The organism is Actinoplanes sp. NPDC004185 (assembly GCF_053603475.1).
In genome coordinates this window covers 1-54704 of the sequence record NZ_JBSGFR010000043.1, presented here as the reverse complement: position 1 = coordinate 54704, position 54704 = coordinate 1, and the positions used below count along the sequence as shown (strand labels likewise).

Genomic DNA, 54704 nt, shown 5'->3' with positions numbered 1-54704 from the left:
CGACGACGACAACGTGGTGACCCTGGACATGACGCTGACCTCGGCAGCCTGCCCGCTGACCGACGTCATCGAGGACCAGACCCGCCAGGCGCTGACCACCGGGCCGGGCGGCGGCCTGGTCAAGGACTTCCGGATCAACTGGGTGTGGCTGCCGCCGTGGGGCCCCGACAAGATCACCGACGACGGACGCGAGCAGCTGCGCGCGCTCGGGTTCAACGTCTGAGATCGCACCGCATCGCCAGGAACGCCGGGTCAGCTCACTGACCCGGCGTTTCTCGTCGTGGCGCCCGCCCGCGGGTCTCAGCCGGGCAGGCGGATCCCCGTCATGCCGCCGTCGACCGCCAGCAGCGTGCCCGTCGTCGCGGACGCCAGCGGGCTGGCCAGATAGGCGATCGCGTGGGCGATCTCGGCCGCCGTGACCAGCCGCCCGGTCGGCTGCCGCCCCCGCAACGCGGCCGCGGCCGCCGCTGGGTCCTCGGCCGCGTTCAGCAACCGGGCCACCCACGGGGTGTCGGCCGTGCCGGGAACCACGGCGTTGACCCGTACGCCCTGCCGGACGTGATCGGCGGCCATCGCCAGGGTGAGCGAGGCCACCGCGCCCTTGCTGGCCGAGTACAGGGCCCGCTGCGGCAGGCCGAGCGGCGCCGCGATCGAGCAGGTGTTGACGATCGCGGCGCTCGGCGAGGCCAGCAGGTACGGCAGCGCCGCCCGCGACATCCGCGCGATGCCGACCACGTTGATGTTGAGCACCCGGTGCCACTCGTCGTCGCTGTTCGCGGTGACGTCACCGACCGCGCCGATGCCCGCGTTGTTGATCAGGATGTCGATGCGGCCGCAGCGCTCGGCGACCGTGGCGACGGCCGCGTCCACCGACGCGCTGTCGCCGACGTCGCAGACCACCGACAGGTCGGCGTCGTGTTCGACCAGGTCGAGGCCGGCCACCCGGGCGCCGCGTTCGCGCAGCAGGGCGGCGGTCGCGGCCCCGATACCGCTGGCGGCACCGGTGACTATCGCGGTGAGTCCGGCGAACTCGGTCATGCCTGGGCCTCCCGTGTCGTGCCGACCCGGCCCGCGCCGGCCGAGCGGTGATCCGATGTCGCTGGGCGTGGCCAGGTGCGGCTGGTCATGACCGGAGCCGGGGATCGACGTGGATCTTGGGTCCGGCACCCCAGCCGGCGCGGCGTTCGCCGCCCAGCACCGCGGCGACGTCGTCCAGCCCGACGGTGGCGGCGACCAGCGGCCGCGGATCGACCTCACCCGAGGCGAACAACTCGACCGTCCCGGCGAAGCCACCCGAGGCGCTGAGCACACCGACAGCGGTGACGTCCTTGAGCGCCAGCGTCCGCGAGTCGATCAGGCTGGGCTCGGCGGCGAGCCCGACGTAGACCACCCGCCGGCCCGGCTCGACCAGCTCGACGGCGAGGGCCGGCAGTTCCGGGCCGTTGGAGGCGTCGATGACCGCGTCCCAGGCCAGATCCGGCAGTGACGCGGTGGTCCAGCCCTGCGGGAATCCCACCGAGGCGGCGAAGGCCAGCGACTCCTCGCTGCGCCCGAGCAGATGCACGTCCGCACCCTGGGCGAGCGCGATCTGGGCGGTGAGCAGGCCGATCGCGCCGGGGCCCAGGATCAGCAGCCGCCCGCCCGGCGGCAGGGCCGCCCCGCGGACCGCGCGCAGCGCGTTGCCACCCGGCTCGACCAGGGCACCCAGGGCCGCGTCGACCTGCTCGGGCAGGACCTGCAGAGCTTTCACCGGTACGGGCAACTGCTCGGCCAGCGCCCCCGGCCAGCCGTTGCGTACGCCGATCTCGTACCGGTCGGCGCAGACATGCTGCCGCCCGGACCGGCACCGCGCGCAGCGCCCGCAGCCCAGCATGGTGTCGCCGGTGACCCGCCGCCCGAGCCACGTTTCGTCCACCCCCGTGCCGACGGCGCTGACTGTGCCGGACCATTCGTGGCCGATCCGCATCGGATACTTCGCCTGGCCGGTGTGCAGGTACGACATCGCGCCGCTGAAGAACTCCATGTCGGTGCCGCACACGCCGGCCCGTTCGACGTCGACCACGACCTCACCGGGACCGGCCGCCGGCGGCTCGACCTCCTGGACCTCGGCCCGGCCCGGCCCGGTGATCACGAAGGCGCGCATCAGCGGGCGGCCACCACGGTCTGGCGCTGGCTGCCCAGCCCGTCGATGCCGAGCTCCATGACGTCGCCGGGGCGCAGCCAGATCGGCGGGTCGAAGCCCATGCCGACGCCGGGCGGGGTGCCGGTATTGATCAGGTCGCCGGGCTCGAGCACCAGGAACTGGCTCAGGTAGCGCACGATCTCGTACGGGTCGAAGACCATCGTGGCCGTGCTGCCGGTCTGCCGCCGGACCCCGTTGACGTCCAGCCACAGGCCCAGCGCGTTGACGTCGTCGATCTCGTCCGGGGTGACCAGCCACGGCCCGGCCGGGTTGAACGTCTCGGCCGACTTGCCCTTCGACCACTGCCCGCCGCGTTCCAGCTGGAAGGCCCGCTCGCTGATGTCGTTGCTGACCAGGTAACCGGCGATGGCCTCGCGGGCGGCGTCGTGGTCGTCGAGGTAGCTCGCCCGCCGGCCGATCACGATGCCCAGCTCGACCTCCCAGTCCAGCTTGGTCGACCCGCGCGGCTGCCGCACCCGGTCGTACGGCCCGACCAGCGTGTTCGGCGGCTTGGTGAACAGGATCGGCTCGTCCGGCACGGCCTGCCCGGTCTCGGCGGCGTGGTCGCGGTAGTTGAGCCCGATGCAGAGGATCTGGTGCGGGCGGGGGATCGGTGCGCCGACGCGTTCCCCGGCGAACCGGTGCACCTGCCCGGCGGCGATCCGCGCCTCGACAGCCTGCCGGAACTCCTGCGGCGCGGCGAAGAACAGCGCCTCCAGGTCGGCGGTGTCGACGTAGGTGTCCTCGTCGACGCGGACGACGCTGCGTTCCCGGCCGGCGTCGCCGATGCGCATCAGCTTCATGTCTCTCCAGGGTTGGGTCCGGCCCACGGGGTCACCGGCAGCCCGGTGACCCCGACATCGGCCAGGAAGAGCCGGCCGGACATCGGGTGCGCGGCCAGCTGGTCCGCGTCCAGGTGGGCGGTGGCGGTGGTGATCAGCAGCCGGTCCAGGCCCGGGCCGACGAAGGCGACGCTGGTGGTGTGCGGGGCGGCGACCGTGACGACGCCGGCGGGCCGGGCATCGGGGGTGTAGCGGCGCACCTCACCGGCGCCCCAGATCGCGATCCACAGGTGCCCGTCCGCGTCGGCGCACAGGCCGTCGGGCAGCCCGTCGGTGATCCGCAGCCACTCCCGGCGAGGCCCGGCGGCCCCGGTGGCCGCGTCGTACGCGCGGACCCAGACGATGCCCGGCACGCTGTCGATGCTGTAGAGCAGGCTGCCGTCGGGGCTCCAGCAGAGGCCGTTCGACAGGTTGAGGTCGTCGTCGAGCACGGTCAGCGAGCCGTCGCGCTCCAGGCGTACCAGGGTCTCCTGGCCCTCGGGGTCGCCCAGGGCGAGCGTGCCCACCAGGAACGCGCCCGCCGGATCGCAGGCCCCGTCGTTCAGACGGCGGCCGGAGCCGGCGGTGACGACCCGGGTCGGCGGCGTGGTGAGCAGCGTTTCCGCGCCCGCCACCAGCAGTTCACCGGCGGCCGAGCAGACCACCGCGCCGACCGTGCGGTCCCGCTGCTGAGTGCCGGTGACGATCACCCGGTCGCCGTCGAGGCGGCCCTCGTGCACCGTGCCGGCGTCGATGTCGACCCAGAGCAGCCGCTCCCGCGGGGCGTCCCACACCGGGCCCTCGCCGAGCAGGAAGCTCTGCGTGGAGGCGACCTCGGCGGTCCGGTTCATCGGGCCTCCACGGTCGCCCGGATGGCCCGGACCTCGGCGACCAGGGTCGCCAGCGGGGTGCGGGAGACCGGCGCGGAGACGCTGACGGCACCGCTGGGCCGGGTCGGCGACGTGAGGAACACGGGTACGGCGAGACAGACGATGCCCGGCTCGTTCTCCTGATCGTCGACGGCGTACCCCTGGGCCCGGATGGTCCGCAGCTCCGCAGCGAGGGCTTCGGCGCTGGTCAGGGTGTGTGGGGTGCGCTGGGGGAGGACGCGGTCGCCGACCCAGGCGGTGACCGCGTCGTCGTCCGGGAGCGCGTACGCCAGCAGCAGCTTGCCGACCGCCGTGCTGTGCACCGGGTTGCGGCCGCCGACCGTGGAGGTCAGCCGCAGCGCCCCGGCGGCCGGGTCGACCTTGGCCCGGTAGACCACCGTGTGGCCGTCGAGCACCGCGTAGTGGGCGGTCTCGCCGTAACGCTCGGTCAGCGTGGTCAGCACCGGGGCGATCCGCAAGTGGTCGGGGCGGGCCTCGTGGTGGGCGAAGGCCAGCCGCAGGAACTCGTCGCCGAGCACGTACCGGCCGTGGCCGTTGCGGGCGGCGAAGCCGAAGCGGCACAAAGCGGCCAGGGCGCGGTGCACAGTGGGCTTGGGACTGGCGACCGCCCTGGTCAGCTCCTCCAGGGAGGCGCCGTCGGCGTGGCCCGCCAGCTCGGCGAGAACGGCGAGCACCCGATCCGTGCCGACCAAGGGGGGTGCGGTATCCGAGGGCACTGGCGTACCGTACCGGATATTCCAGATAGGCACCCAGCGTTCCGATTATTGGAAGTTATATGCCTGAACTGCGCAGCGCCCAGTGGTACGCCGGCCAGGACCGCAACTCCTACATCCACCGCGCCTGGATGCGCCGGGGATCACCGAACTCGGCCTTCGAGGGCCGGCGGCCCCAGATCGCCATCGCCAACACGGCCTCCGACCTGACCCCCTGCAACAGCCACCTCGACGAGGTCGCCGAGCACGTCAAACGCGGGATCTGGGAAGCCGGCGGCGTCCCGTTGAACCTGCCTGTCGTGTCGATCGGCGAGACCCAGGTCCGGCCGACCGCGATGCTCTGGCGCAACATGGCCGCGATGGCGACCGAGGAGATGCTGCGGGCCAACCCGATCGACGGCGTGGTGCTGCTCGGCGGCTGCGACAAGACCATCCCGTCGCTGCTCATGGCCGCGGCCTCCGTCGACCTGCCCGCCGTCGTGGTCCCGGGCGGCCCGATGCTGACCGGCACGTTCCGCGGCACCCCGCTGGGCTGCGGCACCGACGTGTGGCGGCTCTCCGAGGAGGTACGCGCGGGCACCCTGAGCCAGGCCGCCTTCCTCGAGTCCGAGTCCTCGATGATCCGCAGCCGCGGCCACTGCAACACCATGGGCACGGCCTCGACCATGGGCCTGCTCGCCGAGGCGCTCGGCACGGTCCTGCCCGGCACCGCGGGCACCCCGGCCCCGGACAGCCGGCTGCTGGCCCGCTCCCACGAGACCGGCCGGCTGATCGTGGAGATGATCGCCGCGGACCGCCGGCCCAGCCGGGTGCTGACCACCGGCTCGTTCCACAACGCGATCGTCGCGCTGGCCGCGCTCGGCGGCTCCACCAACGCCGTCGTGCACCTGCTGGCCATCGCCGGCCGGCTCGGCGTACCGCTCACCCTGGCCGACTTCGACCGGATCGCCGCCGACGTCCCGCTGCTGGTCGACCTCCAGCCCGCCGGCAAATACCTGATGGAGGACCTTTACCGGGCCGGTGGCCTGGCCGCGGTGCTGCGCGAGGTGGCCGACCTGCTCGACCCGGACGCGATCGACGTGACCGGCCGGCCGTTCGTGGAGTCGCTGACCGAGGCGCAGATCTGGGACCAGGACGTCATCCGCACCCGCGACAAGCCGCTGCTGCCGCAGGCCGGCATCGCCGTGCTGCACGGCAATCTCGCCCCGGCCGGCGCGATCATCAAACCCGCCGCGGCCAGCCCGCACCTGCTGCGGCACCGCGGCCGGGCGGTCGTCTTCGACTCGGTGGAGGACTTCCACGCCCGCATCGACGCGCCCGACCTCGACGTCGACGCGGACTCCGTGCTGGTGCTGCGCGGCTGCGGTCCGCGCGGCTACCCGGGCATGCCCGAGGTGGCGAACATGCCACTGCCGACCAAGCTGCTGCACCAGGGCGTCCGCGACATGGTCCGGGTCTGCGACGGGCGGATGAGCGGTACGGCGTACGGGACGGTCGTGCTGCACGTGGCCCCGGAGGCCGCCGCCGGTGGACCGCTGGACCGGGTCCGCGACGGCGACTGGATCATCCTCGACGTGGAGAACAGGCAGCTGTCGGTCGACCTGCCGGACGAGGAACTGGCCGCCCGCGAGCCGTCCGCCGCCCTGCTGGCCGCCCTGGCCCGTCCCGACCGCGGCTGGCAGAAGTTGTACGTGGACACCGTCCTGGGCGCCGAGGTGGGCGCTGACCTGGACTTCCTCGTCGGCTCCAGCGGCGACGAGGTGAGCCGGGAATCGCATTGAGCCGAAACTTGTCGCAGGCCGGTGGTAGACCATCGGGATGACGCAGCTGCTTCCCTTCCCCGAACTGCTGGACCTGATCGCCGAGCGCTCCGCCGCCTTCCGCCAGGCGGTCGGCACGGGTGACCCCGAGGCCCGCGTGCCCGGCTGCCCCGACTGGTCCCTGCGTGATCTGGTGGCGCACCTGGGCGCCGTCCAGCGTTTCTGGGCCGAGGTCGTGGCGGCCGGCCCGGCCGACAGCGCGCCCGAGTTCGTCACCAGCGATCCCGTCGGCGACCTGGTGGAATGGTCGGCCGAGTCGACCCGGCTGCTGATCGACGGGCTGCGCGTGGCCGGCCCCGACCGCGACTGCTGGACGTGGTGGAGCGCGTCCGACGCGCCGATGACCTCCGGTGCGGTGGCCCGCCACCAGGTCCAGGAGGCCGCGGTGCACGCGTGGGACGCTCAGGAGACCGCCGGCAAGCCGGAGCCGGTCCCGGCCGCGGTCGCCGTCGACACGATCGACGAGCTGCTGGTGGTGACCCTGGGTTCGATCGGCGCCTGGCCGCACCGGCCGGCCCGGATCGCGTTGTCGGCGGTCGAGGGCCCGACCTGGCTGGTCGACCTCACCCCGTCCGGGGCCAAGGCCGGTCCCGCCGCGAGTGGCGATCCGCTCGCGACGATGCGCGGCTCGGCCAGCGACCTGGTGCTGGCGATCTACAAGCGGATCCCGCTGGAGAGCATCGAGGTGGACGGCGACCGCGAGGCCGTCGAGGAGTTCCTGGCCTGGACCGACACGGAGTAGGCCTCAGAGGTGGTCGACCGTGTTGTAGCGGTCCAGCACGAGACGCCCTGACGACTCCCGGAAGCTGGTGATCGAGGCGTTGCGGACCTGGCCGTGCTGCTCGACGATGTCCGGCAGCGCGGCGAGCTCCAGGCCCTCGATGACGAAGCGCATCATCAGCACCACCGAGTCGTGGGCCACCACCACGACCCGCTCGCCGGCGTGCTTGCCGTTCAGGTCGGCCAGAAAAGAGGCGAGCCGCTCGGCGATGTCACCGAAGGTCTCGCCGCCCGGCGGCCGGTAGGCGTACTCACCGGCCTGCTCGAAACGGGCCGGCTCGTCCGGGAACCGCTGCCGGATCGCGGCGTCGGTCAGCATCTCCAGCTCCCCGGTCAGCCGGTCCACGAGCCGGTCGTCCGTGCTCGGCGCGGGCAGCGACAGCCCGGAGCTCTCGACGGCGATCCGCCACGTCTCCCGCGCCCGCCGGTACGGCGACGTGATCACCACCTGGGGCCGCTCACCCGGGGAGAGAGTGGCGAGCCACCGCCCGACCGCGCGCGCCTGCTCGACCCCGAGCTCGGTCAGCTCCACATCGGTGTCCCGGCCGCTGAGGCCGGATTCCAGCAGTCCCCGCTGGTTGGCGAGCGGAAAGGCGACGTTCGCCGCGCTCTGCCCGTGCCGGATGAGGATCAGCTCCGCGACGACGCCCATCTCCGGACCCTAACGCGTCCGCAGCGACCCGCTCGGAACGCACCGGAGCACCGGCGGTCGCGCGTCCGGGCAAAATCGGTGGCCTCCACCGCGGCGCCCCGGCCATCATGGCGGCGTGAAGAAGCCGAGCCCGCACCCGACCCTGTCTGCCGCCGCGCCCGCCCGGGCCACGCGACAGCAGCGCGTCGCCGCCGGCCCGGCCACTCACCCGCCCACGCCATGACCGCGGCGTTCCTGGCCGGCGCGATCGCCGGCTACGGCGTCGCCGTGCCCGTCGGCGCCATCGCGGTCCTGATCGCCGGCCTCACCGCCCGCACCTCCCTGCGCGTCGGCGCGGCGGCCGGACTGGGCGCGGCCACCGCCGACGGGGTGTACGCGCTGATCGCGGTCCTGGGCGGGGCGGCGCTGGCGGCGGCGATCGCACCGATCTCGACGCCGCTGCGCTGGGTCGCGGCGGTGATCCTGCTGGTCCTGGCGGTGCACACCGCCTGGTCGGCCCTCCGCAAGCGCGCCACCCAGGCTGCTCCTCCGACGCCTCCGACCTCCGACGGCGCGGCGCTGCTCATCACCGATGAGGACGCCGCTGCCGCTGCCTCGGCGAACGCCGGTGGGGATGCGGCCGACTCACCCACCTGCGGGACGCACGGGGACGGGACGCGAGCAGGTGAGTCGGCTGCGGTGGCTGGTGCTCCTGGTGAGACAGCGGCCCGCGAGGCCACGGCAAAGCTGGACACCACCACGGCCAGCCGCGCCTACCTCGGTGTGCTGGGGCTCACGCTGCTCAACCCGGCCACCATCGTCTACTTCGCCGCGCTGGTCATGGGGCGCGGCGGCACCGGCGGCGGGGTGTGGTTCGTCATCGGCGCATTCCTGGCCTCCGCGAGCTGGCAGCTGCTCATCGCCGGTGGCGGCGCCCTGGTCGGCCGACTGCTCACCGGCGACCGCGGCCGCCTGATCACCGCGATGGTCTCCAGCGGGGTCATCGCCGTCCTGGCCGTCGGCCTGGTCACCTGACCGCCGTACGGTCACAGATGCTTGGTGGCCTCACGGATCGACAGCGGCGACAGCCGGTCACGGTGATCAGCGACGTAGCGGGCCACCGCGGCCGGATCGGTACGGGCGTAGTGCCGCAGCGCCCAGCCGATCGCCTTGCGGACGAAGAAGTCGCGGTGGCCCGCCTGCCGGGTGCAGTATCCGAACAGGCGGTCCACGTCCGTGTCCGTGCCGTAGTGCAGCTGGTGCAGGATCGCCGTACGGATCAGCCACAGGTCCCGGTCCGCCGACCAGGCGTCCATCTCCGCACCCAGCTCGGGATGCCGGCGCACCAGGCCGCCCACGACCCGGGTGGCCAGCGGGTCGACCGTGTCCCACCACGACTTCGTCGTGAGCAGGGTCCGCAGTGTGGCGAGGAAGCCCGGCCCCGGCACGGCCACGTGCCGGCGCAGCCAGTCACAGGCGAAGTACTGGTACTCCCGCTCGTCCAGCTCCCAGCACGCCAGCGCCACCGCGCGCAGGTCGTCCTCGGCCGGCGCGGGCAGCGCGGCTACCACCGTGCGGGCGAGAGCGCGCTGCGTCGGCGCCGGGATGCCCAGGAACGCGAACTGCTCCCGCATGTACGCCGCCGCCGGCCCGGCGCGTTCCGGGTCACGGGCCGCCTCGTAGCTGCGCACCAGGCGGTCCAGCAGTTCCTCCGCGGGCGCTCGGGTCATGCCGGGATCATCCCACCGTAGGGTGGCAGTCATGAGCGCGAGACCGGCGGCAGGCGGCGGACGGTGGGTGGACGTGGCCCCCGAGCGGCTGGCCCGCTGGCTGGAGAATTTCGCCGGCCGGCACGGCCCGTGGACGGCCGACGGGCTGCTGCTGACCGCGGAGGACGGCGCGACCGCCGAGCTGGCGCCGCCGCCCGGGTCGCCGGAGACCACGGATCTGGACGAGTTGCGCCGGGCGGCGGGGGAGCCGCGCCGGATCGCTCTGCTGCTGGCCCGCAAGGGCGCGGTGGCGGTCGGTGTGGCCGACGGCCCGAAGCTCGTCGTGTCCAAGGTCGACACGCACTACGTACAGGGCCGCACGGCCGCGGGTGGCTGGTCCCAGCAGCGCTTCGCCCGGCGCCGGGACAACCAGGCCAAAGCGGCGGCCGCGGACGGCGCCGGCATCGCGGCCCGCCTGCTCCTGCCGGAGGTACGCACCTTGAGCGCCCTGGTGACCGGCGGCGACCACACCGCGGTGGACACCATCCTGGCCGCCGCACCCCTGCAACCGCTCGCCGCGCTGCGCAGCGACCGCTTCCTCGAGGTGCCGGAGCCCCGCAAGACAGTCCTCGAGGATGCGATCGCCCAGGCCCGGGCGGTCCGCATCCTCGTCAAAGACCCCACCTGACCTGGCAGCAGGCAAGGTCAGGTGGGGTCGGACAGCTCGTGGCCGGTCAGCTGACCGCGCCGGCGGCGAAGGTGTCGCAGCTCTTCGGGTCGCCGGTGTCGTAGCCGCGCTTGAACCATTCCTGGCGCTGGGCGCTGGTGCCGTGGGTGAACTCCGCCGGGTTGACCGAGCCGCCGCTCTTCTTCTGCAGAGTGTCGTCGCCGATCTTGGCCGCGGTGTCCAGGCCCTGCTGGATGTCCTCCTGGCTGATGCTCTTGAAGATCTTCTGGCCCGAGCCGTCGTCCGTGCCCGTGGCGTTCTTGGCCCAGGAGCCCGCGTAGCAGTCCGCCTGCAGCTCCAGCTTCACCGACTGCTCGTTCGCCCCGGTCGGGTTGCGCTCCTGCTCGCGGCGCATCGCGCCCTCGGTGCCCAGCAGGTCCTGGATGTGGTGGCCGTACTCGTGGGCCAGCACGTACGGCTGGGCGAACTCGCCCGGCGCGCCCAGCTGCTGAGCCAGCACGTCGTAGAAGGTCAGGTCGATGTAGACGCGGTCATCGGCCGGGCAGTAGAACGGCCCGACGCCCGAGTCGGCGCTGCCGCACCCGGTGCTGACCCGCTTCGAGAACAGCACGGTCTTGGACGCCTTGTACTGCTCACCGAAGGTCGCCGGGAGGGCCTCCACCCAGTAGTCCTGGATCGAGTTGACGTAGAGCACGTTGCGGCAGTCCAGCTGCTTGACCGCGTCGGACTGGGTGCACTTCTGGGTGAGGGAGGTGTTGTCGCCGGTCTGCGTGCTCGCCCCGTCACCACCGGTGAGATTGTTGATGCCGAGGAAGCCACCGACGACCGCGATGAGCACGGTGACGATGATGCCGGTGAGACCTCCGCCACCGATGGGCAGGCCGCCGATCCCGCCGCCGCCCCCGCCGGAGGAACGCTGGTCGTCGATCTGACTGGTGTCGATCCTGGCGTTCTCGTTAAGTTCCATCGCATCCTCGCTCGCGCGTCCACCACGTGTGGCGCCATTCGTACCCGGTCGCCGCGCCCGCTAATCGGGTGGGGGGTCGTGGCCGGCGCCCGGTACAATTGCCGGGTGCTGCTCTGCGAAGGCTGACCTGCCCCGCGCCGACCGCGATCTTCCACGATCCCGGCGGCGCTTCCGTGTGCCTGAGCCAGCCTTACCTCGAGAGCGAGACGCTTCCTCATGATTACCGCCACCGGACTCGAACTGCGCGCCGGATCCCGGATCCTCATCTCCCCGACGACGCTGCGGGTGCAGCCCGGCGACCGGATCGGCCTGGTCGGCCGCAACGGCGCCGGCAAGACCACGACGCTCAAGGTGCTGGCCGGCGAGGGCACGCCGTACGCGGGTGAGGTGACCCGCACCAGCGAGGTCGGCTACCTCCCGCAGGACCCCCGCACCGGCGACCTGAACGTCACCGCCCGCGACCGGGTGCTGTCCGCTCGCGGCCTGGACGTCCTGTTGTCGCAGATGCAGAAGCTCGAGGTCGAGCTCGAGGAGAGCGCCGACGAGAAGCTGATCCGCCGCTACGGCCAGCTGGAGGACCAGTTCGCCAGCCTGGGCGGGTACGCCGCCGAGGCCGAGGCCGCCCGGATCTGCTCCAACCTGGGACTGCCCGACCGCGCGCTGGCCCAGACGATCGGCACCCTGTCCGGTGGTCAGCGCCGGCGCATCGAGCTGGCCCGCATCCTGTTCCAGAATTCCGGGCAGAACGGCAAGGGCATCCTGCTGCTGGACGAGCCCACCAACCACCTGGACCAGGACTCGATCACCTGGCTGCGCGGTTACATCGCCAACCACAAGGGCGGGCTGATCGTCATCAGCCACGACGTCGACCTGCTGGACGCCGTGGTCAACCGGGTCTGGTATCTCGACGCCAACCGCGCCGAGGTCGACATGTACAACGTCGGCTGGAAGACGTACCTGGCCCAGCGGGAGACCGACGAGCGCCGCCGCCGGCGCGAGCGCGCCAACGCGGAGAAGAAGGCCGGTGCGCTGCTGGCCCAGGCCGACAAGATGCGGGCGAAGGCCACCAAGACCGTCGCCGCGCAGAACATGGCCAAGCGGGCCAACAAGCTGCTCGACGGCCTGGAGGACGTGCGCACCTCGGACAAGGTGGCCAAGGTCCGCTTCCCGAGCCCGGCGCCCTGCGGCAAGACGCCGCTGACCGCGCACGGCCTGTCCAAGTCCTACGGCTCGCTGGAGATCTTCGCGGACGTGGACGTGGCGGTGGACCGCGGTTCCCGGGTCGCCATCCTCGGCCTCAACGGCGCCGGCAAGACGACGCTGCTGCGGATCCTCGGCGGGCACCTGCAGTCCGACACCGGTGAGGTGCGGGCCGGGCACGGGCTGCGGCTGGGTTACTACGCCCAGGAGCACGAGACGTTGGACGTGGACCGCACGATCCTGGAGCACATGCGCAGCGCTGGTTCGGAGCAGACCGACACCGAGCTGCGGAAGATCCTGGGCGCGTTCCTCTTCTCGGGTGACGACGTCGACAAGCCCGCCGGCGTGCTCTCCGGCGGCGAGAAGACGCGGTTGGCGCTGGCCACCCTGGTCTGCTCGGGCGCCAACGTGCTGCTGCTCGACGAGCCGACCAACAACCTCGACCCGGTCAGCCGCGAGCAGGTGCTGGACGCCATCGCCAACTACCCGGGCGCGATCGTGCTGGTCACCCACGACGCGGGGGCCGTGCAGGCGCTGAAGCCGGACCGGGCCATCCTGCTGCCCGACGGCGACGAGGACGCGTGGAGCGACGATCTGCTGGAGCTCGTCGAGCTGGCGTGATCGCCATCGCTTGATCGAGGATCAACGGCATCGTCGGTTGTCAACTGGTGCCCACACAGACAGTGCGACTCCTGCCCGGCTCCGGTCACCGTACGGCCGGCCCCGGGCGCCCCTCAGCCGGGCTCCACTGCCCGTCCGGGCACAGACTCGCACCCCTGCGTGCATGCTGCGTCGACGCTGCGTGACATCGTTGTCCGTCCACCATGTAGTTGATGTTTGTGCAGCTCAGCCGGTGGTCTTGGGGCGAGGTCCGGGGTCGCGGGGCAGTCGCGGCAGGCGGCCGGCAAACGCTCTCCGGCGTCCGATTCCCGACCCGATCCGGCTCCCGGGGCAACGGTCTGACATTGATGCGCATGGTCACCGTCGGGTTCCTGACAGTGGTAATTGGGCACGTTGGCTAAGCCGAGATACCTAGCGCATGATCGTTGGAGGCGGTCTAATAGGTGGGACCGTATCGAACCGCACAGTCTGGGACGTGAGGATTCAACATGGCAGCCACCGGCACAGCCACCAGCACTGAGAAGGGTCGTCGAATCGTCGGCAGCGAGCGACAGACGCTCGCCAAAGACCTGGTGAAGCGATACACCTCCGGCGAGAGCATTCGGGCCCTGGCCGCCTCCACCGGGCGGTCCTACGGATTCGTGCACCGGGTGCTCACCGAGTCGGGTGTCCAGCTTCGCCAGCGCGGCGGCGCCCGTCGTCGCAAGAAGGCGTGACGACCAGCGCATCACCCGGGACCGAAGCAGGCGTTCGGTATGACCAGGACGGGCCGGTCGCGACGGTGACGTTGTGCCGGCCCGATGTGCTCAATGCCCAGACTCCCGCCATGTGGTCGGACCTCGCCGACATTTCCCGGAAAATGCCGGGGGACGTGCGAGTCGTCATTGTCCGGGGTGAAGGGCGTGCCTTTTCCGCCGGACTCGACTTGTCGGTTGCCCGGGGCGGCGGCGATTCTTCGTTGCCGGAACTGGCCGCGTTGTCCCCGGAAGAGTGCGCGGATCGGATTGCCGGCTTCCAGGATGCGTTCACCTGGTTACGCCGGCCCTCGCTGGTCACCATCGCCGCCGTGCAGGGTCACGCGATCGGGGCCGGATTTCAGCTCGCGCTCAACTGCGACTTGCGGATCCTGGCCGACGACGCCCGTTTCTCGATGGCCGAAGTCACGCTCGGCCTGGTGCCGGATCTCGGTGGCACCAAACGGCTGACCGAGCTCGTCGGGCCGTCCCGCGCGCTGGAGATCTGTGTCACCGGCCGGCGCATCTCGGCCCAGGAGGCGGACCGGATCGGCCTGGCCACCGCCGTGGTGCCCGGTGCCGAGCTGTCCGGAGCGGTCTCCGACCTGGCCGCGGCCGTGCTGGCCGCCGACCAGGGCGCCGTGGCCGAGATCAAGGCGCTGCTGGCCGGGGCCACCGGCCGCTCGTACGCCGAGCAGGACCGGGCCGAGCGGGAGGCGCAGACCCGCCGCCTGCGCGACCTGCTGGGCGCCGAGTAAGGACCGTTCAGGAAGAAACCGGTTACCTCTCGGGTTGTCATACCCAGCGGGCAGACTGTGCCTGCCACAGACGCCCGGGAGGTGACGCATGGGTCCGAACTCCAGCGGCTCCAGTTGGATGATGCTGCGCTCGATCCAGAATTCCGAGCGCGTCTCGAAGCATCAGCTCAGCCGGGGCACGACCAAGCGCATTCTGCGCTTCGCCCGGCCCTATCGACGCGACATCATCGTCTTCCTGATCACCGTGGTGTTCGCCGCGGGCATCGGCGTCGCCACCCCGGTGCTCGCCGGCCACGTGGTCAACGCCATCACCGCCGGCGGCTCCGACGCCGCCGCGACGGTGGTCAAGCTCGCCTTCATGATCGCCGGCCTGGCGATCGTCGACGCGTTCCTGTCCCTGGCCCAACGGTGGTATTCGGCCCGCATCGGCGAGGGCATCATCCTCGACCTGCGCACCAAGGTCTACGATCACGTCCAGCGCATGCCGCTGCAGTTCTTCACCCGGACGCAGACCGGCGCCCTGGTCAGCCGGCTCAACAACGACGTCACCGGGGCCCAGCGGGCGTTCACCTCCACACTGTCCGGTGTGGTCAGCAACGTCATCCAGCTCGTGCTGACCGCCGCCGTGATGTTCAGCCTGTCCTGGCAGATCACCGTGTTGTCCCTGGTCATGCTCCCGGTCTTCATCATCCCGGCGCGCCGGGTGGGCAAGAAGCTCGCCGAGATCACCCGCGAGTCGTACAACCTGGACGCGAAGATGAACGCGACCATGACCGAGCGTTTCAACGTCTCCGGCGCCCTGCTGGTCAAGCTGTTCGGCCGGCCCGACGCCGAGGCCGCGCGCTTCGGTGAGCGCGCGCAGCGGGTCCGGGACATCGGTGTGCAGCAGGCCATGTTCTCCCGCACCTTCTTCGTCGCCATGCTGCTGGTCGCCTCGCTGGCCCAGGCCCTGACCTACGGGCTCGGCGGCTGGCTCGCGGTCACCGGCAGCGTCACCGCGGGCACCGTGGTCACCCTGGCCCTGCTGCTGACCCGGCTCTACGGCCCGCTCACCGCGCTGAGCAACGTCCGGGTCGACGTGATGAGCGCCCTGGTCTCCTTCGACCGGGTCTTCGAGGTCCTCGACCTCAAGCCGGGCATCGAGGAGAAGCCGGACGCCGTCGCCATCGCGCCCGGCTCCGGCCGGCTCGAGTTCCGCGACGTGCACTTCCGCTACCCGAGCGCCGACGAGGTCTCCCTCGCCACGCTGGAGGACGTGGTCGCCCTCGACCGCACCGAGAACGCGCCGGTGCTGCGCGGCGTGGACTTCGTCGTCGAGCCCGGCCAGATGGTCGCCCTGGTCGGCCCGTCCGGCGCCGGCAAGTCCACCACCTCCATGCTCGTCTCCCGGGTCTACGACGTGACCGAGGGCGCCGTCCGCGTCGGCGGCGTCGACGTGCGCGACGCCACCCTGGAGTCGTTGCGCGACACCATCGGCGTCGTCACCCAGGACTCCCACTTGTTCCACGAGACGATCGCGGAAAACCTGCGCTACGCCCGGCCGGAGGCGACCGAGGAGGAGATGTGGGACGCCCTGCGCGGCGCCCAGGTCGCCGAGCTGGTCCGCTCCCTGCCCGAGGGGCTGGACACGGTGGTCGGCGAGCGCGGCTACCGTTTCTCCGGCGGCGAGAAGCAGCGCATCGCGATCGCCCGGCTGCTGCTCAAGCACCCGTCGATCGTGATCCTGGACGAGGCGACGGCGCACCTGGACAGCGAGTCCGAAGCGGCCGTGCAGCGGGCCCTGACCGTGGCCCTGGAGGGCCGGACGGCGCTGGTCATCGCCCACCGCCTGTCCACGGTCCGCGAGGCCGACCAGATCCTGGTGCTGGACGACGGCCGCATCGTCGAGCGCGGCAAGCACAGCGAGCTCGTGGCGGCCGGCGGCTTGTACGCGGAGCTGTACCGCACCCAGTTCGCGGTGGGCGACAGCCCGGCCATGCCGTACGCGGAGGAGACCGAGCAGGTCATCGTGCAGGTCCCGCACCCGATCGAGCCCTGAGCTGCGAGCTCGGCATCCGGCCGGTCGTGACAGAACGGCCGGTCGTGACAGAACGGCCGGCCCGGCGGACGCCGCCTCGATCGCCGAGTTGCATGCCGCGAGCTGGCGGCGGCACTACCGGGAGCCTTGGCCGACTCCTATCTCGACGGTGGCGTGGTCACCGAGCGCCGAGCGGTGTGGTGGTCGCGGCCGGCGGCTCCCGGGGCCGGCCTGACACTGCCGGCGCAGGCCGGTGCCGAGCTGATCGGCGTCAGGCAGCGCGCAGGAAGTCGATCAGCAGCGGGTTCACCGCGTCGGGTCGTTCCAGGCTCGGCAGGTGCCCGGCCCAGTCCAGCTCAACATGCCGGGCGCCGGGGATCCGCCGGGACAGCGCCACGGCGATCTCGCGGAAGTCGATCACGTCATGCGCCCCCGACACCAGCAGCGTCCGGGCGGTGATGGCCCCGACGTCCGGCTCCGTCGCCAGCTGCGGGAATTCCTCGTCCACCGCCAGCTGCTCGTCGAAGGCGCGACGTTGCATCACGCGTACCTTGTCGCGGGTTGCCCGGTCCGCCGCCGGACCGACCCACATCTCCACATTGAGCTCGGTGGCCGCAGCCACATCCCCGGCCTCCAGCAGCGCGTCCTCGCGGGCGCCGAAGGCCCGCAGGTCGGCGCTGCGTTCGTGCTCCCACCAGGCGGTGCAGAGCAGCGCCAGGGCGGTCACCCGCTCCGGCCGGCCGGCGGCGATCTCCAGCGCCACCCGGCCCCCGCCGGATGCCGCGATCATCGCCACCTGCTCCGCGCCGAGCGAGTCGATCAGCTCGATGACGTCGTCGGCGTCGCCGGACGGCCCGTCGGGCATCGGGGAGTCGCCGAAGCCGCGGAAGTCGGCCCGGACCACCCGGTAGCCGGCCTCGACCAGCGCCGGGACCTGCGGGTCCCACATGCGCCGGTCGCACACCGTCGAATGCAGCAGGACCACCGTGGGGCCGTCGCCGGCCACGTCATGAGAAAGAGTCATCCGCGCCACCCTAGGCTTCGCGCCCGGCCGGCACATGCGGTTTATTCCGGCAGTGCCGCCAGCGCGGCGGTGGGGATCGCGATCCATCCTTCGGTCCGGGCCGCGGGCAGCTCCCGCTCGTCGGGGCGGCAGACCTGATCGCGTACGGCGGCCCGCGCGGTCAGCGCCGCGACGACGGCGTCCAGCGCATGGTCGCTGTGCCGGCACAGGTCCTCGTGCCCGCCCAGGTCCAGCCACGGCGCGGCCTGTTTCAGCTGGTCGACGACGACGCCGAGAGCGGCCTGGTTCTTCGTGGTCTTGTAGCCGCGCCAGGGCAGCCCCCACACCTTGAGCGACGCGGCGGGATAGACCTCGACGACCGCGCCGGCCCCGCTGCGGTCGACGCCGCGTCCGGCCTGTGCCAGCCGGGTCTGCAGCGCCGCGCAGCGCATGGCGGTGTGCCCGATCCGGTCCGCGGACACGCTCAACGGCACCAGGCCGGTCAGGCGGCGGGCCACCTCGTCGGTGTGCCGCCAGGCCAGCCGGCGCCGCCATTGCCGGGCGTCCACGCCGTCAGGGATCGGCACCCCGCCGTCGCGATGGGCGCCGACGAAGGTCACGAAGGCGTCCGGCCAGCCCAGTGGGCAGTCGATGCCGATCTTCGCGGACCGACCGGCCAGCTCGACGATCATCTCGTCATCGGCGGGCACGGTCACCAGGCGCACGGTGGCTCCGGTGGCGGACCAGGCGATGGACGCGACGGCGGTCCCGGCCGGGTCGGCGGCCAGGTCGACTCCGGCGGTCAGCACGCGCCGACCATACGCGCGCCGGGGATGACGGTCCGTGGCGGCTTGGCATGAATCCGTGAGCCGGAGCAGCCCTCGACGTCGATACGGTGGGGCCTCGCCAAGGGAAGACACGGGGAGAAACCGATGCGTCAGGTCACGAACAAGCTCACTCTGCTGGCCCTCACCGGCTGCGCCATCGCGGCGACGGCGGCCTGCTCCACCCCGTTCGACGCGCCGATCGCTGCCCCGTCCGCGTCCTCGGGTGCCGGTTCCGCCGCGAGCCAGGCCGCCGGTCCGGCCCCGAGCCCCACGGAGAGCACCTCGACCCGGCCCGCGGCCCCGGCCGAGAAGCCGGCCGGGGTCAAGAAGCCGGCCCCGGCCGAGAAGCCGGCGACCGGCCAGGGCGGACAGGCCGACGACACCGACTGGGCCAAGGCCGCCTTCCGGGCGCTCGGCTGCAAGTCCCACGCCGACCTGCCGAAGCGGGCCGAGGTGCAGCACGTCGACCACTCGGACCTCACCGGGGACGGCCGGCCGGACACGATCGTCGCGGCGTCCTGCCCGACGACCACCTCGACGAACGCGGTGCGCGTCTTCGTCTTCGGCGCGGACTCCGGCACCGAGCCGCTGCTGACCATCGGCAAGGACGCGTACCTGCGGACGGCCGACCTGCGGGCGAAGGGACGTTCGCTGACCGTGGAGTCCGAGGCGCTCAGCGACGACGCCTCGCTGTGCTGCCCCGATCTGCGGATCACCCAGAGCTGGAAGTGGACCGGATCGGCCTTCACCCGTACCGCGTTCAAGAGCACCGCGCTCTGAGTGCAACTTATCCGGGCTCCGCTCCGTCTTGGAGGGTGGGGCCTGGGAAGCGGCCCCCGGATGCCGCCGGAGGTCAGGTCAGTGCCCCCGCTGACCTGGCTTTCGGCCGGAGCCGTCCGGCAGCGCGGCGATCCGGGCGAGCAGCATCGGGATCCAGTGCTCGCCGTAGCGCGCCCGCAGGTCCGCGCGGCGCCAGTCGTCGCCGGTGACCGTGCGGCGGCACAGGGAGGTGCCGCAGCGGCAGGCCATCGTGAACGCGGGCTCCGCCGTACTGGCGGCGTAGTCGTTGGTCAGCTCCTCACCCGGCGCGATCGGGCGCCGGGTGGCCAGCTCGTAGGGGCCCACCCACCACAGGTTCGGGTCGCAGCTGTGATTGCCGTAGCCGTTGGGGCGCCGGGGCGGCAGGACCAGATGCTCGGTTTCGCTCACCGTGATCGTGTCGACGTACGGCTGCTCCGGGTCGGCGATGAGCCGGCGCAGATCCGCCCACGACACCAGCCGCCCGCCCAGACGCGAGACGACCACACCGGCCGGGTACGCCTGCCGGGCGAACAACCCCCGCCCCTCGATCGCCGACTCCCGCACCTCGATGCCGGGGTCCAGCCAGCAGTCGGACTCGGGGGTCACCGCTCTGCCGCCTCCCGCAGCTCCGCGTACGCCGCCGCCAGCGTGTCGACCGTGTAGTGCGCGTTCAGGCCGCTCGGGTTCGGCAGCACCCACACTGGCACCCCGCCGACGGTCTCGTCCTGCGGCCCGATCCGCGCTCTGGGCCGGCCGAACGCCGCCCGGTACGCGGTCACGCCCAGCACAGCGAGATACCGCGGCTGCCAGGTGCGCACCAGCTTCTCCAGCAGCCGGCCGCCGTCGACGAACTCGGCGGGGGAGAGCTCGTCGGCGCGTGCGGTGGCCCGGGCGACCACGTTGGTGATGCCCAGGCCGAGCTCGGGCAGCTTCCACTGCTCCGACGGATGCAGCAGCACCGGGGTGAAGCCGGCCCGGTGCAGCGCGGGCCAGAACCGGTTGCCGGGGCGGGCGAAGTGGTGCCCGGTGGCGGCCGAGTACAGGCTCGGGTTGATCCCGGAGAACAGCACCCGCAGCCCGGGGCCGACCAGGTCGGCGAGCGTGCGGTCCCCGGCGGCGGCGACTTCCTCGGCCGTCGGCGGCCGGTAAGCGGGTGGCGGCACGGCGGACAGCATCCGCCAAGCGTATCGATCCGGCCGTCGTGACCTCAGGACCCGGCCGGTGCCGGGTCAGCCCGCCGCGCAGGACCGCCGGGCCGGGCGGCACGACGGTCGCCCGGTGCCGGCGGAAGACGACCGGCTCAGAGCGTCCGTAGCGCACCGCCGTCGACGGGCAGGGTCAGCCCGGTCAGGTAGCTCGCCGCCGGGGACAGCACGAACGCCGCCACCTTGCCGAACTCGTCCGGCTCACCCAGTCGGCGCAGCGGGACCGAGGCCGCCGCCTCCGCGGCTGCCGCGTCGGCGTCGCCGGTCGCTTCGAAGAGCTCCTTGTTGCGGTCGGTCAGCACGCGTCCCGGGAGCAGGCTCACCACGCGTACGCCGCGCGGGCCGTACTGGTCCGCCATGTCCTTCGCCGCACCGGCCAGACCCGGCCGCAGCCCGTTGGACAGGCCCAGACCGGCGATGGGAGTGCGCGCCGACGTGGACAGCACCAGGGCGATCGCGCCGCCCTCGGTCAGTGCCGCCGCGACAGTGCGCGCCGCGCGTACCGTGCCGAGGAAGACGGTCTCGAAGGCCTCGCGCCACTGCTCGTCGGTCAGGTCCGCGGCCGTGCCGCGGGCCGGGCCGCCCACCGAGATCAGCGCGCCGTCGAGCCGGCCGAAGCGCTCCCGCGCGGTGTTGATCAGCAGCTCCGGCGTGCCGGGATCGGTCAGATCCGCAGCCACGCCCGCCGCGCTGCCGCCGAGCCGGGCCACCGCCGCGTCGACCGCCTCCTGGGACCGGGCGGAGACGACGACCTTGGCGCCGTCGGCCACCAGCGCTTTGGCGGTGGCGAAACCGAGGCCCCGGGAGGCGCCGGTGAGGACGAAGACGCGGTCAGCCAGCCCGAGATCCATGCCGCAGATCCTGCCACCTGGACCGCCTTCGGTCACCCGGAAGATCAGCGGGCGCGCAGGAAGGCGGCGGTCGCCGCGTCCGCCGGCAGGAACGACTCGATGGCCAGCTCGTCGAGGGTGACATCCAGCGGCGTGCCGAGCACCGACGTGACGCTGAAGAACGACAGCTCCTGGCTCGCGGTCGCGTACCGCAGGGGCACGACCATGCCGTCCGGCCGGGCCGTGGCCTGGCCGCCGGGCAGCGCCAGCAGCTCGTTGTGCAGTGACCGCAGCACCGGATCGCCGGTCGCCTGCGCCTGGCGGTCGAGCCGGTGCAGGACGTGCGCGCGCCACTCGGGCAGATTCCGGATCCGGGGCGCCATGCCGTCCGGATGCAGGGACAGCCGCAGCACGTTCACCGGTGGCTCCAGCAGCTCCGGCGCCGACCCGGCGGTCAGCAGCGGCACCGCCGCGTTCCCGTCGACCATGGTCCAGTGCCGGTCGATCAGGACGGCCGGATACGGCTCGTGCCCGGCCAGCACATCGCGCAGGGACGCCAGCACGGCGGCCAGGTCCGGGCCGCGGAGATCCCCCTCGGGATAGGCCGGCGCGAAACCGCCGGCCAGCAGCAGCGCATTGCGCGCCCGCAACGGTACGGCCAGCTCCTCGGCCAACCGCAGGATCATCTCCCGGGTCGGCCGGGCCCGGCCCGTCTCCACGAACGACAGGTGCCGCGTCGACACCCCCGCCTGACCGGCGAGCTCGAGCTGGCTCAGCCGCCGGCTGCCCCGCCACCGGCGCAGCAGCACCCCCACGTCGCTCATGACCCCGATCGTAGGGAGCCGGCGGCGGCCCGCCGATTACCCGCGAGGTAATCGACCGGACTACCCGGGCCGGGTGACGGTGGTCGGGCCGACAACCCGAGCAGCGAGGAGAACCGACATGAGTGACGTCGACATCGTGGTGCAGCGCTACCTGGCCGCCTGGAACGAGACAGACCCGCGGCGCCGCCGCGCGGCGATCGAGGAGGCCTTCACCGCGGACATCCGGTACGTCGACCCGCTGGCCGCGGTCGAGGGCCACGCGGCGCTGGACGGTCTGATCGGCGCGGTGCAGGCCCAGTTCCCGGGGCTGGTCTTCACGCCCGGCGGGACGGTCGACGCCCATCACGAGCAGGCGCGTTTCACCTGGCATCTGGGCCCGGCGGGGGAGGAGCCGGTGGTGGTCGGCTTCGACGTGGCGGAGCTCGGCGCGGACGGGCGGATCCGCACGGTGCTGGGCTTCATCGACCAGGCACCGGCGGCGCTGGGCTGATCCGGTGGCGCCGGGGCTGACCCGGCGCCCCGCCGGCGGCCGTGGCTGTCGCGGGCGGCGGCGGGGTCAGGTCCAGAACGTGTCGTGGCGCAGGAAGAACTCCGTGCGTTCCTCCTCGGACATCTGCCCGACGGTCGAGACCCGTTCGAAGTAGTCCTCCCGGGGTGCCCCGGGGGCGAACAGGATCAGCATCGACGCCGGCTCGCCCGACTCGTTGTGGAAGCCGTGGACGCCGCCCTCCGGCACGTACAGGAAGTCGCCGGGGCGGCCGTCCTGCCACTTGGTGCCGTCGTAGAGCTTGACCGTGCCGGACAGGACGAAGAAGGACTCCGAGATGGAGCGGTGGAAGTGCGGATCGGGACCGCTGCGGGGACCCTTGAAATCCCACCGGTACAGGCCGAACCTGCCGTCCGTGCTGTCACCGGTGGCGAGGTAACTCGCGGTGGTCGCCGCTCCGTCGAGCTCCGGTTCGGCGCCGGCGACCCGCAGGGTCGCGGTCGCCTCGCCACCGTCGCCGAGGTAACGCGCATCGGGATAGGACATGCCAGCGACCGTACGCGGAACCGCCGGGCCGCGCTGCCCGTGCCGCCGGCCGATCGAGGAGATCAGTCCATGGCGTGACCGCCGTTGACCGTGATGCGCTCGCCGGTGATGAACCGGGCCCCGTCCGAGGCCAGGAAGGCCACCACGTCCGCGATCTCGCCCGGGGTGCCCATCCGGCCCAGCGGCACCTCGCGCCGGTACTCCTCGACGTGTTTCGGGTCGATGTGCGCGTGCCGTTCCACCGGGATCCAGCCGGGCGCGACCACGTTGACGGTGATGCCCCACGGGCCGAGCTCGCGCGCCCACGTGCGGGTCAGCGAGAACTGCGCGCCCTTGGCCGCGCTGTAGGCCGACATGCCCGGTGCCGCGCGCTCGAAGAGATCCGAGCCGATCTGGATGATCCGGCCCCCGCCGCGCTCGCGCATGCCGGGCGCGACCGCCTGCATCAGTAAGGTGGGACTCTTCACGAAGAAGGTGAGCTGGTCCAGGTGGTCCTGCCAGGTGACGTCGACCGCGTCGATCGCCGGCTGCGGGCCGGTGGCGTTGGGCACCAGCACGGCCACCGGGCCGAGCCGGGACTCGACGGCGGCGATCAGCGCGGTGACCTCGGCCTCGTCGGTGACATCGGCCCGGAAGGCGGCCGCGCGCCCGCCGGCGGCCTCGATGTCGGCGACGACCCGCTCGGCGTCCGCCCGGTCGGGCAGATAGTTGACGGCCACGGGCCGGCCGTCGGCGGCCAGCCGCCGGGCGATGTGCGCACCGAGGCCCCGCGAGGCGCCGGTGACCAGAACCGAGCCATCCATGCCGACGAAGCTACCGCCCGCCTCCGACAGTTTCGGCGGCGTCGCCCGGCCTGACGGCACCGGCTGGGTCGTGGCCGCTGTCCGTGACCCGGGTGGGCCGGCGGCGGGGCGCGGGCTGAGCGGGTGGGATCGGGCTCAAGGTGCGGGTCGGCTTGAGCAGGCGGAGGTTGGCTTGAGCAGGCAGAGGTCGGCCTGAGCAGGCAGAGGTCGGCCTGAGCAGGTGGAGTTCGGGTTGAGCGGGCGGAGGTCGCGCTGAGCGGCGGGACCTGGGGGCTCAGCCGCGGCGCAGGACGCGTACCCGGCCTGCGACCTGCACGACCACGGAGCCGGCGGCGCCGCGCACGGCCGGCATCCGGCGGGGTCGCGGGGGATTTTCGCCGTCGTAGACCAGGGATGCCTCGCGGGCCGCGAGTTCCGGGCCGGCTGCGGCCGGCAGCTCCCCTCGCACGGCCAGCTCGCGGGCGAGATCCCAGCCATCGCGCAGAGAGCCCTGCGTGGGCCGCGTCGCGGCCCACGCCGACCACTGCCTGTGCCACCCCGCACCCAGCGCGTGCACCAGATCCGGCCACTGCCGCGCGACCTCACCGGCCCGCTTCCTGAGCAGCGCGACCCGGGCGGCCTCGACGAGCCGGGCATCGAAGCCCGGGGGTACGGCGGCCCCGGCGGTCAGTGCGGCCACCAGCTCGGCCTGCCGTTCCGCCAGCGATGTCATGTCACGCTCGGGTAGCCGGAGGCGGCGGCGATCGCGTCCAGCTCGCCGTTGAGCTCCGCCGCTGACGGGTAGTCGCCGTCGCGTTCCAGCATCAGTGCCGGGGGCCGGTGCCGGGCGCACAGTTCGGTGATCAGGTCGAGCACCGGCTGCGGGACCGCGTCGGTGTGGGTGTCGTGGTAGATCCCGTCGTGTTCCGCGCCGCCGGCCACGTGGACGTAGGCGATCCGGTCCAGCGGCAGCCGGTCGAGCAGGGCCAGCGGGTCCGTGCCGCGGTTGAGCGCGTTGGCGTAGACGTTGGCCACGTCCAGCAGGAGCAGGGCGCCGGTGCGTTCCAGGATCTCGGTCAGGAACGCGCCCTCGTCCAGCTCGTCGTCGGGCCAGTCGAACAGGGCCGCGATCGGTTCCAGGGCGATCGGCACGGACAGCTCGGCCTGGGTGCGCTTCACGTTGGCCACCACCGCGTCGACGGCTTCGCGGCTGCGCGGGATCGGCAGCAGGTGCCCGGCCTCCACGCCACCGGCGCGGACGAACGCGATGTGCTCGCTGACCAAGGGTGCGCCCAGCCGCTCGGCCACCGCCGCGAGGTGCGTGACGCGGGCCGGCTCGACCGGCTCCGCGCCGCCCAGCGACAGTCTCACCCCGTGCGGCACCACGGCCACGCCGCGGTCGCGCAGCTCGGCCAGGCCTACCGGCAGGTCACCGTGGGCGTGGACGGACTCGGCGACCACCTCGGCGAACTTGAGGCCGGGGAGCTGGGCGACGAAGCCGCCGATCTCGGGCCGCCAGCCGATGCCCACCCCGTACGCGGTGGTCATCCGCCGCACCCGCCTCCGCCGCACCCGCCGCCTCCGCCGCAGGACGAGCTGCTGCTGCTGCTGCAGGAGGAGGAGCTGCCCGAGTCGCCACCGGAGTAGGAGCCACTGTTGTTGTAAGCGCTGATCCGCTGGAGGTCCGCGTTGGCGGCGAAGGCGGGGTCCATCGTGTAGAGCGTCGCGGTGCCGTACAGGGCGACACCCATGGCCGCGCCCGTCGCGCCGTAGGTCGCGTACGAGGGGGACTGGTGCGGCGCCAGGTAGGCGTACTGCTGACGCAGGGCGCGCAGGCCCTTGTCGGCCGCGTGGGTCGCGCGGCGGCGACGGGTCAGCAAGGTGATGGTCAGGACGACGGCGAGCACGATGGCCACCACGAGAAAACCGACGGGCTTGTCGTTCTGCAGGCCGTCGACGAGCCGGGCCACGCCGGCCAGCACGACCAGCGCGCCCACCAGGGCCCAGGCCCGGGCGGCCTTGAGCCTGGCCGGGCTGACGGCCAGACCTTGCGCCTCCAGGCCCTCGCGCAGCTGCCGCACCGCCGCGACGACCCACTGGTCACCGGTGAGGTCGCGGGCCCGGACGCGCCGGCCCACCGCGTTGTAGACCGCCGAGTCCAGCGGGGTGGTCCCGGCGGGCATCGGACCCGACTGCTGCAGCGTCTTACCGGGACCGCCGGTGATGGCCCCGGCGCCGCGCAGGCCGCCCAGGGAGGCGTAGACGGCGAGCCCGTCGCCGCCGTTGAGGTACGCGATCTGCTGCGGGCCGAGCCGGTCGACGGGGGCGCTGCGGTTACCGGAGAACAGGACGCGCCGGTGGATGGCCGAGAGGATGAGCACCGCGATGATCACGGTGCCGTAGAGGACGAGGAAAGCCGGTCCGGGGATGCCCCAGGTGTCACCCTGCGCCGCGAGATTCATGTCCGACCTCCCGAGCTTGTCGCGTTGCTGGACCTCATTGTGCAGGTCAGTGCAACGTTCGGGTCACGGCCGGCGGACAGCTTCCTCCACGACGTCCAGGACCCGGCTCAGCTCGCCCGCCGGGCGCCCGGTCGCCAGGTGCAGGACCAGCCCGTCGTACGCCAGCTCGAGGAACTGGGTGAGCACCTCGACACCCACGTCGTCGCGCAGCACACCGGCCTCGTGCTGGCGTTCCAGCCGCTCGCGGGTGGCCTCGGCGATCGCGGCGGAGCGCTCGGCCCAGCGCTTGGCGAAGGCCGGATCGGTGCGCAGCCGCCGGGACACCTCGAGCTGGCTGCCGAGCCAGCCGGCCGTGTCGCCGTCGCTGGTGCGGGCCTGTTCGAGCAGGTCGCGCATCACCTGGACGAGGCCGTTGCGGCGGACCGTGGCGACCATCGCGGCGGCGTCGTCCTCCGCGACCGCCAGGAACAGGGAGTCCTTGTCGCGGAAGTGGTGAAAAATCGCGCCACGTGAAAGGCCGGTGGCCTCCTCGAGGCGGCGCACGGTGGCGCCCTCGTACCCGAATCGGGCGAAGCACCCGCGCGCCGCCGCGAGGATCTCGTGGCGGCGGGCGTCGAGCTGGTCCTGGCTTACCCTGGGCACGCTGCGATCGTGTCACGCCGGTTCGGACGCTTGCAATCCGTACGTACGGCTTGCCAGCCGATCGGGAGCCGTCTCGGATGGTGCCAAAAGTGTCATCGGGCCCTCCCTTTGTTAACACTGTTGGACTGTCCGCGCCCGCATTCACTCACGTACAGTGCGCGGGTGCCTCTCGTCTTCCTCGCGCTGGACGACACCCTGCTTGACCGCAGCGGTGCGTTCCGTCTGTGGGCGAAAGGTTTTCTCGACGAGATCGCGGCACCGCAGGACGATCTCGACTGGTTACTGTCGGTCGACGCGGACGGCCTCACCTCCCGGTGGGACCTGGCCGATCTGATCCGCGACCGCTACCAGCTCGACATCCCCTCCATCGACCTGCTCGAGGAGCTGCACGAAGGCCCGCTGGCCTACGAGCGCCTCGACCCCCTTGTGGCCTGTGCGCTGCAGATCGCCGGGGACGCGGGGTGGGTTCCGGTGGTGGTCACCAACGGCCCGCACGAGCAGCAGGAGACCCGGATCCGGCGCACCGGGCTGGACCGCTACGTCGCCGACTGGGTCATCTCCGAGCAGGCCGGCGTGAGCAAGCCCAACCCGCGCATCTTCGCGCTGGCCGCCCAGCGGGTCCGGATGCGCCTCGGTGGCGCCTGGATCGTCGGGGACAGCCCGGAGGCGGACATCGGTGGCGCCGCCGCGATGGGACTACCCAGCGTGTGGTTGCACCGCGGCCGGGACTGGATCGACAACAGGTTCGCGCCGACCCGGGTGGTCGGCAACGTGATCCAGGGACTGTCCGCGGTGATGGCCGCCCGTTAATTCGGTTGCGCGACCGGGTGACGCCCGGGAGAGTGCATCGCGTACGTGTTCCGCCGGTTTCTCGAGAAGAAGGGGGTGAACCTCATGGCTGTCGTTGTCCTTCGCCATGCCCAGGTTCCAGTTTCTTTCTTCTCCGAGGAGACCCTCCAGTGCGAGAGCACGACGCTTTCGGCCCGGCAACCATGCGCCGCGGCCGCCGCAAGTTCGACGACGACGACGCCGGCTTCGTAAAGACGGGCAAGCTCGAGCCCGCTCTGGCCGAGGACCCCGACCTGCCCGAGACCGGCGACCGCTGGTCGACGTGGGACGGCGCCCTGCACGGCCCCCATCCCCGCCCCGACTGGGTCCGCACCGAGCACGCCGCGGTGGACACTGAGCTCGGCATGCTCAAGACCGGCAAGGAAGCGGACGTCTTCCTGGTCCGGCGGCACATACCCGGCACCGATCAGGTCAGCATGATCGCGGCCAAGCGCTACCGCGACGGCGACCACCGGCTGTTCCACCGCGACGCGGGCTACCTCGAGGGACGCCGGGTGCGCCGGTCCCGCGAGATGCGCGCGATGACCAACCGCACCGCCTTCGGCAAGGAGCTCATCGCCGGGCAGTGGGCGGCGGCCGAGTTCGGCGCGCTGTCCCGGCTCTGGCAGGTCGGTCAGGAGGGTGGCACGATCTCGGTGCCGTATCCGGTCCAGCTCATCGGCACCGAGCTGATGCTGGAGTTCATCGGCGACTGGGAGACCGGCGAGGCCGCGCCGCGGCTCGCCCAGGTGCGTACCGACCGCGAGGGGCTCGAGGTCCTGTGGCGGCAGATGACCGACGCGCTCAGCGTGCTGGCCCGGACCCAGATCGCGCACGGCGACCTGTCGCCGTACAACACGCTGGTGCACGAGGGGCGGCTGGTGATCATCGACATGCCGCAGATCGTCGACCTGATCGCCAACCCCCAGGGCGCCGAGTTCCTGGCCCGCGACGTGCGTAACGTCGCGAGCTGGTTCACCGCGCGCGGTCTGACGGTGGACGCCGACGGGCTGATCGAACGCCTCAGCTACGAAGCGGGACTGCTGTGACGCCCCGGGGCAAGCAGCCCGGGCCGCGGCCGCCGGACAAGCGGTGGCCGCGGCCGGGGCCGCGTCACTGGAGGTAGCCCTCGACCTCATTGGTGCTGTGGGCCTGCTCGCTGTCCGGGTTGTTGCCGAACTCCCGGGCAGCGCGCCGGCGGCGCAGCAGGTCCCAGCACTGGTCCAGCGACTCCTCGAGCTCCTTGAGCTTGGCGTGCTCCTCGTCGCTGGTGATCTCTCCGCGGCTCAACTGCTGACGGAGCTTGTGCTCCTCTTCGACCAGGCCGTTGATCCGGCCCAGCACAGTGTTGTCATCCATGACCAAGAGCCTCGCACACGGGTTTCACAGATCGAGCGGCACTCGCGGCGCGACCGGCTCGGCCCAGTCACCGGCGAGCATCCGGCCGGTCTGCTGCGGCGGGAGCACCAGCTTGTAGCCGACCTGCCGGACTGTGCCGATCATGCACTCGTACTCGGTGCCGAGCTTGGCCCGCAGCCGGCGGACGTGCACATCGACGGTGCGGTGGCCACCGAAGTAGTCGAAGCCCCACACCTCGCGCAGGAGCTGGTCCCGGCTGAACACCCGGCCCGGGTGCTGGGCCAGGAACTTGAGCAGCTCGAACTCCTTGTAGGTGAGGTCGAGCTGGCGGCCCTTGAGCCGGGCGGAGTACGTCTGCGGGTCGATGGCCAGCTCCCCGGCGGTGACCGTGCCGCTCGCCCCGCCCGCGGTGCCGCCGGAGACCCGTCCCGTGGTCATCCGCAGCCGGGCCTCGACCTCCGCCGGTCCGGCGTGCGACAGCAGCACGTCGTCCAGGCCCCAGTCGGCGGCCATCGCGATCAGGCCGGCCTCCTCGACGACGGCCAGCAGCGGCACCCGCAGCCCGGTCGCGCGCAGCATCCGGCACAGGTCACGGGCCTCGAGCAGGTCCCGGCGCGCGTCCACCAGGACGACGTCGGGGTCGGCGCCGGAGAGCAGGGACTGGACGTCGAAGGTGCCGACCCGCAGGGAGTGCCGCAGCAGATCGAGCGCCGGTAGCGCCCGATCCTCCGCAGCGGCGCCGGGGCGGGTGGCCAGCAGCAGGATCTCCATGGGCGTCAGCTTGCGGCACTCATGTTTCCAAACGTGTCCCGTGCAGGTAAGAACACCCCGCCGTCCGGGCGGACGACGGGGTGTTCTGCAGCACAACGGCGACTAGCTGGTCAGCATCTTGCGCAGCACGTACTGCAGGATGCCGCCGTGGCGGTAGTAGTCCGCCTCACCCGGGGTGTCGATGCGCACGTCGGCATCGAACTCCACGCCGGTGTCGGTCAGCACCTTGACCGTCGACGGGATGCCGCCGTCGTTGAGGGCCTCGACGCCGGTGATCGTGAACGTCTCGGTGCCGGTCAGGCCCAGCGACTCCGCGTTGGTCTTGGGCGGGAACTGCAGCGGGAGCACGCCCATGCCGATCAGGTTCGAGCGGTGGATGCGCTCGTACGACTCGGCGATGACCGCGCGTACGCCCAGCAGCATCGTGCCCTTGGCCGCCCAGTCACGCGACGAGCCGGAGCCGTACTCCTTGCCGGCCAGGATGACCAGCGGGACGCCGGCCTCCTTGTACGCCACCGAGGCGTCGTAGATGCTGCTCTGCTCGCCGGTCAGGTGGTTGACGGTGAAGCCGCCCTCCACGCCGGGGACGAGCTGGTTGCGCAGGCGGATGTTGGCGAACGTGCCGCGGATCATCACCTCGTGGTTGCCGCGCCGGGAGCCGTACGAGTTGAACTCGTGCCGGGGCACCCCGTGCTCGGCCAGGTACTTGCCCGCGGGGGAGTCGGCCTTGATCGAGCTGGCCGGCGAGATGTGGTCGGTGGTCACCGAGTCGCCCAGCTTGGCCAGCACCCGCGCGCCGGCGATGTTCGTGACCGGCGACGGGTCGGCCTGCATGCCCTCGAAGTACGGGGGCTTGCGCACGTAGGTCGACTCCGGCGCCCACTCGAAGGTCTTGCCCTCGGGCGTGGGCAGCGACTGCCACTGCTCGTCACCGGCGAAGACGTCCTGGTAGGCCGTGCTGAAGCCGGTGGCGCCGATGGCCGAGGCGATGACCTCGTCGATCTCCTTGGCGCTGGGCCAGATGTCGGCCAGGAAGACCGGCTGGCCGTCCGAGCCGGTGCCCAGCGGCTCGGTGGTGATGTCCAGGTCCATCGTGCCGGCCAGCGCGTACGCGACCACCAGCGGCGGCGAGGCCAGGTAGTTCATCTTGACGTCCGGGTTGATCCGGCCCTCGAAGTTGCGGTTGCCGGACAGCACGCTCACCGCGGTGAGGTCGGCCTCGTTGACCGCGGCCGAGATGGCCTCGGGCAGCGGGCCGGAGTTGCCGATGCAGGTGGTGCAGCCGTAACCGACCAGGTTGAAGCCGAGCTTGTCGAGGTACGGCGTCAGGCCGGCCCGGTCGTAGTAGTCCATGACGACCTTGGAACCCGGCGCGAGCGTGGTCTTGACCCACGGCTTGCGGTTCAGGCCCTTGTCGACCGCGTTCCGGGCGAGCAGCGCGGCACCGATCATGACCTGCGGGTTCGAGGTGTTGGTGCAGCTGGTGATGGCGGCGATGACGACCGCGCCGTGGTCCAGCTCGAACTCGGCGCCGTCCTCGCCGACCACCCGGGTCGGCTTCGACGGCCGGCCGTCCGCGTTGGCGGCTGCGCTGACCAGGTGGTGCGGCTTGTCGGCGGCCGAGTCGGTGTGGTTGGCCGGCGGGTCGCTGGCCGGGAACGACTCGGCGCTGGCCTCGTCGGCCGGGCCGTCGGTGCCGTCGGAGACGTAGTTGCCCAGCACCTCGCGGAACATGGCCTTGGCCCGGTCCAGCGGGACCCGGTCCTGCGGGCGCTTCGGGCCGGCCAGCGACGGCACGATGGTCGACAGGTCGAGCTCGAGGCGCTCGGAGTAGTTCGGCTCCCCGGCCGGGTCGTGCCACAGGCCCTGGCGCTTCGCGTACGCCTCGACCAGCGCGACCTGCTGCTCGGAGCGGCCGGTGAGCTTGAGGTACTTGATGGTCTCGTCGTCGATCGGGAAGATCGCCACGGTGGAGCCGTACTCGGGCGACATGTTGCCGATGGTGGCCCGGTTGGCCAGCGGCACGGCGCTGACGCCGGGGCCGTAGAACTCGACGAACTTGCTGACCACGCCGTGCTCGCGGAGCATCTCGGTGATGGTCAGCACCAGGTCGGTGGCGGTGGTGCCGGCCGGCATCTCGCCGTGCAGCTTGAAACCGACGACCCGCGGGATCAGCATGCTGACCGGCTGGCCCAGCATCGCGGCCTCGGCCTCGATGCCGCCGACGCCCCAGCCCAGCACGCCCAGGCCGTTGACCATGGTGGTGTGCGAGTCGGTGCCGACGACGGTGTCCGGGTACGCCTGGCCGTTGCGTTCCATGATCGTGCGGGCCAGGTATTCGATGTTGACCTGGTGGACGATGCCGGTGCCGGGCGGGACGACCTTGAACTCGTTGAACGCGGTCTGGCCCCAGCGCAGGAACTGGTAGCGCTCGCGGTTGCGCTGGTATTCCAGCTCCACGTTGCGGGCGAAGGCGTCCTCGCGGCCGAACAGGTCGGCGATGACCGAGTGGTCGATGACCAGCTCGGCCGGGGCGAGGGGGTTGACCTTGGTGGGGTCGCCGCCCAGCTCCTTGACGGCCTCGCGCATGGTGGCGAGGTCGACGACGCAGGGCACGCCGGTGAAGTCCTGCATGAGCACCCGCGCCGGGGTGAACTGGATCTCCACGCTCGGATCGGCGGTGGGATCCCAGCCGCCGAGGGCCCGGATGTGGTCGGCGGTGATGTTCGCGCCGTCCTCCGTGCGGAGCAGGTTCTCCAGCAGGATCTTCAGGGAGTACGGCAGGCGGTCATGCCCGTCGACCTTGTCGATCGTGAAAATCTCGTAGCTCGCGTCTGCGACGCGTAGCTCGCTCTTCGCACCAAAGGTGTCGAGGCTGGCCACGTCATCTCCTTCACACCCAGCGACCGTGAGTAGTCCTCATCAGTCTGTCCCACCGGTGACGGCCGCCCGCCGGTTAGGTTGTCCTAACTCAGGGTTCACGTCTTCCGTAAACCGTACGTCCGTCTTGTTATTCGGTGCAACCCGGGTCCGAGGTTTGCTCCTCATGATCAACGGGAACTGACCGGCCCGTGCAGGCACCCACGGATCTGGAGCACCTCACCGACTTCTTCGACCGCTACGGCTCGGCCCTGACCAGGGGCGACGTCTCGGCGGTGGCCGGCTGCTACGCGCTGCCGGGCATGGTGGTCTCGGACTCGTACAGCTTCACGTTCGCCTCGCCGGCGGCGGTGGCCCTGTCGTTCCTCGGTGCCGCGCCGGCGTACAAGGAGCAGCAGATCGTCGCCGCGCACGCCCAGCTGCGCGACGTGCAGCAGCTCAGCCCGGCATTGGCGATGGTCGCCGTCGAATGGGAGTACCTCGACAGCTTCGGCAACGCGGTGCCCGGCGAGAGCTACCGCTACCTGATCCGGGTCGACGCGAACGGCCCGCGGATCACCACCGTCATCGCGACGCACTGAAACTGACGCACCCCGGTGCCATCATGTCCAGGTGACCACGATCGAGATCACCTCGCCCGAGGCCGGGACCGAGCTCACCAGCGCCGGGCTCAGCAGACCGCAGTGGCTGGTCGTGCACTACCGGCGCGAGGACGAGGGCTACGGCGACTGGTCACTGCACGCCTGGGGTGACATCGCCCCCGACGCGATCACCGGCTTCCCCGGCGGGCACCCGTTCGCCGGTGCCGATTCCTACGGCCGGTTCGCCTGGGTGCGGCTGGCCGACGCCGCCCGCGAGGTCGGCTTCCTGGTGGTCGACCACACCGGCGCCAAGGACGTGGCCACCGACCGGCACGTCGACCCGGCCGTCACCCCGCAGATCTGGCTGCGCCCCGGCGACCCGACCGTCTACCCCAGCGCCGCCGCGGCCGGCCACACCACCGAGGTCCCCGCCGAGGACGACTTCGCGGTCATCCACTACCGGCGGGCCGACGGCGACTACGACGGCTGGGGTGTGCACGCCTGGGAGGGCACTCCCGCCAAACCACGCTGGCACGCGCCGCTCGCCCCCGCCGCCTTCGACACGTTCGGTGCGGTCTTCCGGGTGCCGGTCCGCCCCGACGCCGTCGGCCTGCGCTTCGTGCTGCACCGCGGGGACGCCAAGGACCTGCCCGACGACCAGCGCCTCGACCTGACCGCCGGCCGTGAGGTGTGGCTGCTCTCGGGCACCACGGCGCCCGTGCTGCCCGACGTACGGTCGCTCGGTCCCGAGCTCGACCCGGCCCGGGCCCTGGCCGTCTTCCTCGACCGCACCACGCTGGCCCTGCCGCCGCACCTCGCCGACCGGGCCGTGAGCTTCGCCCTGGTCGCGGCCCCCGACGGCGGCCTGCGCCGCGACGGCGACGAGCTGACCGGCGAGCGCACCATCCTGCCACTGACCCCACGCCCCGGCGGCCTGTTCCAGGCGCAGAGCCGGCACTTCCCGCACCTGCGGGCCTACCGCGCCTTCGCGGTGCCCGAGCTGGGCGACGCGGCGCTGGGCCATCTGCTGCGCGGGCAGCTGCTCGCGGTCGGCCGCGACCACGCCGGCCGGATCGCGGCCCTGACGGCGGTCCAGCTCCCCGGCGTGCTCGACGACCTGTACGCGGACGCCGCCGACGCCGAGCTGGGCGTGGTCATGGAGGAGGAGCGCCCGGCCATCTCGGTGTGGGCGCCGACCGCGCGCACCGTCGCCCTGGAGCTCTCCCGCACCCCCGGCGACGACGAGCCGAAGGTCCTGCCGATGGACCGGGACGCGCTGACCGGCGTCTGGTCGATCGCCGGCAAACGCAAGTGGCTCGGCCGCTACTACCGCTTCCGGGTCGAGGTCTGGCACCCGGCGGCGCAGCGGGTGGTGACCAGCAGCGTCACCGACCCGTACTCGCTCTCGCTGTCGGTCGACTCCACCCACAGCCAGCTCGTCGACCTCGACGACCCCGAGCTCCAGCCGCCGGGCTGGGCGACCCTGGTCAAGCCGCCGCCGGTCGCGCCCGCCCGGATGCAGATCGCCGAGCTGCACGTCCGTGACTTCTCCATCGCCGACACCACCGTGCCGCCCGAGCAGCGCGGCACCTATCTGGCCTTCACCCGCGACGACTCGGCCGGGATGCGGCACCTGCGGATGCTCGCCGACGCCGGGCTCACTCACGTGCACCTGCTGCCGGCCTTCGACTACTCGACCGTGCCGGACCGCCGCGCCGACCAGGCGGTGCCCAAGTGCGACCTGGCCGCTCTCCCGCCGGACTCACCCGAGCAGCAGCGCGCGGTCATGGCCGTCGCCGCCGAGGACGGCTTCAACTGGGGCTACGACCCGCTGCACTACACGACCCCGGAGGGCAGCTTCGCCGTCGAGCCCGCCGGCAGCGCCCGCATCCTGGAGTTCCGGTCGATGGTCGCCGCCCTCAACGCGGCCGGCCTGCGCGTGATCATGGACGTCGTCTACAACCACACCATGGCCGACGGGCTGGCGCCGTTCAGCGTGCTCGACCGCATCGTCCCGGGTTATTACCACCGGCTGCTCGACGACGGCACGGTCGCCGAGTCCACCTGCTGCTCCAACACCGCACCCGAGCACATGATGATGGGCCGGCTGGTCATCGACTCCGTCGTCACCTGGGCCCGCGAGCACAAGGTGGACGGCTTCCGCTTCGATCTCATGGGACACCACCCGCGGGCCAACATCCTGGAGACCCGGGTCACCCTGGACCACATCGATCCCGCCATCTACCTGTACGGCGAGGGCTGGAACTTCGGCGAGATCGCCTACGACGCCCGGTTCGTGCAGGCCACCCAGGTCAACATGGCGGGCACCGGGATCGGCACGTTCAACGACCGGCTCCGGGACGCGGTCCGCGGCGGCGGCTCCTTCGGCGACGACCCGTCGGAGCAGGGGTTCGCCACCGGGCTGGGCGCGGCGACCCCGCTGTCGGTGCACGACCGGATCAAGGTGGGCCTGTCGGGTGGCCTGGCGGCGTACCGGTTCGTCACCCACACCGGCGCCGAGCACAGCGGCGCGCAGATCGACTACAACGGCTCACCCAGCGGATACGCGGCCGCGCCGGGCGAGTGCGTGACGTACGTCGACGCCCACGACAACGAGATCCTCTACGACGCGATGGCCTTCAAGCTGCCGCAGTCCCTGCCGATGATGGACCGCGCCCGCATGCAGGTCCTGGCGCTGTCCCTGGTGGTGCTGGGCCAGGGCGTCGGCTTCGTGGCGCTCGGCACGGAACGACTGCGCTCCAAGTCGCTGGACCGCAACTCCTACGACTCGGGCGACTGGTTCAACCAGATCCGCTGGAACGGCGCCGACGGCAACGGCTTCGGCGTGGGCCTGCCCCCGGCCCCGGACAACGAGGACAAGTGGCCGTGGGCCCGGCCGCTGCTGGCCGACCCGGCCCTGGTGCCGTCGGCCGAGATCATGGACCTGACCGCGGCCCGGTACGCCGAGCTGTTGCGCATCCGCCGCTCGTCGCCGGTCTTCGGGTTGCCCACGGCGGACGAGGTCCAGCGGAGGCTGACCTTCCCGCTGGGCGGGCCGCACGAAAGTCCTGGCGTGATCGTGATGGGCCTGGACGGGACCGGGCTGGACCAGCGCTGGAGCACGGTGGTGGCGGTCTTCAACGCGACCGGGAGCCCGACGACGCAGCACGTGCCGGCGTTGGCCGGGGTGCGGCTGGAGTTGCACCCCGAGCTGGTGGCTTCGGCGGATCCCGTGGTGCGGACGGCCACGGCTGAGGCGGGCACGCTGAGCGTGCCGGCCCGCTCGGTGGTGGTCTTCGTCGCCGACCTGGCCTGAGCGACTCCGAGGGCTGAGCTGTCGTCAGCCTTCGGGCGGCGGGCAGCTCGGCACGGTGACCGTGAAGGTCGTGCCGCCGTCCGGGCCGGCCGGCTCCGCCGAGAGGCCGCCGTGGTGGGCGTCGATGATCGCCTTGCTGATGGCCAGGCCCAGCCCGGTGCCCTTGATCCCCTGGGACACCGCGTTCGACGCGCGGAAGAACCGGTCGAACAGGTGCGGGCGTTGCTCCGCCGGGATGCCGATGCCGGTGTCGGTGATCCGCAGCGTCGTCGTCGCGGTCGCGTCGTCGTGGCGGCCGGTCACGGTCACCGTGCCGCCCTGCGGGGTGTATTTCACCGCGTTCGAGATCAGGTTGTCGAGGACCTGGCGGAGCCGTACCGGGTCGGCGTGGGCGGGCAGATGCCGGGCCACGTCCACCTCGATGGTGATGTCCTTGGCCGTCGCGTCCGGGCGGCGGGCATCCACGCTGTCCACCACCAGCCGGATCAGCGACAGCGGGCGCGGTTCCAGCTTCAGCTGTCCCGCGTCGATCCGGGCCGTGTCCAGCAGGTCGTCGACCAGGCCCTGCATGTGGGCGCTGTGCTTGTCGATCACCGATGCCAGGTGCCGGTGGTCGCCGGTCAGGCCCGCGTCGTCGAGGAGCATCTCGGTGTAGCCGCGGATCGTCGCCAGCGGGTTCCGGAGCTCGTGGCTGACCAGGGCCACCAGTTCGTCCTTGAGCCGGTCGAGTTCCCGAAGCCGGCGGTTCTGCTGCTGCTGGTCGTGCAGCACCTGCTCGCGGCGGTCGGCCAGTTCGCGGCGGGCGGTCACGTCGGTCGCGATGCCGTCGATGTACAGCCGCCCGCCTTCCGGGCGGGGCACCGAACGGATCCACACCCAGCGGGCGACGCCGTCCAGGCCGAGCAGGCGGACCTCCGCGTCCGCCGGTTCGCCGCCGAAGACCGTGTCGCGCAGCCGGGCCATGGCCGGCAGGTCGTCCGGGTGCACGTTCTCGGCCATGATCTTCGCGATGTCGATGCCCGGCGGCAGCTGCCCGCCCAGGACGCCGTGGCTGTCGGGGCTGGCGTAGACGACGACGGGCCGGCCGTCGTCCTCGATGGCGTAGGTCCACACGTAGTCGTTGACCTGGGCCACGACCCGGTCGAAGGCGCGCTGGGTGGCCGCCAGGACCCGGGTGAGCTCCTCCGCGCGGCGGCGCTCCAGGTGCCGGCCCAGGTGGGCGCAGACGCCGTCGAGCATGGTCAGCAGTTCCGCGTCGGGCTTCTCCACCGTGGTGCTCAGGAACAGCAGGACGCCGAGGATCCGGTCGTCGCTGCGGACCGGCAGGCCCACGGCAGTGCGCAGACCCGCGGCACGGGCCTCGTCGCGGCGCACCGCCGTACGGGGATCGTCGGCGAGCTCCGGCACCCACAGCTCCGCGCCGGTCTCCCAGACGATCCCGGCCAGTCCGGTGCCGCGGGGCATGACGAACGGCTTGTCGTTGGTCACCGCGGGCAGCGGATGCCCCGGCTCCGTCCAGTGGCCGACCCGGCTGATCATGCCGGTCTCGTCGTCGGTGCGCCAGAACTCCCCGCAGGTCCAGCCGAGCGCGGAGGCGATGGCGGCCACGGTGCCGGTGGCGGCCTGCTCGGCGGTGGTGGCGTCGGCCAGGGCGCGGGCCACGGCGTGCTGGGTCTGCTGCAGGGTCGCGGCCCGGTGCTGGTCGGTGACGTCGTGCAGGGCGGCGACCGCGCCCAGGTGCCGCCCGTCGGCGGTGGTGATCGGGCGGGCGTTCGCCACGAAACGGCGGCGCCGGCCGTCGGCGGCCCGGACCGTCACGTCCTGCCCGTCGACGTGCTCCCCGGCGTACGCCCGGGCCAGCGGCACCTCGTCCGGCTCCAGCGGGCGCCGGCCGTCCGGGTCGTATAGCCGGCCCGCCGCGGCGAGCGAGGCGACCCCCGCGGGTTCCTCGCCCGGCTCGTACAGCGCGCGCAGGGCGCTGTTGCGCAGCACGAGCCGCCCCTGCTCGTCGCAGGCGGCCACCCCGGTGTCGAGGCTGTCGAGCAGCGTGTGCAGGAACGTCCGGTCGTCGTCGGCCCGCTGCGCGGCTGCCTTGCGGTCGGTGATGTCGTGCAGGAACGCGTGGCAGACCAGGGCGTCGTTCTCGGCCACCACCTGCAGCGTCATCTCGATCGGGAACTCGCGGCCGGAACGGTCCACGGCGGCCAGTTCGAGGCGCTGCCCGGACAGGTGCGACACGCCGGTCTCGCGTACCCGGCGCAGCCCGGCCTCGTGCGCGGCCCGGAAGCGGGCCGGGAGGATGAGCTCGCCGACCGGCCGGCCGATGGCCTCGGCCGCCGGGTAGCCGAAGAGCGCGGCCGCCGCGGTGTTCCAGGCCGAGATCACGCCGTCGATGTCGGTGGACACGAACGCGTCGTGCGCGGTGTCGAGCACGCGGCGCATGCGCTCGGTCGCCAGCAGCAGATCCCGGTTCGCAGTCCGCAGTGCGATCTCTGTCTCGGCGGCGGTGGCCAGCGCCTGCACGATCGCGAGTTCCTGGGGCGTCCAGTCGCGGGGCACGGTGTCGATCACGCAGAACGAGCCCAGCACCGCGCCGTCGGGGGCGTGCAGCGGGTAGCCGGCATAGGCCGCCACCTGCAGATCCTCGATGGCGAGGTTGTCACGCAGGCGCGGGTCGGCGCGGGCGTCCGGCACGATCAGCGGGGCGTCGTCGATGACCACGTACTGGCAGAAGGAGTGCGACAGCGGGGTCCCGCGCCGGCTCGCCCAGGGCTCCTCCAGCCCGACCTGGCTGGCGAAGACCTGGCAGTCGGCATCGACCATCGAGACCAGGGCCATCGGGGCGCCGGCCTGCTGCGCCGCGGCGAAAGCCAGCCGGTCGAGCGACGGATAGCAGCCGTCCTCGAGCAGGCCGGTCTCCCGCAGCCGCCGCAGGCGTACCGCGCCGGTCAGCCGCGCGTGCTCCTCCACGTCTTACCCATCGTCTGATTCGCGGCCGCCATGAGCGTGTGGCGGGTCACCCGCGCGGCGAGGGCCACGGGTGCGCGGCCGTTGCGCCGATCTGGGAACATGGGCGCGGCCCGCCGGGTGGCGGGCGTTCTCGAGGTCGGAGGTCACCGTGCGGTACGCCCGGGCAATGTGCGGCATCGCCCTCGTCGCGGCCCTGGCCGGTTGCACGGACGACAAGCCGGCGGCGGCCCCGCCCACCTTCGTCGCGCCCGGGTCGGCGCCGGCGTGGACCGAGCCGGCCGACTACGCCTTCGTCGCCGAACGGCAGTGCGAGGGCGGCCCGTCCCTGGGCAGATACCGCGTCACCGTCACCGCCGGCGAGGTCGCCGGCGTCGAGCGGGTCGACGGCAAGACCGCCTCCGGCGAGGAGGAGATCGAGGTGCCGTCGCTGGGCGGGCTGCTGGAGCTGGCGCGGACCGCGGCCGACGACGGCGGCGCGATGACCGTCAAGACGGACCCGGCGGACGGCCACCCGGTCGCGGTCACCTTCGACGTCTCCGACGGCACCGATCCGGCTGCCGGCGGGGAAGGCCCCACCTGCTTCGTGATCTCCGACTACGCTCCGCGCGCCTAGGCCGCGCTGCTCGGGAGCCCGCTACTCGGGCAGGCGCGGGCCGGCCTCGCGCTGGGACGCCAGCCACGCCTCCACCTGGTCGGCCGAGCGGGGCAGGCCGGCCGACAGGTTGCGGCAGCCGTCGGCGGTGACCAGGACGTCGTCCTCGATGCGGATGCCGATGCCGCGCAGCTCCTCCGGGACCAGCTCGTCCTCGGGCTGGAAGTACAGGCCCGGCTCGACGGTCAGGACGTAGCCCTGGCCGAGCTCGCCGTCGCGGTAGGTCTCCTTGCGGGCCGCCGAGCAGTCGTGCACGTCGATGCCGAGCATGTGGCCGAAGCCGTGCAGGGTCCAGCGGCGGTACACCGTGGACTCCTCGGACATCGCCTCGTCCACGCTCACCGGCAGCAGGTCGAGGTCGCGCAGGCCCTCGGCGAGGACGCGCATGCAGGTCAGGTGCACGTCGCGGAACTTGACGCCGGGCCGGATCGCGTCCATGCCGGCCTGCTGGGAGGCGTGCACGATGTCGTAGACCTGGCGCTGCAGCGGGGTGAAGGTGCCCGAGACCGGCAGCGTGCGGGTCACGTCGGCGGTGTAGAACGTGCGGCCCTCGACGCCCATGTCCATCAGCAGCAGCTCGCCCGGCTTGGTCACGCCGGTGTTGCGGACCCAGTGCAGGATCGTCGCGTGCGCGCCGGCGCCGACGATGCTGCCGTAGCCGACGTCGTTGCCGTCCGTGCGGGCGCGCAACCCGAAGACGCCCTCCAGCAGGCGCTCCTTGACGCCGCGGTCGGCCGGCAGGACGCGGGCGACGTCCTCGAAGCCGCGCACGGTGGCGTCGATGGCGTCCTGCAGCTGGGCGATCTCCCACTCGTCCTTGACCAGCTTGAGCTCCGAGATCACCCCGGCCAGGGCGCGGTCGCGGCGGGCCCGCGGGTCCGGCTCGTACGCCAGGATCGCGCGGTCCACGTTGGCGTCGTGGCCGCGCAGCACCCGGGTGCGGGCCGGCGCGCAGTCGGCCAGGGCCGGCCCGAGCTCGCCCCACGGCGCCGTCTCGATGCCGAGCTCGGTCGACTTCTCCGCGAGGGTGTGCCGGCGGCCGACCCACAGCTCGCCGTCGCGGCTGCGGAAGAACTCGTCGGTCTCCTTGGAGGAGCGCTGGTGGCTGTAGAGGACCGCGTCGTGCCCGGAGCCGCTGGGCCGCAGCATCAGCACGCTGCCGGGGTCGCTGTCGCCGGTCAGGTAGACGAAGTCGCTGCCCGGGCGGAACGGGTAGTCGGTGTCGTTGGCGCGGACCTTCTCGGTGCCGCTGGGGATGATCAGCGTCTCGCCCGGGAACGCGTCGGAGAGCGCGGCCCGCCGCTTGGCGTAGTTGGGCGTCTCCGGACGGGGTGTCACGCTCAGCGCGTCGTCCCGCCAGCCTCCGCGCATGAACTGCAGGAACGCCTCCGGGAAGTCCGGGTCGTGCGACTCGGTCCTCGGTGTCGTGCCCTCGCTCTGCTCGGCCATGGCCGGCCCTCCCGTCATCCGCGCGGCGTCGCTCGTCCCGTCCTGACGTTACCGTCTCCCCAAGATCAAGAGCAGCCCGGCATCACCCGTTGCCCAGGGTGAGGCAGGCCACGCGCGGTCCGGCCGTCCCGGCCTTGCCCGCAGCGGTACGGGTGTGCTCAGCGTGCACGATCAACGAGCGGGCCGGCTCCACCTCGTCGAAGGTCCAGTTCTGCTTCGCGGTGACCGAGGCGCCGCCGCGCGTGTCGGCGGTGAAGTCGAGCCACACCTCGTTGCGCGGATTGGCGTAGGCCGGGTCGACCGAGGGCGGTTTCGGGTCGGGACTGTGCTGGTAGTGCGGGCCGGCGTCCTCCGGTGTCGCGGTGCACGGCCGGGTGTGCAGGTGGGCCCCGTACGCCCGGCGCGGGACCAGGCCGCCGGCGGTCAGCCGTACCGTCGTGCCCGTGGCCGTCCGGGAGATCGTGAGCTGGGCCGTCGCACCGGGCGGGACCACCTTGGGGTCGTAGGTGACCGCCCGCGTGCTCTGCGGGAACGGCAGGAAGGTGCCGGAGACGGTGCCCTCCACCAGCGGAGCCGCCAGGTCGTCCGGAGAAGGCGCCGACGAGGGCAGTGCCGGGCTCGGTGCGCCGCTGACCAGCCAGGGCGTCGAGCCCGGCGGCAGCGACGCGGCGGACCCGGTCGCCGTGCCGCCCGGGCCGGTGCAGCCCGTCAGGGTTGCGGTGAGCAGGAGGGGCAGGGCGAAAGCGCGCGAATGCATAGCTTGAATTCTGTCAAACAACCACAAAACGGGCGAGCATTCGGGAGTGGCTGGCTTTCTCGCGTCCTGGGCGTAAGGCTGACGGCATCGGTGCGGCGTTACGTGGAGGGGATCCGGATGGGCTACGCGGTGGTGCTCGGTGAGGCGTTGGTGGATCTGCTGGAGACCGAGCGCGACGGCGAGCTGATCTATCGGCAGGCGATCGGCGGCGCCCCGCTCAACGTGTCGGTCGGCGTCACCCGGCTCGGCGGGGAGGTGCAGTACTTCGGCTCGCTCGGCAACGACACCCTCGGCGACCGGATCGCCGCGTTCCTGCGCCAGATCGGGGTGGGCACGACCGGGCTGAAGCGCGTACCGGTGCCGACCACGCTGGCTGTGACGACCTTCGAGGGCGCCGAGCCGACCTTCCAGTTCTACGGCGAGCCGCCCTCGTACGCGCTGCTGCGCCCCGAGGACGTCGACGACAAGGTGGTGGCCGGAGCCGCCGTGCTCTACACCGGGTCGATCAGCCTGATGCGCGAACCGTTCCGGGCCGCGGCCCGCAAGGCCTGGGCGATCCCGGGGCCGCTGAAGGTCTTCGACCCCAACGTACGCCCGAAGCTGCTGCCCGACGGCGCCGCCGTCAGCGAGCTGCGCGACCTGGTCGAGGAGTTCTTCGCCACCGCCGACCTGGTCAAACTCAGCTCAGCCGACGCCGAGGTGCTCTGGGACGGCGCGGGCCCGGCCGCCGCCGCGGAGCGCATCCTCAAGACCGGCGCGAAGGCGGTCGTGGTGACCTGCGGCTCCAAGGGCGCGTACGTGGCCACCGGGTCGAGCACGGTCATGCTGCCGGCGCCGACAGTCGACGCGGTGGACGCCACCGGCGCGGGCGACTCGGTGATGGGCGCGCTGGTCCGCCGCCTGCTGGCCGACGGCGTACCGGCCACGCCCGAGGGCTGGCAGAGCTACGTCCGCTTCGCGCTGGCGGTGGCCGGCCTGGTCTGTGAACGCACGGGCGGCGCGGTGGCGATGCCGACCGCCGAGGAGCTCACCGCCCGCTGGGGCGCGCTGCTGTAACGCGGCCGGTGCCCGGCGCACCGGGAAGAAAGTTCGCCGCGAGCGATGATTCGGCGGCGCGGTGGGAGTCACCTCTCGGACAACGCATCCCGACCGCGTCCGGAGGACCCTCGATGACCACGATTCCCGTCACCGCCCAGCAGCTCGCCGTGCCCGGCGCCCGGCTGCACCACGAGGTACGCGGCAGCGGCCCGCTCGTGCTGCTGGCCGGCGCGCCGATGGACGCCCGCTCGTTCGAGGCGCTCGCCGGCCTGCTGGCCCGCGACCACACCGTGCTGACCACCGACCCCCGCGGCATCAACCGCAGCACGGCGGAGCACCCCGACCGGGACTCCACCCCGCAGGAACGCGCCGACGACCTGGCCCGGCTGCTGACCCACGTCGACGCCGGACCGGCCGTGGCGCTCGGCTCCAGCGGCGGCGCGGTCAGCGTGCTGGCCCTGGCGCAGACCCGGCCCGAGCTGGTGCACACCGTGATCGCCCACGAACCGCCGCTGGAGGAGCTGCTGGAGGACCGCGCCGAGCTGTACGCCGCCACCGAGGACATGGTCGCCACGTACCTGGCCGGGGACGTGCTCGGTGCCTGGGTCCGGTTCCTGCGGACGGCGAACATCCCCTTCCCGCCGGAGATGATCGAGCAGGTGTTCCTCAGCGACCGCTCGCCGCAGACCGTCGCCGACGAGCACTTCCAGTTCGCCCACATGCTGCGGGCCACCGCCCGGTGGGTGCCCGACCTCGACCGGCTGCGGGCGGTGCCGACGCGGATCGTGGTCGGCATCGGCGAGGACTCCACCGGGCAGCTGTGCGACCGGGCGTCCCGGGCGCTCGCCGCGGGCCTCGGCCTCGCGCCCACCATGTTCCCCGGCGGCCACATCGGCTTCGCCGAGGACCCGGCGGCGTTCGAGGTACGCCTGCGGGCCGTCCTGGAAGGCTGACCGTCGGGCACACTTCGTGAGGTGAGTGACACCCGCGCCGAACCCGCCGACCTGGCCCGGGCCCGCAACGGCGACGACGAGGCGTTCAACCGCGTCGTCGGGCCGTTTCGCCGGGAGCTGCACGCCCACTGCTACCGAATGCTCGGCTCCACCCACGACGCCGACGACGCGCTGCAGGACGCGCTGCTGCGGGCGTGGCGCGGGCTGGCCGGGTTCGAGGGCCGCAGCTCGCTGCGCTCGTGGCTCTACACCGTGGCCACCCGGACCTGCCTGGACGCGGTCGAGGCGCGGGGACGGCGGGCGCTGCCCGTCGACGTCGGGCCGTCGAGTCCCCGGGCGGTGCTCGGTGATGTGCCGTCGCACGAGGTCGCGTGGCTGGGGCCGTACCCGGACGGGCAGCTGGGCCGCGCCCGGCCGGACGCGCGCTACGAGCAGCGCGAGGCGGTCGAGCTCGCGTTCGTCGCCGCCCTGCAGCACCTGCCGGGCAACCAGCGGGCGGCGCTGCTGCTCTTCGAGGTGCTCGGCTTCACGGCGGCCGAGATCGCCGAGGTGATGGCGACCTCGACCGCGTCGGTGAACAGCGCGCTGCAGCGGGCCCGGGCGATCGTGGCGGCGAAGGTGCCGGCGCCCAGCCAGCAGCAGACCCTGCGCAAGCTCGGCGACGCGCGGCTCCGGGAGATCGTCAGCGGATATTCGGCGGCCCTGGAACGCGGCGACGTCGACGGCCTGGTCACGCTGCTCACCGAGGACGTGACCTGGGCGATGCCGCCGCTGCCGCACTGGTACGCGGGGCTGGCGGCCGTCACCGACTTCGCGGCCCGGGTGCCGTTGAGCTCGTGCGGCTCGTGGCACAACGTGACGGTGACCGCGAACGGGCAGCCCGCGGTCGCGCAGTACCTCGACGGGCGGGCGTGGGCGATCACCGTGCTGACCCTGCGCGACGACCGGATCGCGGAGATCACCTCGTTCCTGGGCGGGGAACACTTCGCGGCCTTCGGGCTGCCGGTAGCGAGCCCGCAGGCCAAGATGGGTCATGACGCGATACACGATCGACGCCCCCACCGCGATCCGTCTCGTCCGTGACGGCGTGCCGGTGGCCGCCGACCACCAGCTCGTCGCCCCCAACGTGCTCCGCTCCCAGGCGCTCTCCCTGCTCTACCGGCAGACCCGGCAGGGTGAGATCGCCGCAGCGGACGCGCGGGCGCTGCTCGACGGGATCACCACGATGAAGATCCGGCTGCTCGGCGACCGGGTCTCCCGGCAGACCGCGTGGCGGGTGGCCGAGCAGCTCGGCTGGGACGACACGGTCGCCGCGGAATACGTGGCCGTCGCGCAGCTGCAGGCCGACGCCTTCGTGACCCTCGACGAGGAACTGGCCCGTCAGGTCGAGGGCGTGGTGCCGCTGGCGCCGTTCGAGGCGCTGCTCACCTAATCGCCGAGGGCCTTGGCGATGAAGCGCTGCCGGTCCAGGAGCACCCGCTCGACCCGGACCTCGGCCACCAGCTCCTCACCGTCGCGCACCACGACGTCGAAGAGCAGCTTGCGACCGTCCACCTTGGCCAGCGTGGCCAGCGCGGTGACCCGGCGCCCGAGCGGGGTGGGCGCGCGGTGCTCGACCTCGGCGCGGACGCCGACCGTGGTGACGCCGCCCGGCATCTGGCGCGCGGTCGCGGCGACCGTGGCGGCCTCGGCCAGCGCGAGCACCCTGGGCGTGCCGAGCACGGGCACGTCACCCGAGCCGAGCGCCTGGGCGGTGTCCGCGTCGGTGACGGTCAGCTCCACCCGGGCGCTGAGCCCGGGGGAGAACTCCGGTAGCTCCATGCGACACAGCTTAGGGCTGCGACGGCCGGCGCCAGTACGCGTCATCCACAGGCACAGCGTCATCCACAGGCACCGCGGGCGCCGGACCGGGATCGGTAGAGTCGGCCCGGACCGTCTGCTCCCCCTGGCCGGCCGCGGGCTGACCGGCGAAGGACGGGCCCTGGACAGCCGGCGCCAGGATCGGCTGCTGCGGCCCGGTGGCCTGCGCCGCCACGGCCCGGGCGTGACGGGCGCGGATCGACAGCTGCTCGGCGAGCCACCACGCCTCGTCGACGTCGCGGTCCTGAGCCACCCCGGACCGGCCGCCCGCGGTGTCGGCGTACACGGTGGCCAGGCGCAACATCCGCTGCACCGGCCCCTGCACGACCCGTACGCTCTGCAGCCGCGCGTACGGGACCATGGTCAGCTCCTTGGTGAGCAGCCCGGAGCGCGCGACGAAGACCTCCGGCGTCAGCCCCGTGCCGAACGACCGCAGCGCGAACGGGTGCAGCCAGCGCGCCCGGTCCGGCGGCGGCAGCGTGGCGAGCGCGGCCAGGTCGACGCCCGGGAGCACCTCCCAGACCAGCTGCCGGCCGGCCGCGAACACGCCCACCGGCAGCAGGCGGTCCGAGCGCTTGTCGTCGTTCGACTGCGGGCCGGCGTACCCGGCTATGTCCAGGCGCATGTGCAGCCAGTCCTTGGCCCGCCAGAGCAGCGGCCAGGTCACCCCGATGGACTGCACCCGGTTCAGCGGCACGATCTGGCTGCGGGTCTCCAGCAGCCCGAAGCGCACCGCGAGCCGCCCGTCGGGGTCGCGGGCCAGCCGGAAGTCCCAGTCCTGCAGCACCCGCCGGACCGGTTGCAGCAGCACACCGGCCATCGCGGTCACCGTGCTGGCGATGCCGACGAACGTCCAGGACCCTTCGAGCACGAACTGCATCACCACGAAGGCGACGCCGACCGGCAGCAGGAAAGCCTGCGGGGTGAGCAGCTGGCTGATCAGCAGGTCACGGTTGCTGACCCGGAAGAGCGGCCGCTCGGGCGCGGCCACCGCCGGCTCCGCGGAGCCCGGAGCAACAACAACCCCGGGGGTACGGCCGGCGAGCGCAAGCAACCGCTGCCGGAGCGCGGCGGCCTCCCGGACACTCAGGTACGCCAGCGGAGCCTCGGTCTTGCCGCCACCGACCACCTCGAGCCGCAGCTCGGCCAGCCCGGTGAGCTGGGCCAGCAACGGGCGCCGCATCTCGACGGCCTGCAACCGGTCGAGCGGGATGGCCCGGTTGCGCCGCCAGAGCAGCCCGTCCTGGATCCGCAGCTCCCGCCCGACGACGTGATAGCCGGTGTTCAGCCAGCCGATCACCGCGAAGATCACCACGCCGACCGCGACGACGGCCACGACGAGGGCGAAGCGCTCGATGCCGACCTGCGACAACGTCTGCCAGCTCAGGGCGGCGACGATGACGGCGATGGACTTGGCGCCGCTGAGCAGCGGGCTGAGCGGGTGCAACCGCCGCCGGGGCTCTGCGACCACCCCGTCCGCGGGCGGCCCGGCCTCGGTGGGCGGCCCATTCGGCTCAGGGGCGGGCGGGGGTGGGCTGGCTTGGCCGGCCGGCCCGCCGGGCTCGAGGGCGGCCGGCGGCTGGGCGACGGCGGACGGGTCAGCGGCGAGTAGCGATCGGTCGGCGGCATGCACTCCGTCGGCGGGGGCCGCCTGGCCGGCGGCATCGGACGGCTCGGCGGTGTGGGACGGGCCGGCGGCATCGGAGGGCCCGGCGGCTGCGGCGGCCTCGTCTGGTCCGGGGTCCGGCTGGGGGCGGGAGTAGGCGGCGGTCACAGGCCTTCGGCCCGGTCCTCGCCCAGCGCCGTCAGCCTGTCGCGCAGGCGGGACGCCTCCTCCGGCGGGAGGCCGGGGATCTTGGCGTCGCTGGCTGCCGAGGCGGTGTGCAGCTGGACGGTGGCCAGCTTGAACGCGCGTTCCAGCGGTCCGGCCGTCACGTCGACGAACTGCATGCGGGCGTACGGCACGATCGACAGCCGGCGGATCACCAGGCCGTGGCGGACCAGGAGGTCGTTGTCGCGTTCCGCGTACCCCCAGGCTTTGACGGCCCGGACCGTCACCAGGGAGCGCCAGACGGCGACGGCCACGACCACCGCCATGGCCGCCCGCCAGATCCAGTGGTCCGTCAGGACCGCGCCGACCGTCAGGCCGGCCAGGACGATGACCACCCAGACCGCCCTGTTGATCAATTCCACAGTGATCAGGCTGCGGGAGACCGGCCGCCATTCGACCGTGTCGGGCCACGGCTCGAGCGGGTCGGTCGGGGCAAGCGCCGGGGCGCTGGGCTCGGTCACGCTGAAAGCCTAAGCGGAGCTGTCGCGCTGCGGCGCCCGGAACGGGGTGACCTCGCGCAGGAATGCCCGCGCGGTCAGGAAATCGGTGAGGTATTCACGGTGGTCGTCGCAGGCCAGCCAGGTCTTGCGGTACGCCGGGTCGTGCAGCTTGGGGTTGTTCCAGCGCAGCGACCAGGCGCCGGGCGCACGGCAGCCCTTGCGCGAACACTGGGGTGAAAGCTCCTCGAGCCCCTCAACCATGGGGAGAACACTATCCGGTGGGAGGGGTTAGAGCGCCGGGCGACCACGGGGGAAGTCGCCCGGCGACGGGCTGAATGTTACACGCTCACGCCGGTGCCGCGTCTACCCGCTGGAGGTGCCCGTTCGAGCGCATCGCGCAGAAAGATCGACATCCTCGCCGCGTGGCGGGCGGGTAATCCGCCTCTGCCCGACGGCTCCCAGCGTGGTCGTGTAAGTCTTGAGCGTCGGCACCCGTGCCGGCGCGACCTGAGAACCGCAGAACTCGATGGAGGACCGGTGGCCGAGCCGACCATGCCCGAGGGCACGAGCAGCGCCGATCCGGGCAACGCCGAGCAGGCCCGGCCGGAGACGAGCCGGCCGGCGCAGGGCTGGCCCGAGCAGGCGCGGCCCGAGCAGGCGCGGCCCGAGCAGGCGCGGCCCGAGCAGGCGCGGCCCGAGCTGGGCCGGCCGGTGCCGCCCGCCCAGGACGCCACCCAGCTGGAACGGGCCATGTTCGAGGTCAAGCGAGTCATCGTCGGCCAGGACCGGATGGTCGAGCGGATGTTCGTCGCGCTGCTGGCCCGCGGGCACTGCCTGCTCGAGGGCGTGCCCGGCGTGGCCAAGACGCTGGCGGTCGAGACCCTGGCCCGGGTCGTCGGCGGTTCCTTCTCGCGCATCCAGTTCACCCCCGACCTGGTCCCCGCCGACATCGTCGGCACCCGGATCTACCGGCAGTCGAGCGAGAAGTTCGACGTCGAGCTCGGCCCGGTCTTCGTCAACTTCCTGCTTGCCGACGAGATCAACCGGGCGCCCGCCAAGGTGCAGTCGGCCCTGCTCGAGGTCATGGCCGAGCACCAGGTGTCGATCGGCGGCCAGACCCACGCGGTGCCGGACCCGTTCCTGGTCATGGCGACCCAGAACCCGATCGAGCAGGAGGGCGTCTACCCGCTGCCCGAGGCGCAGCGCGACCGCTTCCTGATGAAGATCCTGGTCGGCTACCCGACCGACGCCGAGGAACGCGAGATCGTCTACCGGATGGGCGTCAGCCCGCCGGAGCCCAAGGCGATCTTCACCCCGGCGGACCTGCTCGCCCTGCAGCGCCGCGCGGACCAGGTCTTCGTGCACAACGCGCTGGTCGACTACACCGTCCGGCTGGTGCTGGCCACCCGCGCGCCGGCCCAGCACGGCATGCCCGACGTGGCCCAGTTGATCCAGTACGGCGCCAGCCCGCGCGCCTCGCTCGGCATCGTCCGCGCCACCCGGGCCCTCGCCCTGCTCCGCGGCCGCGACTACGCCCTGCCGCAGGACGTGCAGGACATCGCCCCGGACATCCTGCGGCACCGGCTGGTGCTCAGCTACGACGCGCTGGCCGACGACATCCCGGCCGACCACATCGTCGCCCGGATCATGGCCAGCGTGCCGATGCCGTCGGTCGCCTCCCGGCAGGGCACCTCGCCCAACGGGCACTCCGGCGCCCACCCCAACGGCCACCCGGTGTCGGCGGTGCCGGCCAGCGGCGGTCCGGCGTTCGACTCGTTGCCGCAGCAGCCGGCCTGGCCGGGACAGCAGTGACGGCCGGCTCGTGACGACCGCCGACCTCCCGCCCGTGGTCAAGGACGCGAGCACGGCCCGCGCCGAGGCCGTCCTGTCGCGCCTGCAACTGCTGGTCACCCGCAAGCTGGACGGTCTGCTGCAGGGCGACTACGCGGGGCTGCTGCCCGGTCCGGGCAGCGAGGCGGGGGAGAGCCGCGAATACCGGCCCGGCGACGACGTGCGCCGGATGGACTGGCCGGTCACGGCCCGGACCACGCTTCCGCACGTACGGCGCACGGTCGCCGACCGTGAACTGGAGACGTGGATGGCCGTCGACCTGTCGGCCAGCCTCGACTTCGGCACGGCGACCATGCTCAAACGCGACCTGGTGCTCGCGGCGGCCACGGCGATGGCGCACCTGACCGTACGCGGCGGGAACCGGATCGGCGCGGTCGTGGGCACCGGCTCGGGCCTGCCCGCCCGGCCGTCCGGCGGCTTCAGCTGGCGCCGGCGGCGGGAGCCCAGCACCCCGGCACCGCAGACCCAGCCGATGGTGCGGATGCCCGCCCGGCCCGGCCGCAAGGAGGCGCAGGGGCTGCTGCGCGCGATCGCCCGTACCCGGATCCGGCCCGGACGCACCGACCTGGGTGAGCTGATCGACATGCTGAACCGGCCACCGCGCCGCCGGGGTGTCGCCGTGGTCATCTCCGACTTCCTGGCGCCGGTCGAGGGCTGGTCCCGGCCGATCCGCAAGCTCGGGGTCCGGCACGATGTGCTGGCGATCGAGGTCGTCGACCCGCGCGAGCTGGAGCTGCCGGACGTCGGCGTGCTGACCCTGGCCGACCCGGAGACCGGCGTGCTGCACGAGGTGCAGACGGCCGATCCGGTGCTGCGGGCCCGGTACGCCGAGGCCGCCGGCAACCAGCGCGGCGAGATTGCCCGGGCGCTCCGGGCCGCCGGTGCCGCACACTTGAGGTTGCGCACCGACACCGACTGGCTGCTCGACGTCGTCCGTTTTGTGGCCGCCCAACGACACGCACGCACCCGGGGGACAACGCGATGATCCGTTTCCTGCAGCCGTGGTGGCTGCTCGCCGTCCTGTCCGTCCTGCTGGTGGCGGGCGCTTACGTCCTGCGGCAGTTCCGCCGCCGCACGTACGCGATGAAGTTCACTAACGTGGAGCTGTTGCGCACCCTGGCGCCCAAGGGCCTGGGCTGGCGCCGGCACGTGGCCGCCGGCGCCTTCCTGCTGAGCCTGCTGTCGCTGGCGTTCGCGATGGCCCGGCCGTCGATCGACCGCGAGGAGCCGCTGGAACGGGCGACCGTGATGCTGGCCATCGACGTGTCGCTGTCGATGGAGGCCGACGACGTCCAGCCGAACCGGATCGAGGCGGCCCAGGAGGCGGCCAAGGCGTTCGTGCAGGAGCTGCCGCCGACGTACAACCTGGGCCTGGTCTCGTTCGCGAAGGCGGCGAACGTGCTGGTGTCGCCGACCAAGGACCGCGCCGCGGTGCTCGCCGGCATCGACGGGCTGACCCTGGCCGAGGCGACGGCGACCGGCGAGGCGGTCTTCACCTCGCTGGACGCGATCCGCACGGTCCCGGCCGACGGTGCCGACGGCGTGCCGCCGGCCCGCATCGTGCTGCTCTCGGACGGCTACCGGACGTCGGGCCGCTCGGTCGAGGACGCGGCGGCGGCGGCCGAGGCGGCCAACGTGCCGGTCTCGACGATCGCCTTCGGCACCGACACCGGAGTGGTCGACATCCGCGGCCAGCTGCAGCGGGTGCCGGTGGACCGGCTGTCGCTGCAGCAGCTGGCGGACAAGACCAAGGGCTACTTCTACGAGGCGGCGTCGGTCTCGGAGCTCAAGCAGGTGTACGAGGACATGGGCAGCTCGATCGGCCACCGGATCGAGCCCCGTGAGGTCACCCAGTGGTACGCCGGGGTGGCTCTGCTGCTCGGGCTCCTCGCCGGGGCGATGAGTCTGCTCTGGACCTCACGCCTGCCCTGACCGGGCGCGGGGCCGATCAGGCCGCGATCGCGCCGCCGTCGACCGGCAGCACTGCCCCGTGCACGTAGGCTGCCTCGTCCCCGGCGAGGAACGCGACGGCGGCCGCCACTTCTCGCGGGTCGCCGAGGCGCCGGGCGGGCAGGGCCGCCGCGACGGATTCGAGTCCGGCGCCGCCGCCGGTGCCCTCGGGTCGGATCGGACCGGGGCTGACGGCATTGACGCGTACGCCGGCAGGCCCGAACTCCGCGGCCCAGCCCTGGGTCAGGAGCAGCAGGGCCGCCTTGCTGGAGCCGTACAGCCCCGCGGCCACGGAGCCGCGATGGGCCGCGCCGGTGAGGATGTTGACCACCGCTCCGGAGCCACGCTCGATCATCGCCGGGACCAGCGACTGCACCAGGAAGTACGGGGCCTTGACGTTCAGCGCGTACATGGTGTCGAACGCGGCCTCGGTCGTCGCCGCCGTCGGCCCGAACGTGAAGACTCCCGCGTTGTTGACCAGAATGTCGACCTGACCGGTGACGCGGAGGGCGCGGTCGGCCAGCCCGGCTGTTCCTGCCGTCGTCGTGAGGTCGGCCGCCAGGAAATCCGCACGACCGCCGCGGTCGCGGATCCGCGTGACTGCCGCGCCTCCTCGCCCGGCGTCGCGACCCTAGACGAGCACATGAGCGCCGCGCTCGGCGAGCAGGTCGGCCACGGCGCGGCCGATGCCGCTCGTGGATCCGGTGACGAGCGCCGTGCGGCCGTCGAGGTGAGGGGACATGGAACACGCCTTCCGCGTCGGTGTTCAGTCGTCCCCGGCACTATCGCGGTCGCCGGCCCGGTCGTCCGAACTCCTTTGCGGCTTCGGCAAGTCTCGATGTGGGTCCCGTGGTGCGGGTGCCGAGTCAGGGGGTGCTGTGGACGAGGACGAAGAGGACGACCACCCAGGCGGCGGCGATGGTGAAGGTGAGGGGAGCGACGAACTTACCCATGGCTGTGACTTTCCGGTGGTGACCGACGGGGAAAGTGCGCACACGGCTCGTCGCGGCCGGCATCCGGCTCCCGTCGCGGCGCGGCACGACACCACCCGGCTCCGGCAGACAGACGGAGCCACAGGGCGGTTGGAGCGGGAAGGGTTGCTGCGTCAGCGGGTCAGGCTCGGGGCGCACGCCGGTGAAGACGCGCGGCGGTCGAGGTCAGAGCGGCTGACGAACGGCCCGGCCACGACTAGGAGGATCGCTATCTCGCACAGCGATCACCTCCGTGAGTAGTCCGGGCTCGGGAACCGTCGAAGAGCGTACCTCTTAAGCGGGGCTTAAGGTAATCGGGCTCACCGTGGTGTCGCCCACGTGTCGCGACCGCGAGAATGCCGGCCAGCACGGGCAGCCAGGCGAGGCGCTCCCAGGCCCAGCCGGCGCTGTCCGGGGCGGTCAGCAGGCCGGGCATCGCGGGGTTGAGCAGGGCCGCGGCGCCGGCGACGACCAGCAGCACGCTCTGATGGCCGAGGTAGACCGGGACGGCGGCCCGGTTGAGGGCGGTGATCGGGCGCCGGACCCGATCGTGGCGCAGGAGCCGGGCCAACGGTCCGCGCAGCATCAGAAAGACACCGATCTGGGTGACGGCCAGCGCGACGGCGGCCAGGGTGGGCGGGTCGAGGTTGGACCGTCCGCCGCCGGGGACTCCGACCGCGCTGACGGGATAGCCGCCGATGAGGATCAGCGCGGCCAGGATTGCGGCGCCATTGCAGGCGAGCGCGGCGCCGACCCAGGGACCGGCGCCCACGGACGGGCCGGTGCTTAAGGACGGGCCGGTGCCTGCGGGCGAGCGGGTGCCTGCGGACGGGCCGGCGCCCACAGGCAGGCTGACGGCGACCCGCGGGCCGGCGGCCCGGCGCGGCACGCCGTCGGGCGGACCGGTGGCGACCCGGGCGCGGCGGCGGTCGCTGCCGGCCAGCATCATGCCGAGCAGCCAGGGGATCGACCACGCCGCCGGGATCACGACGAGGTCCGGCAGGAGTCCGAGATCCCCGGCCGCGACGGCCACGAGCGGCGGCAGGACGGCCGCCACCCCGAGCCGGCGGACGACCCGGCCCAGCGGGCCGGTAGCGGCGCGCAGGGCGAGATAGGGCAGCAGGAACCACAGCGGGCTCACGACCAGGCCGGCGATCGTGCGCAGCGTCGCGGTGGGGGTGCCCAGCGCCGCCCCCACGAAGAGGACCAGCGCCCACCCGGCCAGCAGGAAGGCGGCCGGACGCAGCAACCGCGCGAGCGCCCCGCGACCCCGCTCAGCGGCGGCGGGCCGGGGTGTTGCGGTGGAG

General features: G+C 72.6%; 55 protein-coding genes and 1 pseudogene (1 of these 56 running past the window's edge). 23 read left to right on the top strand and 33 right to left on the bottom strand.

The annotated features are described in order from the left end of the window. A protein-coding gene (locus tag ACWEOZ_RS34145) for a metal-sulfur cluster assembly factor (protein ID WP_451914804.1) crosses the window boundary here: on the top strand, positions 1–223 show its 3' portion. Its footprint begins 218 nt before the window's first position; the window shows 223 of its 441 coding nt (coding positions 219–441); the start codon falls outside the window, past its left edge; its stop codon occupies positions 221–223. A gap of 77 nt (positions 224–300) precedes the next feature. Here the strand turns inward: ACWEOZ_RS34145 and ACWEOZ_RS34140 are convergent, their stop codons facing one another. The 5 genes from ACWEOZ_RS34140 to ACWEOZ_RS34120 form a co-directional block, all read right to left on the bottom strand. Next, positions 301–1038, bottom strand: a complete 738-nt coding sequence (locus ACWEOZ_RS34140) for an SDR family NAD(P)-dependent oxidoreductase (protein WP_451914803.1) — start codon at positions 1036–1038, stop codon at positions 301–303. An 85-nt stretch (positions 1039–1123) separates the two neighbouring features. Continuing rightward, complete coding sequence (locus ACWEOZ_RS34135; RefSeq protein ID WP_451914802.1) at positions 1124–2143, bottom strand: zinc-dependent alcohol dehydrogenase; 1020 nt, start codon at positions 2141–2143, stop codon at positions 1124–1126. Next, positions 2143–2985 (bottom strand): fumarylacetoacetate hydrolase family protein, encoded by an 843-nt coding sequence (locus ACWEOZ_RS34130; RefSeq protein ID WP_451914801.1) that lies wholly within the window; start codon positions 2983–2985, stop codon positions 2143–2145. The genes ACWEOZ_RS34135 and ACWEOZ_RS34130 overlap by 1 nt, the downstream gene beginning before the upstream one ends. Then, positions 2982–3854 (bottom strand): SMP-30/gluconolactonase/LRE family protein, encoded by an 873-nt coding sequence (locus ACWEOZ_RS34125; RefSeq protein ID WP_451914800.1) that lies wholly within the window; start codon positions 3852–3854, stop codon positions 2982–2984. The genes ACWEOZ_RS34130 and ACWEOZ_RS34125 overlap by 4 nt, the downstream gene beginning before the upstream one ends. Further along, a complete protein-coding gene (locus ACWEOZ_RS34120; RefSeq protein ID WP_451914799.1) occupies positions 3851–4585 on the bottom strand; it encodes an IclR family transcriptional regulator in 735 nt (244 codons plus the stop codon). Before ACWEOZ_RS34120 ends, ACWEOZ_RS34125 begins: the two co-directional genes overlap by 4 nt. An 83-nt stretch (positions 4586–4668) precedes the next feature. On the opposite strand from ACWEOZ_RS34120, the gene ACWEOZ_RS34115 reads away from it, so the two are divergent. Continuing rightward, on the top strand, positions 4669–6387 hold the full coding sequence (locus ACWEOZ_RS34115; protein WP_360814532.1) for an IlvD/Edd family dehydratase: 1719 nt from the start codon (positions 4669–4671) through the stop codon (positions 6385–6387). A gap of 37 nt (positions 6388–6424) precedes the next feature. After that, positions 6425–7168, top strand: a complete 744-nt coding sequence (locus tag ACWEOZ_RS34110) for a maleylpyruvate isomerase family mycothiol-dependent enzyme (protein ID WP_451914798.1) — start codon at positions 6425–6427, stop codon at positions 7166–7168. A gap of 3 nt (positions 7169–7171) precedes the next feature. Here ACWEOZ_RS34110 and ACWEOZ_RS34105 read toward each other — a convergent pair whose 3' ends face one another. Then, on the bottom strand, positions 7172–7858 hold the full coding sequence (locus ACWEOZ_RS34105; RefSeq protein ID WP_451914797.1) for a histidine phosphatase family protein: 687 nt from the start codon (positions 7856–7858) through the stop codon (positions 7172–7174). A gap of 219 nt (positions 7859–8077) precedes the next feature. On the opposite strand from ACWEOZ_RS34105, the gene ACWEOZ_RS34100 reads away from it, so the two are divergent. Then, complete coding sequence (locus tag ACWEOZ_RS34100) at positions 8078–8872, top strand: LysE family transporter (RefSeq protein ID WP_451914796.1); 795 nt, start codon at positions 8078–8080, stop codon at positions 8870–8872. An 11-nt stretch (positions 8873–8883) separates the two neighbouring features. Here ACWEOZ_RS34100 and ACWEOZ_RS34095 read toward each other — a convergent pair whose 3' ends face one another. Then, a complete protein-coding gene (locus tag ACWEOZ_RS34095; RefSeq protein WP_451914795.1) occupies positions 8884–9567 on the bottom strand; it encodes a DNA alkylation repair protein in 684 nt (227 codons plus the stop codon). Between the two features lie 31 nt (positions 9568–9598). On the opposite strand from ACWEOZ_RS34095, the gene ACWEOZ_RS34090 reads away from it, so the two are divergent. Next, positions 9599–10234: an acVLRF1 family peptidyl-tRNA hydrolase gene (locus ACWEOZ_RS34090; RefSeq protein WP_451914794.1), complete on the top strand. Its 636-nt coding sequence runs from the start codon at positions 9599–9601 to the stop codon at positions 10232–10234. 46 nt (positions 10235–10280) lie between these two features. Here the strand turns inward: ACWEOZ_RS34090 and ypfJ are convergent, their stop codons facing one another. After that, complete coding sequence (gene ypfJ, locus ACWEOZ_RS34085) at positions 10281–11201, bottom strand: KPN_02809 family neutral zinc metallopeptidase (protein WP_451914793.1); 921 nt, start codon at positions 11199–11201, stop codon at positions 10281–10283. Positions 11202–11417: 216 nt separating this feature from the next. On the opposite strand from ypfJ, the gene ACWEOZ_RS34080 reads away from it, so the two are divergent. From ACWEOZ_RS34080 to ACWEOZ_RS34065, 4 genes are all read left to right on the top strand, one after another. Next, a complete protein-coding gene (locus ACWEOZ_RS34080; RefSeq protein WP_451914792.1) occupies positions 11418–13022 on the top strand; it encodes an ABC-F family ATP-binding cassette domain-containing protein in 1605 nt (534 codons plus the stop codon). Positions 13023–13510: 488 nt separating this feature from the next. Then, positions 13511–13738: a helix-turn-helix domain-containing protein gene (locus tag ACWEOZ_RS34075; protein WP_015620263.1), complete on the top strand. Its 228-nt coding sequence runs from the start codon at positions 13511–13513 to the stop codon at positions 13736–13738. After that, on the top strand, positions 13735–14514 hold the full coding sequence (locus ACWEOZ_RS34070; protein ID WP_451914791.1) for an enoyl-CoA hydratase/isomerase family protein: 780 nt from the start codon (positions 13735–13737) through the stop codon (positions 14512–14514). The genes ACWEOZ_RS34075 and ACWEOZ_RS34070 overlap by 4 nt, the downstream gene beginning before the upstream one ends. An 88-nt stretch (positions 14515–14602) precedes the next feature. After that, entirely contained in the window at positions 14603–16552 is a 1950-nt protein-coding gene (locus ACWEOZ_RS34065) for an ABC transporter ATP-binding protein (protein WP_451914790.1), read from the top strand. A gap of 250 nt (positions 16553–16802) precedes the next feature. Here ACWEOZ_RS34065 and ACWEOZ_RS34060 read toward each other — a convergent pair whose 3' ends face one another. Together ACWEOZ_RS34060 and ACWEOZ_RS34055 are read right to left on the bottom strand one after the other, a co-directional pair. Continuing rightward, a complete protein-coding gene (locus tag ACWEOZ_RS34060; protein ID WP_451914789.1) occupies positions 16803–17555 on the bottom strand; it encodes an alpha/beta fold hydrolase in 753 nt (250 codons plus the stop codon). A gap of 41 nt (positions 17556–17596) precedes the next feature. Then, complete coding sequence (locus ACWEOZ_RS34055; protein ID WP_451914788.1) at positions 17597–18343, bottom strand: DUF429 domain-containing protein; 747 nt, start codon at positions 18341–18343, stop codon at positions 17597–17599. A gap of 123 nt (positions 18344–18466) precedes the next feature. On the opposite strand from ACWEOZ_RS34055, the gene ACWEOZ_RS34050 reads away from it, so the two are divergent. After that, the gene (locus ACWEOZ_RS34050; RefSeq protein WP_451914787.1) at positions 18467–19141 is read left to right on the top strand and encodes a hypothetical protein; all 675 of its coding nucleotides are present in this window, start codon (positions 18467–18469) and stop codon (positions 19139–19141) included. Between the two features lie 78 nt (positions 19142–19219). Here the strand turns inward: ACWEOZ_RS34050 and ACWEOZ_RS34045 are convergent, their stop codons facing one another. The 4 genes from ACWEOZ_RS34045 to ACWEOZ_RS34030 form a co-directional block, all read right to left on the bottom strand. Beyond that, complete coding sequence (locus ACWEOZ_RS34045) at positions 19220–19768, bottom strand: SET domain-containing protein (protein WP_451914786.1); 549 nt, start codon at positions 19766–19768, stop codon at positions 19220–19222. Further along, positions 19765–20337, bottom strand: a complete 573-nt coding sequence (mug, locus tag ACWEOZ_RS34040) for a G/U mismatch-specific DNA glycosylase (protein WP_451914785.1) — start codon at positions 20335–20337, stop codon at positions 19765–19767. Before mug ends, ACWEOZ_RS34045 begins: the two co-directional genes overlap by 4 nt. Positions 20338–20462: 125 nt before the next feature. Then, the gene (locus ACWEOZ_RS34035) at positions 20463–21218 is read right to left on the bottom strand and encodes an SDR family oxidoreductase (RefSeq protein WP_451914784.1); all 756 of its coding nucleotides are present in this window, start codon (positions 21216–21218) and stop codon (positions 20463–20465) included. A gap of 44 nt (positions 21219–21262) precedes the next feature. Continuing rightward, entirely contained in the window at positions 21263–22021 is a 759-nt protein-coding gene (locus tag ACWEOZ_RS34030; RefSeq protein ID WP_451914783.1) for a helix-turn-helix domain-containing protein, read from the bottom strand. Positions 22022–22139: 118 nt separating this feature from the next. Between ACWEOZ_RS34030 and ACWEOZ_RS34025 the strand changes: the two genes are divergently transcribed. Next, the gene (locus tag ACWEOZ_RS34025; RefSeq protein WP_451914782.1) at positions 22140–22511 is read left to right on the top strand and encodes a nuclear transport factor 2 family protein; all 372 of its coding nucleotides are present in this window, start codon (positions 22140–22142) and stop codon (positions 22509–22511) included. Positions 22512–22577: 66 nt separating this feature from the next. Here ACWEOZ_RS34025 and ACWEOZ_RS34020 read toward each other — a convergent pair whose 3' ends face one another. The 6 genes from ACWEOZ_RS34020 to ACWEOZ_RS33995 form a co-directional block, all read right to left on the bottom strand. After that, entirely contained in the window at positions 22578–23054 is a 477-nt protein-coding gene (locus ACWEOZ_RS34020; protein WP_451914781.1) for a cupin domain-containing protein, read from the bottom strand. 62 nt (positions 23055–23116) lie between these two features. Next, entirely contained in the window at positions 23117–23857 is a 741-nt protein-coding gene (locus tag ACWEOZ_RS34015; protein ID WP_451914780.1) for an SDR family oxidoreductase, read from the bottom strand. Positions 23858–24131: 274 nt separating this feature from the next. Beyond that, positions 24132–24569: a hypothetical protein gene (locus ACWEOZ_RS34010; protein WP_451914779.1), complete on the bottom strand. Its 438-nt coding sequence runs from the start codon at positions 24567–24569 to the stop codon at positions 24132–24134. Next, entirely contained in the window at positions 24566–25384 is an 819-nt protein-coding gene (locus ACWEOZ_RS34005) for a DUF692 domain-containing protein (RefSeq protein WP_451914778.1), read from the bottom strand. The genes ACWEOZ_RS34010 and ACWEOZ_RS34005 overlap by 4 nt, the downstream gene beginning before the upstream one ends. Next, positions 25381–26298 carry a TIGR04222 domain-containing membrane protein gene (locus ACWEOZ_RS34000; RefSeq protein ID WP_451914777.1) on the bottom strand — a complete coding sequence of 306 codons (918 nt, stop codon included), beginning with the start codon at positions 26296–26298 and terminating at the stop codon, positions 25381–25383. Before ACWEOZ_RS34000 ends, ACWEOZ_RS34005 begins: the two co-directional genes overlap by 4 nt. 63 nt (positions 26299–26361) lie before the next feature. After that, positions 26362–26940, bottom strand: a complete 579-nt coding sequence (locus tag ACWEOZ_RS33995; protein ID WP_451914776.1) for a TetR/AcrR family transcriptional regulator — start codon at positions 26938–26940, stop codon at positions 26362–26364. A gap of 162 nt (positions 26941–27102) precedes the next feature. Between ACWEOZ_RS33995 and ACWEOZ_RS33990 the strand changes: the two genes are divergently transcribed. Both ACWEOZ_RS33990 and ACWEOZ_RS33985 read left to right on the top strand, forming a co-directional pair. Next, positions 27103–27750 carry an HAD family hydrolase gene (locus ACWEOZ_RS33990; RefSeq protein WP_212993014.1) on the top strand — a complete coding sequence of 216 codons (648 nt, stop codon included), beginning with the start codon at positions 27103–27105 and terminating at the stop codon, positions 27748–27750. Positions 27751–27899: 149 nt separating this feature from the next. Beyond that, positions 27900–28817 (top strand): serine protein kinase RIO, encoded by a 918-nt coding sequence (locus ACWEOZ_RS33985; protein ID WP_451914775.1) that lies wholly within the window; start codon positions 27900–27902, stop codon positions 28815–28817. A 64-nt stretch (positions 28818–28881) separates the two neighbouring features. Here the strand turns inward: ACWEOZ_RS33985 and ACWEOZ_RS33980 are convergent, their stop codons facing one another. From ACWEOZ_RS33980 to ACWEOZ_RS33970, 3 genes are all read right to left on the bottom strand, one after another. After that, the gene (locus ACWEOZ_RS33980) at positions 28882–29127 is read right to left on the bottom strand and encodes a DUF2630 family protein (RefSeq protein ID WP_433726962.1); all 246 of its coding nucleotides are present in this window, start codon (positions 29125–29127) and stop codon (positions 28882–28884) included. A gap of 24 nt (positions 29128–29151) precedes the next feature. Further along, positions 29152–29898, bottom strand: a complete 747-nt coding sequence (locus ACWEOZ_RS33975) for a winged helix-turn-helix transcriptional regulator (protein WP_451914774.1) — start codon at positions 29896–29898, stop codon at positions 29152–29154. Positions 29899–30000: 102 nt separating this feature from the next. After that, on the bottom strand, positions 30001–32781 hold the full coding sequence (locus ACWEOZ_RS33970) for an aconitate hydratase (protein WP_451914773.1): 2781 nt from the start codon (positions 32779–32781) through the stop codon (positions 30001–30003). Positions 32782–32969: 188 nt separating this feature from the next. Here ACWEOZ_RS33970 and ACWEOZ_RS33965 point away from each other — a divergent pair, with 188 nt between their 5' ends. Both ACWEOZ_RS33965 and pulA read left to right on the top strand, forming a co-directional pair. Beyond that, positions 32970–33359: a hypothetical protein gene (locus tag ACWEOZ_RS33965; RefSeq protein WP_451914772.1), complete on the top strand. Its 390-nt coding sequence runs from the start codon at positions 32970–32972 to the stop codon at positions 33357–33359. A gap of 31 nt (positions 33360–33390) precedes the next feature. Next, positions 33391–36675 carry a pullulanase-type alpha-1,6-glucosidase gene (gene pulA, locus ACWEOZ_RS33960; protein WP_451914771.1) on the top strand — a complete coding sequence of 1095 codons (3285 nt, stop codon included), beginning with the start codon at positions 33391–33393 and terminating at the stop codon, positions 36673–36675. Between the two features lie 24 nt (positions 36676–36699). On the opposite strand, the gene ACWEOZ_RS33955 is transcribed toward pulA, so the two are convergent. Next, positions 36700–39645 (bottom strand): PAS domain S-box protein, encoded by a 2946-nt coding sequence (locus tag ACWEOZ_RS33955; protein WP_451914770.1) that lies wholly within the window; start codon positions 39643–39645, stop codon positions 36700–36702. 148 nt (positions 39646–39793) lie between these two features. Between ACWEOZ_RS33955 and ACWEOZ_RS33950 the strand changes: the two genes are divergently transcribed. After that, positions 39794–40258 carry a hypothetical protein gene (locus tag ACWEOZ_RS33950; RefSeq protein WP_451914769.1) on the top strand — a complete coding sequence of 155 codons (465 nt, stop codon included), beginning with the start codon at positions 39794–39796 and terminating at the stop codon, positions 40256–40258. 21 nt (positions 40259–40279) lie between these two features. Here the strand turns inward: ACWEOZ_RS33950 and ACWEOZ_RS33945 are convergent, their stop codons facing one another. Both ACWEOZ_RS33945 and ACWEOZ_RS33940 read right to left on the bottom strand, forming a co-directional pair. Beyond that, positions 40280–41746 (bottom strand): aminopeptidase P family protein, encoded by a 1467-nt coding sequence (locus tag ACWEOZ_RS33945; protein ID WP_451914768.1) that lies wholly within the window; start codon positions 41744–41746, stop codon positions 40280–40282. 82 nt (positions 41747–41828) lie between these two features. After that, positions 41829–42503, bottom strand: a complete 675-nt coding sequence (locus ACWEOZ_RS33940; protein ID WP_451914767.1) for a superoxide dismutase family protein — start codon at positions 42501–42503, stop codon at positions 41829–41831. A 117-nt stretch (positions 42504–42620) separates the two neighbouring features. Between ACWEOZ_RS33940 and ACWEOZ_RS33935 the strand changes: the two genes are divergently transcribed. The 4 genes from ACWEOZ_RS33935 (at position 42621) to ACWEOZ_RS33920 (ending at position 45926) form a co-directional block, all read left to right on the top strand. Further along, positions 42621–43559: a carbohydrate kinase family protein gene (locus tag ACWEOZ_RS33935; RefSeq protein WP_451914825.1), complete on the top strand. Its 939-nt coding sequence runs from the start codon at positions 42621–42623 to the stop codon at positions 43557–43559. Between the two features lie 113 nt (positions 43560–43672). Continuing rightward, positions 43673–44494: an alpha/beta fold hydrolase gene (locus ACWEOZ_RS33930; protein ID WP_451914766.1), complete on the top strand. Its 822-nt coding sequence runs from the start codon at positions 43673–43675 to the stop codon at positions 44492–44494. 21 nt (positions 44495–44515) lie between these two features. Beyond that, positions 44516–45577 (top strand): sigma-70 family RNA polymerase sigma factor, encoded by a 1062-nt coding sequence (locus tag ACWEOZ_RS33925; RefSeq protein ID WP_451914765.1) that lies wholly within the window; start codon positions 44516–44518, stop codon positions 45575–45577. Then, entirely contained in the window at positions 45528–45926 is a 399-nt protein-coding gene (locus ACWEOZ_RS33920; RefSeq protein WP_451914764.1) for a hypothetical protein, read from the top strand. The genes ACWEOZ_RS33925 and ACWEOZ_RS33920 overlap by 50 nt, the downstream gene beginning before the upstream one ends. Here the strand turns inward: ACWEOZ_RS33920 and ACWEOZ_RS33915 are convergent. From ACWEOZ_RS33915 to ACWEOZ_RS33900, 4 genes are all read right to left on the bottom strand, one after another. Further along, positions 45923–46315: a thioesterase family protein gene (locus ACWEOZ_RS33915; RefSeq protein WP_451914763.1), complete on the bottom strand. Its 393-nt coding sequence runs from the start codon at positions 46313–46315 to the stop codon at positions 45923–45925. The two genes, ACWEOZ_RS33920 and ACWEOZ_RS33915, sit on opposite strands and share 4 nt — an antisense overlap. 10 nt (positions 46316–46325) lie before the next feature. After that, complete coding sequence (locus tag ACWEOZ_RS33910; RefSeq protein WP_451914824.1) at positions 46326–47987, bottom strand: PH domain-containing protein; 1662 nt, start codon at positions 47985–47987, stop codon at positions 46326–46328. A 137-nt stretch (positions 47988–48124) separates the two neighbouring features. Then, positions 48125–48646 (bottom strand): PH domain-containing protein, encoded by a 522-nt coding sequence (locus ACWEOZ_RS33905; RefSeq protein ID WP_451914762.1) that lies wholly within the window; start codon positions 48644–48646, stop codon positions 48125–48127. A 9-nt stretch (positions 48647–48655) separates the two neighbouring features. Next, entirely contained in the window at positions 48656–48886 is a 231-nt protein-coding gene (locus tag ACWEOZ_RS33900; protein WP_451914761.1) for a hypothetical protein, read from the bottom strand. 276 nt (positions 48887–49162) lie between these two features. Here ACWEOZ_RS33900 and ACWEOZ_RS33895 point away from each other — a divergent pair, with 276 nt between their 5' ends. The 3 genes from ACWEOZ_RS33895 to ACWEOZ_RS33885 are packed head-to-tail and all read left to right on the top strand — an operon-like array spanning position 49163 to position 52408. Beyond that, positions 49163–50437: an AAA family ATPase gene (locus ACWEOZ_RS33895; RefSeq protein WP_451914760.1), complete on the top strand. Its 1275-nt coding sequence runs from the start codon at positions 49163–49165 to the stop codon at positions 50435–50437. Positions 50438–50447: 10 nt separating this feature from the next. Beyond that, the gene (locus tag ACWEOZ_RS33890) at positions 50448–51461 is read left to right on the top strand and encodes a DUF58 domain-containing protein (RefSeq protein WP_451914759.1); all 1014 of its coding nucleotides are present in this window, start codon (positions 50448–50450) and stop codon (positions 51459–51461) included. Continuing rightward, complete coding sequence (locus ACWEOZ_RS33885; protein ID WP_451914758.1) at positions 51458–52408, top strand: VWA domain-containing protein; 951 nt, start codon at positions 51458–51460, stop codon at positions 52406–52408. Before ACWEOZ_RS33890 ends, ACWEOZ_RS33885 begins: the two co-directional genes overlap by 4 nt. A 16-nt stretch (positions 52409–52424) precedes the next feature. On the opposite strand, the pseudogene ACWEOZ_RS33880 reads toward ACWEOZ_RS33885, so the two are convergent. From ACWEOZ_RS33880 to ACWEOZ_RS33870, 3 genes and pseudogenes are all read right to left on the bottom strand, one after another. Beyond that, positions 52425–53168: pseudogene (locus ACWEOZ_RS33880) on the bottom strand (SDR family NAD(P)-dependent oxidoreductase). Positions 53169–53292: 124 nt separating this feature from the next. Next, positions 53293–53421, bottom strand: coding sequence for a hypothetical protein (locus tag ACWEOZ_RS33875; RefSeq protein WP_360547664.1), 129 nt, complete (start codon positions 53419–53421; stop codon positions 53293–53295). Between the two features lie 205 nt (positions 53422–53626). Beyond that, a partial coding sequence (locus ACWEOZ_RS33870) for a hypothetical protein (protein WP_451914757.1) occupies positions 53627–54704 on the bottom strand: 1078 nt, incomplete at its 5' end.

Coding starts and splice junctions, on each gene's coding strand:
- ACWEOZ_RS34110 (WP_451914798.1), top strand. CDS start 6,425: ATGACGCAGCTGCTTCCCTTCCCCGAACTGCTGGACCTGATCGCCGAG.
- ACWEOZ_RS34030 (WP_451914783.1), bottom strand. CDS start 22,021: ATGAGCGACGTGGGGGTGCTGCTGCGCCGGTGGCGGGGCAGCCGGCGG.
- ACWEOZ_RS34005 (WP_451914778.1), bottom strand. CDS start 25,384: ATGACCACCGCGTACGGGGTGGGCATCGGCTGGCGGCCCGAGATCGGC.
- ACWEOZ_RS34000 (WP_451914777.1), bottom strand. CDS start 26,298: ATGAATCTCGCGGCGCAGGGTGACACCTGGGGCATCCCCGGACCGGCT.
- ACWEOZ_RS34130 (WP_451914801.1), bottom strand. CDS start 2,985: ATGAAGCTGATGCGCATCGGCGACGCCGGCCGGGAACGCAGCGTCGTC.
- ACWEOZ_RS33935 (WP_451914825.1), top strand. CDS start 42,621: ATGGGCTACGCGGTGGTGCTCGGTGAGGCGTTGGTGGATCTGCTGGAG.
- ACWEOZ_RS34135 (WP_451914802.1), bottom strand. CDS start 2,143: ATGCGCGCCTTCGTGATCACCGGGCCGGGCCGGGCCGAGGTCCAGGAG.
- ACWEOZ_RS34075 (WP_015620263.1), top strand. CDS start 13,511: ATGGCAGCCACCGGCACAGCCACCAGCACTGAGAAGGGTCGTCGAATC.
- ACWEOZ_RS34080 (WP_451914792.1), top strand. CDS start 11,418: ATGATTACCGCCACCGGACTCGAACTGCGCGCCGGATCCCGGATCCTC.
- ACWEOZ_RS33975 (WP_451914774.1), bottom strand. CDS start 29,898: ATGGAGATCCTGCTGCTGGCCACCCGCCCCGGCGCCGCTGCGGAGGAT.
- ACWEOZ_RS33940 (WP_451914767.1), bottom strand. CDS start 42,503: ATGCATTCGCGCGCTTTCGCCCTGCCCCTCCTGCTCACCGCAACCCTG.
- ACWEOZ_RS34100 (WP_451914796.1), top strand. CDS start 8,078: ATGACCGCGGCGTTCCTGGCCGGCGCGATCGCCGGCTACGGCGTCGCC.
- ACWEOZ_RS33930 (WP_451914766.1), top strand. CDS start 43,673: ATGACCACGATTCCCGTCACCGCCCAGCAGCTCGCCGTGCCCGGCGCC.
- ACWEOZ_RS34125 (WP_451914800.1), bottom strand. CDS start 3,854: ATGAACCGGACCGCCGAGGTCGCCTCCACGCAGAGCTTCCTGCTCGGC.
- ACWEOZ_RS34090 (WP_451914794.1), top strand. CDS start 9,599: ATGAGCGCGAGACCGGCGGCAGGCGGCGGACGGTGGGTGGACGTGGCC.
- ACWEOZ_RS33980 (WP_433726962.1), bottom strand. CDS start 29,127: ATGGATGACAACACTGTGCTGGGCCGGATCAACGGCCTGGTCGAAGAG.
- ACWEOZ_RS34060 (WP_451914789.1), bottom strand. CDS start 17,555: ATGACTCTTTCTCATGACGTGGCCGGCGACGGCCCCACGGTGGTCCTG.
- ACWEOZ_RS34095 (WP_451914795.1), bottom strand. CDS start 9,567: ATGACCCGAGCGCCCGCGGAGGAACTGCTGGACCGCCTGGTGCGCAGC.
- ACWEOZ_RS34115 (WP_360814532.1), top strand. CDS start 4,669: ATGCCTGAACTGCGCAGCGCCCAGTGGTACGCCGGCCAGGACCGCAAC.
- ACWEOZ_RS34140 (WP_451914803.1), bottom strand. CDS start 1,038: ATGACCGAGTTCGCCGGACTCACCGCGATAGTCACCGGTGCCGCCAGC.
- ACWEOZ_RS34015 (WP_451914780.1), bottom strand. CDS start 23,857: ATGGATGGCTCGGTTCTGGTCACCGGCGCCTCGCGGGGCCTCGGTGCG.
- ACWEOZ_RS34025 (WP_451914782.1), top strand. CDS start 22,140: ATGAGTGACGTCGACATCGTGGTGCAGCGCTACCTGGCCGCCTGGAAC.
- ACWEOZ_RS34020 (WP_451914781.1), bottom strand. CDS start 23,054: ATGTCCTATCCCGATGCGCGTTACCTCGGCGACGGTGGCGAGGCGACC.
- ACWEOZ_RS34105 (WP_451914797.1), bottom strand. CDS start 7,858: ATGGGCGTCGTCGCGGAGCTGATCCTCATCCGGCACGGGCAGAGCGCG.
- ACWEOZ_RS34035 (WP_451914784.1), bottom strand. CDS start 21,218: ATGGATCTCGGGCTGGCTGACCGCGTCTTCGTCCTCACCGGCGCCTCC.
- ACWEOZ_RS33945 (WP_451914768.1), bottom strand. CDS start 41,746: ATGGCCGAGCAGAGCGAGGGCACGACACCGAGGACCGAGTCGCACGAC.
- ACWEOZ_RS33920 (WP_451914764.1), top strand. CDS start 45,528: ATGACGCGATACACGATCGACGCCCCCACCGCGATCCGTCTCGTCCGT.
- ACWEOZ_RS34065 (WP_451914790.1), top strand. CDS start 14,603: ATGGGTCCGAACTCCAGCGGCTCCAGTTGGATGATGCTGCGCTCGATC.
- mug (WP_451914785.1), bottom strand. CDS start 20,337: ATGCTGTCCGCCGTGCCGCCACCCGCTTACCGGCCGCCGACGGCCGAG.
- ACWEOZ_RS33915 (WP_451914763.1), bottom strand. CDS start 46,315: ATGGAGCTACCGGAGTTCTCCCCCGGGCTCAGCGCCCGGGTGGAGCTG.
- ACWEOZ_RS34010 (WP_451914779.1), bottom strand. CDS start 24,569: ATGACATCGCTGGCGGAACGGCAGGCCGAGCTGGTGGCCGCACTGACC.
- ACWEOZ_RS34050 (WP_451914787.1), top strand. CDS start 18,467: ATGCGTCAGGTCACGAACAAGCTCACTCTGCTGGCCCTCACCGGCTGC.
- ypfJ (WP_451914793.1), bottom strand. CDS start 11,201: ATGGAACTTAACGAGAACGCCAGGATCGACACCAGTCAGATCGACGAC.
- ACWEOZ_RS33885 (WP_451914758.1), top strand. CDS start 51,458: ATGATCCGTTTCCTGCAGCCGTGGTGGCTGCTCGCCGTCCTGTCCGTC.
- ACWEOZ_RS33900 (WP_451914761.1), bottom strand. CDS start 48,886: ATGGTTGAGGGGCTCGAGGAGCTTTCACCCCAGTGTTCGCGCAAGGGC.